Source organism: Corallococcus sp. AB030 (assembly GCF_003668965.1).
GTDB classification, from domain to species: Bacteria; Myxococcota; Myxococcia; order Myxococcales; family Myxococcaceae; genus Corallococcus; species Corallococcus exiguus.
On sequence record NZ_RAWQ01000044.1, the window covers coordinates 1 to 51,433 of the forward strand.

32 protein-coding genes, 2 tRNA genes and 1 pseudogene are annotated in these 51,433 nt (G+C 66.6%); 27 read left to right on the forward strand and 8 right to left on the reverse strand.

Annotated features, from left to right (window positions below; all coding sequences use genetic code 11):
- Positions 1-60: 60 nt before the first annotated feature.
- Together D7Y15_RS13735 and D7Y15_RS13740 are read right to left on the reverse strand one after the other, a co-directional pair.
- Entirely contained in the window at positions 61-1,932 is a 1,872-nt protein-coding gene (locus tag D7Y15_RS13735; protein ID WP_121752860.1) for a hypothetical protein, read from the reverse strand.
- Between the two features lie 450 nt (positions 1,933-2,382).
- Entirely contained in the window at positions 2,383-3,372 is a 990-nt protein-coding gene (locus D7Y15_RS13740) for an alpha/beta fold hydrolase (protein WP_233604941.1), read from the reverse strand.
- Positions 3,373-3,454: 82 nt separating this feature from the next.
- On the opposite strand from D7Y15_RS13740, the gene D7Y15_RS44680 reads away from it, so the two are divergent.
- On the forward strand, positions 3,455-3,598 hold the full coding sequence (locus tag D7Y15_RS44680; RefSeq protein ID WP_158624349.1) for a hypothetical protein: 144 nt from the start codon (positions 3,455-3,457) through the stop codon (positions 3,596-3,598).
- Positions 3,599-3,659: 61 nt separating this feature from the next.
- Here the strand turns inward: D7Y15_RS44680 and D7Y15_RS13745 are convergent, their stop codons facing one another.
- The 4 genes and pseudogenes from D7Y15_RS13745 to D7Y15_RS13760 form a co-directional block, all read right to left on the reverse strand.
- The gene (locus D7Y15_RS13745; protein WP_121752861.1) at positions 3,660-9,557 is read right to left on the reverse strand and encodes a non-ribosomal peptide synthetase; all 5,898 of its coding nucleotides are present in this window, start codon (positions 9,555-9,557) and stop codon (positions 3,660-3,662) included.
- Positions 9,558-9,634: 77 nt separating this feature from the next.
- A pseudogene (locus D7Y15_RS45705) lies at positions 9,635-15,742 on the reverse strand (amino acid adenylation domain-containing protein); the annotation flags it as partial.
- Between the two features lie 195 nt (positions 15,743-15,937).
- Positions 15,938-16,480 (reverse strand): DUF3105 domain-containing protein, encoded by a 543-nt coding sequence (locus D7Y15_RS13755; protein WP_233604942.1) that lies wholly within the window; start codon positions 16,478-16,480, stop codon positions 15,938-15,940.
- Between the two features lie 33 nt (positions 16,481-16,513).
- Positions 16,514-17,563, reverse strand: a complete 1,050-nt coding sequence (locus D7Y15_RS13760; protein ID WP_233596727.1) for a DHH family phosphoesterase — start codon at positions 17,561-17,563, stop codon at positions 16,514-16,516.
- Positions 17,564-17,814: 251 nt separating this feature from the next.
- On the opposite strand from D7Y15_RS13760, the gene D7Y15_RS13765 reads away from it, so the two are divergent.
- The 5 genes from D7Y15_RS13765 to D7Y15_RS13785 all read left to right on the forward strand — a co-directional run bounded on the left by D7Y15_RS13765 (position 17,815) and on the right by D7Y15_RS13785 (position 23,114).
- Positions 17,815-19,674, forward strand: coding sequence for a M2 family metallopeptidase (locus D7Y15_RS13765; protein WP_121752863.1), 1,860 nt, complete (start codon positions 17,815-17,817; stop codon positions 19,672-19,674).
- A 134-nt stretch (positions 19,675-19,808) separates the two neighbouring features.
- The gene (locus D7Y15_RS13770) at positions 19,809-20,015 is read left to right on the forward strand and encodes a cold-shock protein (protein WP_120575411.1); all 207 of its coding nucleotides are present in this window, start codon (positions 19,809-19,811) and stop codon (positions 20,013-20,015) included.
- 76 nt (positions 20,016-20,091) lie between these two features.
- Positions 20,092-22,179, forward strand: coding sequence for a hypothetical protein (locus D7Y15_RS13775; RefSeq protein WP_121752864.1), 2,088 nt, complete (start codon positions 20,092-20,094; stop codon positions 22,177-22,179).
- 42 nt (positions 22,180-22,221) lie between these two features.
- On the forward strand, positions 22,222-22,872 hold the full coding sequence (locus D7Y15_RS13780) for a hypothetical protein (protein ID WP_121752865.1): 651 nt from the start codon (positions 22,222-22,224) through the stop codon (positions 22,870-22,872).
- The gene (locus D7Y15_RS13785) at positions 22,869-23,114 is read left to right on the forward strand and encodes a hypothetical protein (protein ID WP_121752866.1); all 246 of its coding nucleotides are present in this window, start codon (positions 22,869-22,871) and stop codon (positions 23,112-23,114) included. Before D7Y15_RS13780 ends, D7Y15_RS13785 begins: the two co-directional genes overlap by 4 nt.
- 46 nt (positions 23,115-23,160) lie before the next feature.
- Here D7Y15_RS13785 and D7Y15_RS13790 read toward each other — a convergent pair whose 3' ends face one another.
- Positions 23,161-23,904, reverse strand: a complete 744-nt coding sequence (locus tag D7Y15_RS13790) for an FKBP-type peptidyl-prolyl cis-trans isomerase (RefSeq protein WP_120575407.1) — start codon at positions 23,902-23,904, stop codon at positions 23,161-23,163.
- 236 nt (positions 23,905-24,140) lie between these two features.
- On the opposite strand from D7Y15_RS13790, the gene D7Y15_RS13795 reads away from it, so the two are divergent.
- The 21 genes from D7Y15_RS13795 (at position 24,141) to D7Y15_RS13890 (ending at position 49,004) form a co-directional block, all read left to right on the forward strand.
- Positions 24,141-24,473: a PilZ domain-containing protein gene (locus D7Y15_RS13795; RefSeq protein ID WP_120566093.1), complete on the forward strand. Its 333-nt coding sequence runs from the start codon at positions 24,141-24,143 to the stop codon at positions 24,471-24,473.
- Between the two features lie 203 nt (positions 24,474-24,676).
- The gene (locus D7Y15_RS13800) at positions 24,677-25,483 is read left to right on the forward strand and encodes an LPP20 family lipoprotein (protein ID WP_121752867.1); all 807 of its coding nucleotides are present in this window, start codon (positions 24,677-24,679) and stop codon (positions 25,481-25,483) included.
- A 20-nt stretch (positions 25,484-25,503) separates the two neighbouring features.
- A complete protein-coding gene (locus tag D7Y15_RS13805; RefSeq protein ID WP_233604943.1) occupies positions 25,504-25,863 on the forward strand; it encodes a hypothetical protein in 360 nt (119 codons plus the stop codon).
- 210 nt (positions 25,864-26,073) lie between these two features.
- Entirely contained in the window at positions 26,074-27,204 is a 1,131-nt protein-coding gene (locus tag D7Y15_RS13810; RefSeq protein ID WP_233604947.1) for an AI-2E family transporter, read from the forward strand.
- Positions 27,201-27,881 (forward strand): uracil-DNA glycosylase, encoded by a 681-nt coding sequence (locus D7Y15_RS13815; protein ID WP_120575403.1) that lies wholly within the window; start codon positions 27,201-27,203, stop codon positions 27,879-27,881. The genes D7Y15_RS13810 and D7Y15_RS13815 overlap by 4 nt, the downstream gene beginning before the upstream one ends.
- A gap of 83 nt (positions 27,882-27,964) precedes the next feature.
- Positions 27,965-28,036, forward strand: a tRNA-Val gene (locus tag D7Y15_RS13820).
- A gap of 88 nt (positions 28,037-28,124) precedes the next feature.
- Positions 28,125-30,053: a threonine--tRNA ligase gene (gene thrS, locus D7Y15_RS13825; RefSeq protein ID WP_120575402.1), complete on the forward strand. Its 1,929-nt coding sequence runs from the start codon at positions 28,125-28,127 to the stop codon at positions 30,051-30,053.
- A 197-nt stretch (positions 30,054-30,250) separates the two neighbouring features.
- Positions 30,251-30,457 (forward strand): 50S ribosomal protein L35, encoded by a 207-nt coding sequence (gene rpmI / locus D7Y15_RS13830; RefSeq protein WP_120566087.1) that lies wholly within the window; start codon positions 30,251-30,253, stop codon positions 30,455-30,457.
- A 91-nt stretch (positions 30,458-30,548) separates the two neighbouring features.
- Positions 30,549-30,896 carry a 50S ribosomal protein L20 gene (rplT, locus tag D7Y15_RS13835; RefSeq protein WP_014397247.1) on the forward strand — a complete coding sequence of 116 codons (348 nt, stop codon included), beginning with the start codon at positions 30,549-30,551 and terminating at the stop codon, positions 30,894-30,896.
- Between the two features lie 123 nt (positions 30,897-31,019).
- Positions 31,020-32,069, forward strand: a complete 1,050-nt coding sequence (gene pheS, locus D7Y15_RS13840) for a phenylalanine--tRNA ligase subunit alpha (protein WP_121752869.1) — start codon at positions 31,020-31,022, stop codon at positions 32,067-32,069.
- Between the two features lie 30 nt (positions 32,070-32,099).
- Positions 32,100-34,514, forward strand: coding sequence for a phenylalanine--tRNA ligase subunit beta (gene pheT, locus D7Y15_RS13845; protein ID WP_121752870.1), 2,415 nt, complete (start codon positions 32,100-32,102; stop codon positions 34,512-34,514).
- A 94-nt stretch (positions 34,515-34,608) separates the two neighbouring features.
- Complete coding sequence (locus D7Y15_RS13850) at positions 34,609-34,995, forward strand: integration host factor subunit alpha (protein ID WP_014397244.1); 387 nt, start codon at positions 34,609-34,611, stop codon at positions 34,993-34,995.
- 87 nt (positions 34,996-35,082) lie between these two features.
- Positions 35,083-35,159, forward strand: a tRNA-Pro gene (locus D7Y15_RS13855).
- Positions 35,160-35,340: 181 nt separating this feature from the next.
- Positions 35,341-35,916, forward strand: coding sequence for a very short patch repair endonuclease (locus D7Y15_RS13860; protein WP_121752871.1), 576 nt, complete (start codon positions 35,341-35,343; stop codon positions 35,914-35,916).
- A 536-nt stretch (positions 35,917-36,452) separates the two neighbouring features.
- A complete protein-coding gene (locus tag D7Y15_RS13865) occupies positions 36,453-37,940 on the forward strand; it encodes a DNA cytosine methyltransferase (RefSeq protein WP_233604944.1) in 1,488 nt (495 codons plus the stop codon).
- Positions 37,937-39,937, forward strand: a complete 2,001-nt coding sequence (locus D7Y15_RS13870) for an ATP-binding protein (protein ID WP_121752873.1) — start codon at positions 37,937-37,939, stop codon at positions 39,935-39,937. The genes D7Y15_RS13865 and D7Y15_RS13870 overlap by 4 nt, the downstream gene beginning before the upstream one ends.
- Before the next feature lie 16 nt (positions 39,938-39,953).
- Positions 39,954-42,248: a Z1 domain-containing protein gene (locus D7Y15_RS13875; RefSeq protein WP_233604945.1), complete on the forward strand. Its 2,295-nt coding sequence runs from the start codon at positions 39,954-39,956 to the stop codon at positions 42,246-42,248.
- Complete coding sequence (locus D7Y15_RS13880) at positions 42,241-43,194, forward strand: PD-(D/E)XK motif protein (protein WP_121752875.1); 954 nt, start codon at positions 42,241-42,243, stop codon at positions 43,192-43,194. Before D7Y15_RS13875 ends, D7Y15_RS13880 begins: the two co-directional genes overlap by 8 nt.
- Positions 43,195-43,705: 511 nt before the next feature.
- On the forward strand, positions 43,706-45,811 hold the full coding sequence (locus D7Y15_RS13885) for an ATP-binding protein (protein WP_121752876.1): 2,106 nt from the start codon (positions 43,706-43,708) through the stop codon (positions 45,809-45,811).
- 14 nt (positions 45,812-45,825) lie between these two features.
- Positions 45,826-46,956 (forward strand): response regulator, encoded by a 1,131-nt coding sequence (locus tag D7Y15_RS44140; protein WP_148712761.1) that lies wholly within the window; start codon positions 45,826-45,828, stop codon positions 46,954-46,956.
- Positions 46,957-47,702: 746 nt separating this feature from the next.
- Positions 47,703-49,004, forward strand: coding sequence for a serine protease (locus D7Y15_RS13890; RefSeq protein ID WP_121752877.1), 1,302 nt, complete (start codon positions 47,703-47,705; stop codon positions 49,002-49,004).
- 126 nt (positions 49,005-49,130) lie between these two features.
- Here D7Y15_RS13890 and D7Y15_RS13895 read toward each other — a convergent pair whose 3' ends face one another.
- Positions 49,131-51,197 carry a LamG domain-containing protein gene (locus tag D7Y15_RS13895; RefSeq protein WP_233604946.1) on the reverse strand — a complete coding sequence of 689 codons (2,067 nt, stop codon included), beginning with the start codon at positions 51,195-51,197 and terminating at the stop codon, positions 49,131-49,133.
- Positions 51,198-51,433 lie beyond the last annotated feature (236 nt).

A 51,433-nucleotide genomic window follows, 5' to 3' on the forward strand; every position in this document is an offset into this window, starting at 1 on the left:
CTACCCTACGTCGGTCCCGCGAGCGGTTGCACGCGCCCGCGGGACCGGAAACTCGTTGGACTACCAGCTGACGGCGTCGAGGTAGACCGTGCCCTTCCACGTGCCCGTCGTCTGGAACTCCACGCCCAGTTGGTACAGCGGGGTGGTGGAGCCGGAGGGCAGCTTCACGGTGATGGCGTTCCACGCGCCGGCCTTGAGGCTGCCGACGGCAATCCAGTTGCCCGTCCATCGCCAGTTCGCGGAGGCGCCTTCCAGGGTGTACGGCTGGACGCCGGTGATCTTGCTGCCGGTGGGCAGCCACAGCTGGAACGTCACCGTCTTGCCGGACGGCACGGCCGCGTTGGCCACGGCCACGGTGCCCTTGCCGGACGTGCCGTTGAAGGGCACGGCCAGCGAACGGGTGCCCGCGGAGGCCTTGGCGGTGGTGGTGCTCACGGCGGACAGCGCGGCGCCGCTGGCGCTCCAGCCCTGCGCGTTGGACTCGAAGCCGTACTTCGACGGGTCGGCCGGGGTGCCCGCGTCGGAGGTGCCGGTGCCGCCATCCGTGCCGGCATCCGGACGCGTGCCGCCGTCCACGCCGCCGTCGGTGCCGGCATCCGGACGCGTGCCGCCGTCGGGAGTGCCCGCGTCGACCGGCGGGGTGCCGGCGTCCACGGTGCCTCCATCGGTGGATCCGCCGCCGCCCGGGGGCGGAAGCGTGGTGCCGGCCGCGGGCAGGCTCAGTCCGCCCGCGTTGAGGAACGTGCCCGCGCGCTGCTTCAGGTACGGCTGGCCGTCGGTGCCCTGGTCGTTCTGGTAGGAACTCTGGCCGCCCGCGCCCGCGCCGTACATCAGGGCGACGACGCCTACGTTGGCGAACTTGCGCCGGTGCGCGTCACCGCTCGTGCCGAAGAAGTACTCGGTGCGGTTGTCCTTGTAGCCCTGGCGCGCCCCGCCGCTGTTGTTGATGTTGAGGTGGTTGGAGTTGCCCAGCGGGATCTGCCACAGCATCCAGCGCTTGCCGGAGGTCTGATTCCAGAGGCGCAGCCACTCCGCGTAGCGGTTGTACGAGCGCGACGTGAGCGACGCCGCATCGCTCATGTCCCAGGTGTGATCCGCGCCCTGCGTGAGCCGGTAGAAGTCCGCGTCGCGATCCAGCGGATCGCCCACGACCACGTCGTAGGTGGCGCCGGTGACGTTGGTGCCCAGGCCCAGCGGCTTGAGGAAGTTGACGACCTTGTCCACCTCCGGCTGGAGCGGATCCGTGAGCGAGTTGAACGCGATGTCCTTGCCGCTGGCCCACGCGGAGATGTGCAGGCCCAGCACGACGTTGTTCGCGCCCACGGCCTTGCGCAGCTGGAGGAACGCCAGGCTCCACCCGGCGACGGTGTTGGGCAGGCCCGCGAGCTCCGGCATCCCCGAGGAGGCGATGGCCGCGGGGGCGTTGGGGTTGGAGGCCGTCTGGAACTGGAGGAAGCCGACCGCGTCCGGCTCCACGTGGAGGATGACCGGGCTGCCGAAGGCCTTCGCGCGCTGGAGGAGCAGCTTCACGTCCTCGAAGTAGCTGCGCATGGTGGAGGCGTTCTTCAGCTTCGCGAGGGTCTCCTGCTCGCCGCCGCCCGGCTCACCGAAGAGCTGGTAGTAGGTGACGACGGGGACGTAGCCCTGCGCCTTCGACTCGGTGAAGAAGCTGGCCGCCCAGCTGCCGTCGCGGGCGCCGTAGCCCCAGTTGTCCGCCCAGCCCTTGGTGAAGTAGCGGTAGCGCGCGTCCCACGGCACGTTGCTGTCGCGCATCCAGTTCTGGCCGGCCTCCTCGAAGAGGCCCACCATCAAGCGATTCTGGAAGGCCGGGGGCACGGGGCCCTGCACACCCGTGGCGGCCTGGGCGGACAGCGCCCCGAGACACGTCAGCGTCAGCAGCGCCGCGAAAGCGCGTCGAATGGTGTTGGTCATGGAGGCGCTAGTACGCCCAGGCGCCCCCAGTCCTTCCGGTGCCGGCCCGCATCCCCCCTGGACGGCCGCTCACCCTCCACGCCACCGGGCGGGCGCCCTTCGACATCGGACATGGACTCCGGAGGTGGGAGAGTCCCCCCCTGCACGTGCGCCTGCGGCGCTAGCGTGCCCATGTTGGATCACCCGGGCATCTTCCGCGTCGAGGGAATGCAGAAGGCGGAAGGTAACAGCTCGCCGCGCCCCGTCTGGACGGGGCGAGGAGGGGCGAGGCCGGAGCCGGAGGAAGAGAGCCCGTCCTTTGCCGCGACGAGGGAGGAGCCGAAGAAGGAGCGCACACCACGATTGGACTCTCGCCAGGCTGCTACGCAGGACGGAAAGCGCTGGACGTGTTCGCTTGCTCGAAGTGTGGAAACAGGAGATGCGCTCATCCAGCGCGCCTTCGCCGCCCTTTCAAAATGTCTCGAGGAAGGTCTTCATCTCGCGCAGCACCTCGTCATGGTTGGTGAGCCAGACGTAGTGCCGCGCGTGCTCGAGCTTGATGCCCTTCCAGTTCGGCATGCTCATCACGCTCAGCATTTCGGCGTCCCGCTGGAGCGCCCTGGCGCTCAGGGTCCTCAACTTCTCCTGCACGGGACGGTCCATTTGGGAGAAGCCTGGGAGGTCCTCCGCCCGCCCGGACCGAGGCTGATCCACGTAGAGGAAGAGCACGGCCGCCGTCACGGCCGCGAAGTCCACCTGCGAGAAACCCTTCATCACCCGCTCCTCCGCGTGCGGCCACTTTCGGGCGCGCAGGTAGTGCCCGGTCTTCGGATCGAACTCGTTCGCCTCGTCGATCTCGTGCGCGGGGAACGCTCCTCCGACGTCACGCGCGAGCGCGGCGGCGAGCGCGGCGCGTGAGGCCACGTCCTCGGGAGCGGGCTCGCTCGGAGGAGGAATGGGCAGGACCGAAAGGAGCTCCGCCAGCAGGTCACCGTTGGTCCTCACGTCCAGGTAGACCACCTTCTCCACGCGCTCCGGGTGATGGGTTGCCACCCAGGTGAGCTCTGGCCCGGCGGCGGAGTGGCCCACGAATGACGCCTTCGCGATTCCCAGCCCCTCCAGCACCCGGACGACGTCCTCGCCCAGGGTGGCGGTGTCGTAGCCCTGCTCGGGCCAGCTCGACGAGCCAAACCCCCGGCGGGTGACGGCGTAGACGTGATGGGCCGCGGTGAACTCCGGCGCGAAGGTGTCGAACACGTGGCCCGTGTTGCCCAGGCCCGACAGGAAGACGAGCGCGGGTCCCTGGCCTCCGAAGTCGAGCAGCTCGAGCTCGACCCCCTCGGCCACCTTCACCCGCTTCACCTGATGCAACGCGCTGGAGTCGGCAGAAGCCGGGACCGGGACGGACTTCGTCGTCACACAGGCGAACAGCGGCAAGCAGAGGAGGAGGAGTTTTCGCATGGACTGACTCAACTACAGGGAATGCGGAGACCACCAGGGAAGCCCATGGGTAACAGCTCGCCGCGCCCCATCTGGACGGGGCGTGGATGAGCCCCCGCCCGGCTTCGAGGAAGCCGCGGCGGAGCTGGAGAAGACCGTGACGGAAGCGGGGCAGATCCTGGTGGATCTGGGACTCCGGAGCCGCCGTCCTTCGTCGGTTCGTGTGGACGACATCACCACGAGATAGCGGAAGGCTGGGCCGTCATGTGCCCCCCAACGTGGATGGAGGGGCACATCCAGTTTGGCTGCTATGCGACCGAGCTTCGGGGCACGGTGTCCTCGATGCGCCGCAGGCATGCGGTTACGTGCCGCGCCATGGCCTCGACGTTCGGCGGTTCGATCATCGTCTGGTGATTGCCGGGCACGGGCAGCACCTCCAGTCCGTGCCGCACGAGCATCTGCCACGGCTGTTCCGGGTGCAGCGGATGGGGTGGCACGTGGACCTGGGCCTTCAGGTATGTGGCCGCGCCCTCGTACGGCACGGGCGCGTAGCTGAAAAGGGCGCGCATGTGGGCCTTCCACACGTCCAGGAAGATCTCCAGGTCGCGCAGCGAATACGAGTCCGGCACGGTCGCGCCTTCGCGCGCCTGGCGCAGCACCTCCTTCATCTGCTCGTGCGGAGGCATCGCGCGCAGGCGCTGGGCGAGCGTCGGTGTGTCATCTCCGAACATGGCCGCGAGCAGCGCGGCGTCGTCCTCGAACTGCGTCGGCATCTGACCCGGGCCGGGCGTGTCGAGGAAGACGAGCAGCTCCGGAGGAACGCCCAGCTTGAGCATGCGCTGGGCCATCTCATAGACGATGGTGCCGCCCATGGAGAGGCCCACGAGGTAGTAGGGCCCCTGGGGCTGCCACTGGAGCATCAAGTTCAGGTGATGTGACGCGAGCGCCTCGATGCTCGTGAGGGGCGGGCACTCGCCATTCACGCCGGGGGCCTGGAAGCCGTAGACGGTGCGGTCGGGGCCGAGCGCCCGCACGAGGTCCTGGTAGCAGAACACCGTGCCGCCCACCGGATGCATGCACCACAAGGGCGGAAGGTCCGAGCGTCCCTGCTGGAGCTGCACGACGCCTTCCGGGATCGCGGGGCCTGCTTCGGCCACTGGTGCATCCGGCGTGAGCTTCGCCTGGATCCACTGGGCCATCGCCGCGACCGTCGGACTCTGGAAGAGGACCTGGAGCGGGACCTTGAACGGGAAGTGTTCCGACAGCTTGGACACGAGCTGCGCCGCGAGCAGCGAGTGGCCGCCCAGGTCGAAGAAGCTCGCGGTGACGCTGATGACCGTGCGACCCAGGACCTCCGCCCAGATGTCCGCGATCTGTTGTTCCAGCGGCGTACGAGGCATCACGCCGGCCTCCTCCGTGTCCGTGCTGTCGGAAGGACGAGGCAGCGCGCGGCGGTCCACCTTGCCGTTCGCGTTGAGCGGCAGTGCGTCCATCAGCACGAACGCGGAGGGGACCATGTGGCTGGGGAGCGAAGCCTGGACGTGAGAGCGCAGGTCGCTGGCCGTCACCGTGTCGCGGAACGTGACGTAGGCGACCAGCCGCTTGTCACCGGGCGAATCCTCGCGCACGAGCACCAACACTTCGCGCACGGCCGGGTGCTGGCGCAGCACGGCTTCGATTTCCCCGGGCTCGATGCGGAAGCCGCGCACCTTGACCTGGTGGTCGCGGCGTCCCACGAAGTCGAGCGCACCGTCGTGGCGCTGACGGACGAGGTCGCCAGTGCGGTAGAGCCGGGCTCCTGGAGTAGCGGCGAAGGGGTGGGGCACGAAGGCGGTGGCCGTGAGGTCGGGCCGCTCCCAGTAGCCCCAGGCCAGGCCGTCACCGCCGACGAACAACTCACCGACGATGCCCGGTGCCACCGGGTGCAGGTGCGCGTCCAGCACGTAGGCCGTGCTGTTGGAGAGGGGCTTGCCAATGGGCACCGTGCCTGTGACGGACTCCATGACGAGATGCCACGTGCTGAACGTGGTGTTCTCCGTGGGGCCGTAGACGTGCACCAGCCTGCGAGGCCCACCGTGTTCGCGCAGCCGGTTCACGCAAGCCGGGTCCGAGGCCTCGCCGCCGAAGAGGAGGGTGGACAGGCCGTTGAAGGCCGTGGGCTCCATCCGGGCGACGTGGTTGAAGAGGGCCGTGGTGAGGAACAGGGCGGTGATGCGCTCGTCCCGCAGGCCCCGGGCCAGCGTCGCGGGATCGATGATGTCTTCCTTCGAGAACAGGACGAGCGTCGCGCCGTTGAGCAGCGCACCCCACACCTCGAAGGTCGAGGCGTCGAAGGACACCGTCGCGGCCTGGGCCACGCGGTCGCCTGGACCGAAGGGGATGTAGTCCGGATCCATCACCAGCCGCATCACGGCCTGATGCGGAACGCAGACGCCCTTGGGCCGGCCCGTGGAACCGGATGTGTAGATGACGTACGCAGGCTCCAGGGGATGGAAGCGCGTCGCATCGTAGGGCGAGCCGGACTGCGCGGGGGCCTCCAACGCATCGATGCGGATGGGTCCCACGCTGTCTGAAGTGAACCGGATCGAGGATGTCGTGCCCGTGATGATCCGATGCACCTTCGCATCGGAGATCATGAGGGCCAGTCGATCCACCGGGTAGTCCGGATCCAACGGCACGTAGGCGCCACCCGCCTTGAGCACGGCGACGAGCGCCACGATGAGGTCGATGGAGCGCGGCAGGCACACGCCCACGCGGGGCGCATCCGGCCCGATGCCCTGCGCCTTGAGCGTCCACGCGAGCTGATTGGCGCGGGCGTCCAGCTCCGCGTAGGTGAGCGATTGGGCGCCATGCCGCACGGCGATGGCCTCCGGGCGCGTGGCCACCTGGGCTTCGAAGGCCTGCACCAGGGAGCTGTCCCTCGGATAGGGCCGGCTCGTCTCGTTCCATTCCGTGAGGACCTGCTGGCGCTCTGCTTCGGACAGCCAGGGCAGGTCATGGATGGCGGCATCGGGCTGGTGCAGCGCGCCTTCGAGGATGCGACGGAAGTGGTCCGCCATCCGTTCGAGGGCGCGGGGCTCGAACAGCGAGGTCGCGTACTCGAGCGTGCCGCTGATTCCTTCCTGAGTTTCGGTCAGGGCCAGGGTGAGGTCGAACTTGGAGGTCGGGGTCTGGAACTCCAGCGCCTGGACCTGGAGACCCGGAAGCTGGGGCGGTGTCCCGGGCGCGTTCTGCAAGGTGAACATCACCTGCACCAGCGGCCCGTGGCTCAGGGCGCGTTCGACGTGCAGTTCCTCGACGAGCTTTTCAAACGGCAGTTCCTGATGCGCGTACGCGCCCAGCGCCCGGTCCCGCACCTGCCGCAGCACTTCACGGAACGACGCACCGTCGCGCAGGTGGGCCCGCAGCGGCAGCGTGTTGACGAAGAAGCCGATGAGGCCTTCCACCTCCTCGCGGGTGCGGTTGGCGATGGGCGTGCCGACGATGAAGTCCCGCTGCCCGCTGTAGCGCGACAGCAGCAACTGGAAGCCCGCCATCAACGTCATGAACAGCGTGGCTCCTTCCTGGCGGCCCAGGCCCGTCAGTGCGTCGAGCACGGTGCGGGGGAGGGTGAACTCGTGGGTGGAGCCCGCGAACTGCTGCACGGTCGGACGAGGATGGTCGGTGGGCAGCTCCAGGACGTGCGGCGCGTCCGCCAAGTGCTGCTTCCAGAAGTCGAGCTGCCGCTGGAGCACCTCACCCTGGAGCCAATGGCGCTGCCACGCCGCGTAGTCCGCGTACTGCACGGGCAGGGCCGCCAGGTCCGAGGCCCGGCCTGCGTGATGCGCCTGATATCCGGCGGACAGCTCGCGGTAGAGCACGCCCATCGACCAGCCGTCGGACACGATGTGATGCAGGTTGAGCAGCAGCACATGGTGTCCAGCGCCCTCGCGTACCAGGAGGGCGCGGAACAGCGGGCCCTCCGCGAGGTCGAAGGGTGTCTCCGCGTCCTCGCGCAGCAGGGCTTCCGCCTCGGTCCTGGAGGATGCTTCGACCCGGCGAAGGGACACGGGCATCCGGGGGAGTATGCGCTGCACGGGGACTCCTTCCCCCGGGAACACCGTGCGCAGGGATTCGTGCCGGTCCACCAATGCCTGGAGCGCATGCTCCATCGCGTCCACGTTCAGCGTGCCTTCCAGCCGCAGCACCATGGGCATGTTGTACGCGGCCCGGTCCGAGTGGAACTGGTTGAGGAACCAGAGCCGCTCCTGCGCGAACGACAGGGGCGGCGGTCCCTCGCGCTGCCAGGTCCGGAGCGCGGGGCCGGACAGGGACGGGTCCTGCGTGCGGCCTTCCAACGCGCGTGCCATGCCTTCGATGGTCGGGAACTCGAAGAGGGTCCGCACAGGGACAGGAATGCCCAGCGCCTGTGAGGTCCGGGAGACGATCTGCGTGGCCAGCAGCGAATGCCCACCCAGGTCGAAGAAGTTCGCATCGACGGGGACGTGAGCGCGCTGGAGCACCGCGCACCAGATGGCGCTCAACGTCTGTTCCAGGGCAGTCAGGGCCCGTGTGCCTTCCGTTGCCGGCGCCTCGTTGTCTGGCTCTGGCAGCGCACGGCGGTCCACCTTCCCATTGGGCGTCATGGGCAGCGCGTCCAGCAGCACGAACGCGGAGGGGACCATGTGATTGGGAAGCGAAGCCTGGACGTGAGAACGCAGGTCGCTGGCCGTCACCGCGTCGCGGAAGGTGACGTAGGAGACCAATCGCTTGTCACCGGGCGAGTCCTCACGCACGAGCACCAGCGCTTCGCGCACGGCAGGGTGCTGGCGCAGGACGGCTTCGATCTCTCCGGGCTCTATGCGGAAGCCGCGCACCTTGACCTGGTGGTCGCGGCGTCCCACGAAGTCGAAGGCACCGTCGTAGCGCTGACGGACGAGGTCGCCGGTGCGGTAGAGCCGGGCACCCGGCGTGGAGGCGAAGGGGTGGGGGATGAAGGCGGTGGCGGTGAGGTCGGGCCGCTCCCAGTAGCCCCACGCGAGGCCGTCACCGCCGACGAACAGCTCACCGACGATGCCCGGCGCCACCGGATGCAGGTGCGCGTCCAACACGTAGGCCGTGCTGTTGGAGACCGGGCGGCCGATGGGCACCGTCACCGCATCGGGTTCGACGTGTGTCGGAGAGAACCACGTGCTGTACGCGGAGTTCTCCGTGGGGCCGTAGGCGTGAACGATGTGCTCCGGCGCGCTGTCGGAGAGGATGGCGCGGATGCAGGCCGGGTCCGCGGCCTCGCCACCGAAGAGGAGCCACCGAAGGCCCTTCAGCAGCGACGGGTCGGTGCGCGCGACGTGATGGAGCAGCGCCGTGGTCAGGAACAGGACCGTGATGCCTTCTTCGTGGACCCGCCTTGCGAGCACGGTGGGCTCGATGACCTCTTCCTTCGACAGGAGGACCAGCGTCGCGCCGTTGAGCAGTGCGCTCCATAGCTCGAACGTCGAGGCATCGAAGGCGACCGTGGACGTCTGGGCCACGCGATCCTCGGGACGCAGCTGGATGAAGTCCGGATCGAGGACGAGACGGGCGACGCCCCGGTGCGGAATGCATACGCCCTTGGGCCGTCCCGTGGAGCCGGACGTGTAGATGACGTGCGCCAGGTCATCCCCCGTGCAGACATCTGGAGGCGCATGGCGTTCCATCCCCGCTGGGAGCGCATCCAGCCGCAGGACCGTCCACGGCCCTTCGGGGACCTGACCCGCGAGCGCTGATTCGGTGACGACCGCGACGAGCCGCGCATCCGTGGCCATGAAGGCCAGGCGGTCCGCCGGGTAGTCGGGGTCCAGCGGCACGTAGGCCCCCCCCGCCTTGAGGATGGCGACCAGCGACACGACGAGGTCGATGGAGCGCGGCAGGCATACGCCCACACGCGGTGCATCCCGTCCGACGCCTTGTGCCTTGAGCGCCCACGCGATCTGATTGGCGCGAGCGTCCAGCTCCGCGTACGTGAGCGCAGCCGAACCGTGACGCACGGCGATGGCATCCGGGCGCGCGGCCACCTGCGCGTGGAATGCACGCACGAGAGAGGCGTCGCGCGGGTAGGGCCGCGCGGTGTCGTTCCAGGTGACAAGGACCTGCTGCCGCTCGCCTTCGGACAGCCAGGGCAGGGCATGGATCGCCGCATCGGGCTGATGCAGTACCCCTTCGAGCAGGCGGTGGAAGTGCCCGGCCATCCGCTCGATGGTGCGGGGCTCGAACAGCGCGCTCGCGTATTCGAGGACGCCCGAGAGCCGGTCGCCGTCTCCTCCAGCATCAGGCTGAGGTCGAACTTGGACGTCTGAAGCGACAGCTCCAACGCCTGGACCTGGAGGCCCGGGAGCTGGGGCAACGTGCCAGGGGCGTTCTGCAGGGCGAACATCACCTGCACCAGCGGCCCGTGGCTCAAGGAGCGTTCGACGTGCAGTTCCTCGACGAGCTTTTCAAACGGCAGTTCCTGATGCGCGTACGCCCCCAGGGCCCGAGCCCGCACCTGACCCAGCACTTCACGGAACGACGCGCCGTCGCGCAGGTGGGCCCGCAGCGGCAGCGTGTTGACGAAGAAGCCGATGAGGCCTTCCAGCTCCTCCCGCGTGCGGTTGGCGATGGGGGTGCCGACGATGAAGTCCCGCTGTCCGCTGTAGCGCGACAGCAGCACCTGGAAGCCCGCCAGCAGCGTCATGTACAGCGTGGCCCCTTCCTCGCGGGCCAGGGCCTCCAGCGACTGACGAAGAGTGGAGGGCAGCGTGAAACGGAATGAGGCGCCGTCGAAGCGCTGCACCGCGGGGCGCGGACGGTCCACGGACAGCTCCAGGACATGCGGCGCGTCCGCGAGCTGCTGCTTCCAGAAATCGAGCTGCTCCTGGAGCACGTCACCCTGGAGCCACTGGCGCTGCCATGCCGCGTAGTCCGCGTACTGCACGGGCAGCGGTGACCGTCGTGGCGACTGGCCCTGGAGACGCGCGCGGTACTCGTCGGACAGCTCGCGGTAGAGCACGCCCAACGACCAGCCATCGGACACGATGTGATGCAGGTTGAGCACCAGCACCGAGCACGTGCCTTCGAGCTGGAGCAGGAGCACCCGGAACAGAGGTCCCCGCGCGAGGTCGAAGGTCTGGTCCGCCTCCTGCCGCAGACGAGCCTGGACCCGCGAGTCCTCCGGTCCCGGCGCGTCGAGCCGCTGGACCTCCAGCGTCAGGACCGGCACCTCGGCGATGTGTTGCGTGGGGCGGTCGCCTTCCGGGAACGTAGTGCGAAGGGACTCGTGTCTCAGCACGAGCGCTTCCAGGCTGGCGCGCAGCACCTCGACGTCCAATGGGCCGTCCAGGCGCAGGGCCATGGGCATGTTGTAGACGCCGGGCACATCGTGCAGCTGCCCCAGGAACCAGAGCCGCTCCTGCGCGAAGGACAGCGGAAGCGGTTCGGATCCGCGAGGCGCCACGGGGATGCGCGAGTCCTCCCGGTGTCCTTGCGCGAGCAGGCCTTCCACGATCCGGACGAACGCCTCCAGACGCGGGGATTCAAAGAGCGCGCGCACGGAGAGCGGCACGCCCAGCGCCTCCCGCACACGGGACACCACCTGCGTGGCCAGCAGCGAGTGCCCGCCCAGGTCGAAGAAGTGCGAGTTCGCTCCCACTTCGCGCCCGCCCAGCACGGCGGCCCAGATGCTGGCGATCCGTGCTTCGAGCGGGGTCCGGGGCGCGATGAAGCCCTCGGTCGCTGAAGCTCCGGGGACAGGCAGCGCGCGCCGGTCGATCTTCCCGTTGGGCGTGAGGGGCAACGACTCCATCACCACGAACGCACCAGGCACCATGTGGCCCGGGAGCCGTGCCTGGAGGAACTCACGGAGCACCGCGTCCGTGACGTCCGTGGCCGCGACGTAGGCCACGAGCCGGCGGTCGCCCGGCGTGTCCTCGCGCAGCAGCACGAGCACCTCTCGCGCTGCGGGGTGCTGTCGCAGGGCCGCCTCCACTTCGCCCAATTCGATGCGGAAGCCGCGCAGCTTCACCTGGTGGTCGCGGCGGCCCACATACTCCAGGACGCCATCCACCCGCTGACGGACCAGGTCTCCGGTGCGGTAGAGCCGCGCACCGGGCGTGTCACTGAACGGATGGGGGATGAACTTCTCCGCGGTGAGGTCGGACCTCGCCCAGTACCCGAGCGCCAGTCCGTCGCCGCCCACGAACAACTCGCCTACGACACCGGGAGGAACCAGCTGGAGCCGGGCATCGAGCACATACGCAGTGCTGTTGGCGAGCGGCCCACCGATGGGCACGGATTCGACGCCCGTATGCGGCACGCGGTGCCACGTGCTGAAGGACGTGTTCTCCGTGGGGCCGTACCCGTTGAGCAACGCCGTGGGTCCGCCGTGTGAGAGCACCGCGTTGACGCTGGCGACGTCCGCCGCCTCGCCGCCGAATATCATCCAGGACAGGTGGCTGAAGGCGTCGGGTCGCGAGCGGGCTACGTGGTTGAACAACGCCGTGGCCAGCACCATGTGCGTGACGCGTTCCTCCTGGAGCCTGCGCGCCAGGACGTCCGGGTCGATGATCTCGTCTCGGGCAAACAGGACCAGCGTGGCACCGTTGAGCAGCGCGCCCCAGACTTCCAGCGTGGACAGGTCGAACGCGATGGTCGTGGACTGCGCCATCCGGTCGCCGGGCCCCACCCGCACGTAGTCCGGGTTGAGCACCAGCCGCACCACGCCCTGATGCGGGATGCACACGCCCTTGGGTCGGCCCGTGGATCCGGACGTGTAGATGATGTGCGCCAGATCCACCGGCATCACGAACTCGGCCGCCGGTGCTTCCACGGCATCCCACGGCACATCCATGCACACGGGCGTCCACGAACCCGAGGGCAACCCGGACGCCAGCGCCTCGTGCGTGACGATGGCGACGAGCCGCGCATCCGTGGCCATGAAAGCGAGCCGCTCGGAAGGATGCTCCGGATCCAGCGGGACGTAGGCGCCGCCCGCCTTGAGGATGGCCACGAGCGACACGATGAGGTCGAGGGAGCGAGGCAGGCACACGCCCACCTGCGGCGTACGCCGTCCCACCCCGAGTGTCCGCAGCCGCCGGGCCAACTGCTCCGCGCGCGCATCCAGCTCCGCGTACGTGAGCGTCACGGCCCCATGGCTTACGGCGACAGCGTCGGGCCGCCGCGCGACCTGGAGCGCGAAGGCGTCCACGATGGACAGCTCCGAAGGGTAGGGACGCGCCGACGCGTTCCAGTCCTGGAGCGCCCGCCGCTGCTCCAGCTCCGACATGAAGACGGCGTCCCCGGTCCCACGGTCCGGCGCTTCGACGAAGCAACGCAGCACCTGGAGGTAGTGCTCCGTCAGGCGCTCGATGGTGGCCGCATCGAACAGCGCAGTGGCGTACTCGATCGTGCCCACGAGCCCGTCGCCGGATTCCTCCAGGGCAAGGAACAGGTCGAACTTGGACGTGCGCGTGTCCAGCGTCAGCGGGGTGACGGTGACGTCCGGGAATTCGAGCCGCGACGTGGGCGCGTTCTGGAGCGCGAACAGCACCTGGATGAGGGGCGTCCGGCTCGCCTCGCGTTCGACCTGGAGCGCTTCGACCAGCTTCTCGAACGGCAGCTGTTGATGGGCATAGGCACCCAGCGCGCGGTCCCGCACCTGCGCGAGGACCTGGAGGAACGAAGGCTCACCCTCGAAGCGGGCACGGATGGGCAGCGTATTGACGAAGAAGCCGATGAGCCCCTCCAGCTCCTTCCGCGTGCGGTTCGCGATGGGCGTGCCCACCACGAAGTCCCGCTGCCCGCTGTAGCGCGACAGCAGCACCTGGAACCCGGTGAGCAGGGCCATGAACAACGTGGCTCCTTCACGGCGGGCCAGTGCCTCCAGTTCCCGGTGCAGCCGGGCCGGTACCGTGAAGCGATGGATGTCGCCCGCGAACCCCTGCACCGCGGGACGCGGCCGGTCGGTGGGCAGCTCCAGCACATGGGGCACGTCCGCGAGCTGCCGCTCCCAGAAGCCCAGCTCCCGCTGGAGCACATCGCCCTGGAGCCATTGGCGCTGCCACGCCGCGTAGTCGGGATACTGGAGGGACAGGGGCTCCAGGTCCCGAGCGCGGTACGCCGCGGACAGCTCCTGATACAGCACGCCGAAGGACCAGCCGTCGGAGACGATGTGGTGCAGGTTGAGCACCAGCACGTGCCGCCGCTCCGCTTCACGGATGAGCAGCGCCCGGAACAGCGGTCCCCGGGCCAGGTCGAAAGGCCGCTCCGCTTCACGCTGCATGCACGCGAGCGTCTCTTCCTCCGAACCGGTCTGCGCTCGCTCCAACGTTACGGGCAGGTGCGCGGCGACGTGCTGGAGGGCGGCGCCTTCGCCAGGGAAGGTGGTGCGCAGGGCTTCATGCCGGTCCACCACGGCCTGTATCGCCTGCTCCAACGCGGCCGTGTCCAGCGGCCCGTCCAGCCGGAACGCGAACGGCAGCGAATACAGCGCGGAGCCCGGCATCCACTGGTCCAGGAACCACAGCCGCTGCTGCGCGAACGACAGCTGTTCCCGCGCGGCATCCGTGCACGGAGGGATGGGGGGCTCGGCACGGTTGACCGTCGGCGCGGCTTCTTCCAGCGCGGCGGCGAAGTCCCGCAGGATGGGGTTCGCGAACAGCAAACGCAGCGGCACGGGACGCTGGAGCACATCGCACAGCCGGCCGATGGCCTGCGTGGCCAGGAGGGATTGGCCACCCAGTTCGAAGAAGTCCGCCGTGGCGCCGACCGCGTCCATGCGCAGCACGTCCGCCCAGACCCGAGCAACGGTCTGTTCCAGCGCGGTCTCCGGCGCGACGAAGTCCTCCTCGGCTCCAGGGCAGTCGCGCGGATCCGGCAGTGCCTTGCGCTCCACCTTGCCGTTGGTGGTGAGAGGCATCGCGTCCAGGACGACGATGGCCGAAGGCAGCATGTGCGCGGGCAGATGGTCCTTCAGGTGCGCCCGCAGCATCGGCGCCGTCAGGGGCTCAGATGCCGTCACGTACGCCACGAGCCGCCGGTCGCCCGGCACGTCTTCGCGCACCATCACCACGGCCTCCTGCACGGAGGACTGCAGGCGCAGCGCCGCTTCAACCTCACCCGGCTCGATGCGGAAGCCGCGCACCTTGACCTGGTGGTCCACGCGTCCCACGAAGTCCACGGCGCCGTCCTCGAGCCGCCGAGCGAGATCCCCCGAGCGATACATGCGCGCGCCCGGTTCGGTGCTGAAGGGATCCGGCAGGAACCGTTCGGCGGTGAGCTCCGGACGCTCCCAATAGCCCCACGCGACGCCGCTGCCTCCCGTGTACAGCTCACCCACGGAGCCCGTGGGCAGCTCACGGCCCTCCGGGTCCAGCACGTACATCCGCGTGCCGGAGATGGCATGGCCAATGGGCGCGGGCTCAGAGCCGAGCGGCGCGCACAGGAGCTGGCAGCTCGTGAACGTCGTGTTCTCCGTGGGGCCGTAGCAGTTGAAGATGCGCGTGCGCGGCAGTGCCTCCAGCGCCCGGCGCGCATGGGGCAGCGACATCACCTCACCCCCCGTGTAGAGCTGACGCAGTGTCTCCGTGCCCGGCAGGCCCCGGTCCACCAGCGTGTTGAACAGGCCGGTGGTGAGGAACGCCGTCGTCACGCTCTCTTCGCGCAGGAAGTCTCCCAGCTCGTCCAGCGCGGAGGCTCCACGCGAGAACACCGCCACACGGCCGCCGTTGAGCAGCGGACCCCAGAGCTCGAACGTGGACGCGTCGAAGGCCACCGGTGCCAGTTGCAACAGCACTTCATCCGCGCCCAGGTGGACGTAGTCCGCATCCAGCACCAGCCGCAGCACGCCCCGGTGGGGCACGCACACGCCCTTGGGACGGCCCGTGGATCCGGACGTGAAGACGACATAGGCCAGGTCGTCCTCCACGACGTCGCGCGCGACGGGCCCGTCGCTGAAGCCCGCCAACGCATCCGCGTCCGTGTCCAGCCGGAGCGTGTGCCAGTCCCCCGACGGCAGGTGCGACTCCAGCCCGGAATGCGTGACGATGATCCGCACGCGCGAGTCCGTGGCCATGAAGGCCAGCCGCTCCGAGGGGTACTCCGGATCCAGTGGGACGTACGCTCCGCCGGCCTTGAGGATGCCGACCAGCGTGACGATGAGGTCCACTGAGCGCGGCAGGCATACGCCCACCTGTGGCCGTTCGCGGCCCACGCCCCGTGCCTTCAACCATCCCGCGAGCCGGTTTGCTCGCGCATCCAGCTCCGCGTACGTGAGCTGCTGTCCGTCACAGCGGACGGCGATGGCCTGGGGACGGAGCACGGCCTGGGCCTCGAAGGCCCCAGCGATGTTCCGTGGAGCCAGACCCCGTGGGGAGACGGGGGCGTCGACGGTGTCGGTCATGTCGACGCGCCACCCCCGACAAAGGGGGTGGTGAACTCAGGACCGCCCGGGGGAACGCAGGCGGGTCAAACAGGGGCGGCGCGTGTCTCGGATTAAGAGACCCTGAGGCAGTGCACGCAAAAAATTGGCGACACGTGACACCCTGACGCGGTGCTCTCACTCGTGTCTGCCATTTATTCCGTGATCACTGTCATTTCACGGAGGGCAGACCAGTCCGGGTTCATTGGCGTCCACGTCCTGGAGCGCCAGTAGACACATGAGAGCGTCTGGATCCACGGAGTCCATCAGGTACGTGCGGCGCCACAGCAGCGCGGCGAAGCGCTTGGGCAGTTGTGAGTCCGGAGCGACGAGCGCGCGGCGCACGCCGTTGCTGCCCACCGCGGCCTGTGCCTGCGCGGCCTCCAGCTTCGCGACCTCGTCGGGGCAGCCTTCCGGGCAGTTGTAGAGGAACACCGCGTGGCCGTGCTCCAGGTTGTGGATCCACGAACAGCGCGGCTGCTCCGTGTCGAAGCTGCGGCACGACAGCCACGTGGGGCAGTGCAGGCCGGAGTTGGGCGGGTTCTCACCGTTGCCACACGCGGTGCTGCTGCACGAACTCACGTGACTGGCCGACGACGTGTCCGACAGCGGGAACGAATACTGCTCGCAGGCTTCGCCACCGGGGTTGGGTGGATCATCGTTCGTTGAACCGCAGGCGAGGCACAGCGAGAAGAGGAGGGCGGAGAGGGCGCGAGGCATTCACGCCGTCATATCGCAACGGCCCTGAGCGCCTCACCCCGGCGCCACGCCACGCCGCTCCACGTCCCGGTCGCTCAGCCCCCGGAAGCCCAATGCATCCATCAGGCGCAGGAAGTCCGCGGGTGGCATGCTGCCGCCCGTGGCCCGCGAATGGCCGTGCGCGAACGAGCTTCCCATCGGCGGAAGGTCCAGGTCCCGCAGCAGCGCGAGCAGGTCCACCGGCGCGCGGCTTCGCAGCACGAAGTTCACGCGGCCGGGCAGGTAGCCCGTGTTGGCGGCGACGACGATGTGGTCCGGCAACAGATGTACCCAGCGCATGGCCACCAGCGGGTGCACCTGCGCCTCGGAGCTGAACAACAGGAGCGCCAGGTTGCCCGCGAAGCGCGGCGGCGTCTTCGCGCACCGGGCAACCTCGCGTTGCACCTCCAGGCGACAGTCGCGCAGCGCGTCCACGCCGGGCACGCGTCCCTCCGCGATGTCCGTCGCGTTGCCCGCGCGCAAGAGCACCTGCATCGCCAGTGGCGCCGCGAGCCGGCTGGAACGACGGGCAGCGTTGAGCAGCGCCACCGCCTCTGTGATGGACGAACGCTTCGCCCGCCGCAGCGCGTCCTTGAGGAACGGCATCGGCGCGTCCACGCCCAGGTCCGCCACTGTCCCCAGCACCGCCAGCCACTCCAGCGGGCCGGGCACGACGAACGACGACGTGAGCACGTACGTGAGCAGGCTCGTGTTCGCCACGGGCGCATGGCCGTAGGCGGTGAGCACCTTCGCGCCGGGTGGGAATGCCTCCGACGCGTGATGATCCACCACCAGCGTGGGCACCCCGGGCAAGAGCGGCTCCGCGCGGCTGCCCATGTCCAGCACCACCAGCGCCTCCGTGGAGGAGGCTCCCAGTCGCTCCAGGAAGCCCGGGTGGTGGACGTCCTCTCCCTTGCCCGGCAGGCGCGCTGTCGGCCGGGCCCCCAGGGACTGAAGCGCGCGGAGCATCAGCACTCCGGAGGTGAGCCCGTCCACGTCCGTGTGTGGAACGACGAGCACATGCTTGTCCCGGCACGCTTCCAGGAACTCGCGCGCCTGGTCCATCGCAGCCTCTGGCGCCGGCCAGTGCGCGTCCTTTGTGTGTCCCAGAAGCATGAATCAAAGCTGTCACTGCCTGTAGCGGCACGGCAGGGCGCGCCCGTCGTGGCTGGTTGCCCTCCGGACGGCCCCCCCGGGTCCAGTCATGCGGCGCGTACGTGATGACCGGGCGCGGCATCCACCCGCGATGTCAGCGCTCGCGGACGGCCTGACTTCGCGGGTGCGAGGGCAGGGCACTTCCCATAGTGTCCGCGCCCATGACCCGCACTCCCCAGTCCTTGATGCGCGCGGCCCTGGCCGCCCTGTCGCTCGCGGCGCCCGCCGCCAGCGCGCAGACGACGCCCGCTCCGGTCGCGAAGGCCACGCCCGCTCCGGCCGCGAAGGCCACGCCCGCGGAGGCGAAGCAGTTCGCCGAGAAGCTCAACGCGGACCTGAAGCAGCTCTGGACCCGGCAGGCCACCGCCGAGTGGATCAAGAGCACGTACATCACCGACGACACGGAGCGGAACGCCGCCTCCGTCAACGAAGAGGTGATGGCCTACGTCAACAACGCCATCAAGGACTCACGCCGCTTCGACGGGCTGAAGCTGGACGCGGACACCGCGCGCATGCTGCACCTGCTGCGCGTGTCCCAGACGCTGCCCGCCCCGGCCAACGCCACGCAGCGCTCGGAGCTGGCCTCCACCGCCGCGAAGCTGGAGGGCCTCTACGGCAAGGGCAAGTATTGCGGCAAGGACGGCAAGGGGAAGTGCCGTGACCTGGAGGAGCTGTCCGACGTCATGGCGGAGAGCCGCAACGCGGACGCGCTGCTGGACGCGTGGACCGGCTGGCACGCCATCAGCCGCCCCATGCGCCCGCTCTACACGCAGCTGGTGAACCTCTCCAACGCGGGCGCGAAGGACATCGGGTTCAACGACCTGGGCACGCTGTGGCGGTCGTCCTACGACATGACCCCGGCGGAGTTCGAGAAGGAGGCGCAGCGGCTCTGGGGCCAGGTCAAGCCCATGTACGACGAGCTGCACTGCTACGTGCGCGGCCGGCTCGCGAAGCAGTACGGCGAGGCCGCGGTGCCCGCCGGCAAGCCCATCCCCGCGCACCTGCTGGGCAACATGTGGGCGCAGGAGTGGAACAACATCTACCCGCTGGTGGAGCCGTTCCCCGGTCAGGCCAGCCTGGACGTGGACAGCGCCCTGGTGAAGCAGGGCTACGACGCGGAGAAGATGGTCAAGCTGGGTGAGAAGTTCTTCACCTCGCTGGGCCTCAAGCCGCTGCCGCAGACCTTCTGGGAGCGCTCGCAGTTCACCAAGCCGAAGGACCGCGACGTCGTCTGCCACGCGTCCGCCTGGGACGTGACGTACGACAACGACCTGCGCATCAAGATGTGCATCAAGCCCACCGAGGAGGACCTGGTCACCATCCACCACGAGCTGGGCCACGACTACTACTACACGTACTACTACAAGCTCCCCGTCCTCTTTCAGGCCGGCGCCAACGACGGCTTCCACGAGGCCATTGGCGACGCGCTCACGCTCTCCATCACCCCGGCCTACCTCCAGCAGGCGGGCCTGCTCAACGCGGTGGAGAAGAACGACAAGAACGTCATCAACCTCCAGCTGAAGGACGCGCTGGAGAAGGTGGCCTTCCTGCCCTTCGGCCTGCTGGTGGATCAGTGGCGCTGGGACGTGTTCAGCGGGAAGGTGAAGCCGGCGGACTACAACAAGAGCTGGTGGGCGATGCGCACGAAGTACCAGGGCATCGCCGCGCCGGTGGCCCGCACGGAGCAGGACTTCGACGCCGGCGCCAAGTACCACGTGCCCGCCAACGTGCCGTACACGCGCTACTTCCTCGCGCGGATCCTCCAGTTCCAGTTCCACAAGGCGCTGTGTGAGGCCGCCGGCATCACGGGCCCCCTCAACGAGTGCTCCATCTACGGCAACAAGGCCGCGGGCGCGCGCCTGCAGGCCATGCTGGAGCTGGGCGCGAGCAAGCCGTGGCCGGATGCGTTGTCCGCCATGACGGGCACCCGCCAGATGGATGCCACGCCGATGCTGGAGTACTTCGCCCCGCTGCGTCGTTGGCTCCAGGAGCAGAACAAGGGCCAGAAGTGCGGGTGGTGACGTTTACCTGGTGATGTTTCCAGGGAGTGGACTTCGCCTGGGACGGGCGCTTAGGCTAGCGCCCGTCTTGTAGGGTCGAACTCTGTAGGACCGGACGGCGACTCTTCCTGTCCGCGATGAAAGAAGAACAGCAAATGGCGACTGGTACCGTGAAGTGGTTCAACGACGCGAAGGGCTTCGGCTTCATCACGCAGGACGGCGGGGGCGAGGACGTGTTCTGCCACCACACCGCCATCAACATGGACGGCTTCCGCACCCTGGCCGAGGGCCAGAAGGTGGAGTTCGAAGTCACCAAGGGCCCCAAGGGCCTGCAGGCGCAGAACGTCCGCGCCGCCGCCTGAGCCTGACCGTTTCCTGATTCACCCAAGAAGGTCCGACTCTCACCGGGTCGGGCCTTCTGTATTTTCCGGAGCCCGCATGTCCGCCTCCACGTTCCGCCTGCGCATCCTCCCCCTCGTCGCCGCCCTCGGGTGCGCCACGTCCTCCACCTCCACGGCCCCCGCGCCGCCGGCCACCACCACCGCGTCGGCGCCCGTGTCGAGGGCGTCGCTGGCCGCGCTCAAGCAGGAGCTGGTCAAGCAGCACGGCGAGGCGCAGCGCGCCCGCATCGAGCGGGGCGTGGATCAGGTGGCCGCGCTGTGGCGCCCGGAGGACGGGGACCTGGCGGCCTTCGCGCGCGAGCAGTTCCTGCCCACGGGCCCCCAGTTGGACGCGACGTTCACGCGCTTCGAAGGGTTGTTCGAACAGTTCGACGGCCACATGAACGAGCTGGGCCGCGAGCTCCAGTGGTTCACGGACCTGGACCTGGGGCCGCTGTTGCCGGTGGAGCCGCTGCTCGCGGCGTATGACCCTTCCTCCAACGTCACGTCGGACCTGTTCCAGGCGAAGCCGGGCTTCGTCGCGCTGCTCAACTTCCCGCTCACCACGCTGACCGAGCGCGTGAAGGAGGGCCCGTCGTGGACGCGGCGCCAGTGGGCGGAGGCGAAGCTCGCGTCGCGCTTCAACCGGCGCGTGCCCGCGGCGGTGGAGCAGAAGGTGTCGCAGGCCATCGCGGACGCGAACCTCTACATCGCCGAGTACAACGTCTGGATGCACCACCTGGTGGACGCGAAGGGCCAGCGCCTCTTCCCCCAGGGGCTTCGTCTCATCAGCCACTGGAACCTGCGCGACGAGCTGAAGGCGGACTACACGGATCCGCAGGGCCTGGCGAAGCAGCGGATGATCGTCCAGGTGATGGAGCGCATCGTCACGCAGACCATCCCCGCCGCCGTCATCGACAACCCGCGCGTGGACTGGGACCCGTTCACCAACAAGGTCTCGGCGGCTCCGCCGGAGTCGGTGGAGGAGAACGCGCCCCAGCGCGCCGTGAAGGCGGACGCCGCGCCGGAACCGGACGTGCGCTACGCGCGACTGCTCGCCACGTTCAATGCATCTCGGAAGGTGGATCCGTACTCGCCGGTGGCGCCCACGCGCATCGCTCGCGCCTTTGAACTGGACCGGGGCCTGCCGGAGGAGCGCGTGCGCGCGCTGCTCACCCAGCTGCTGGAGTCACCGCTGGTGCCGCGCGTGGCGAAGCTGATTGAGACGCGCCTGGGCCGCCCGCTGGAGCCGCAGGACCTGTGGTACCCGGGCTTCCGTCCGGGCTCGAAGGTGCCGGAGGCGCAGCTGGACGCGCTGACGCGCAAGCGCTACCCCACGGCGGACGCCTTCGCGCGGGACATCCCGCGCATCCTCCAGGGCCTGGGCTTCACGCGGGAGAAGGCGGACGTGCTCGCGTCATACATCCGCGTGGACGCGTCCCGAGGCGCGGGCCATGCCCAGCAGGCGCTGCGCCGAGGCGACTTCCCCCGACTGCGCACGCGCGTGGAGAAGGGGGGCATGGACTACAAGGGCTACAACATCGCGGTGCACGAGCTGGGGCACAACGTGGAGCAGGTCTTCAGCCTGTACCAGGTGGACCACACGCTCCTGTCCGGCGTCCCCAACAACGCCTTCACGGAGGCGCTGGCCTTCGTCTTCCAGGCGCGTGACCTGGAGCTGCTGGGCCTGGGCCAGCCGGACGCGGCCAGCGAGCGCGAGCGGGTGCTCAACGACTTCTGGCAGGCGTGGGAGATCGCCGGCGTGGCGCTGGTGGACATGGCCACGTGGCACTGGATGTACGAACACCCGGACGCCACGCCCGCGCAGCTGCGCGACGCGGTGGCCGGCCTGTCGCGCGACGTGTGGGACCGCTACTACGCGCCCGTGCTGGGACGGAAGGACAGCCCGGTGCTGGGCATCTACAGCCACATGATCAGCTACCCGCTGTACCTGCCGGACTACCCGCTCGGGCACCTCATCGCGTTCCAGATTGAAGAGCACCTGAAGCAGCACGGCCCGCTGGGCGCGGAGTTCGAGCGCATGGCCACCTTAGGCTCCGTCACCCCGGACGAATGGATGCGCCACGCCACCGGCGCCCCCGTCAGCGCGGACGCTTTGTTGCGCGCCACTGAAGCCGCACTGTGATAGTTCGGCCATTCCCCATTTATCTCTTCTGGAGGATTGACCTTGAATTTCATCTCTCGTGCGCTGGTGCTGGGCTCCCTGTCGGCGATGGTGGGCTGTGTAACGACGAAGGGCGGCACGAAGACGCCGGACACGAACGAGCCGACCCCCGCGACCGCGTCGCTGGTGGACTTCTGTGACGACGCGCAGAAGGCCATCTCGAAGGAGGCGGACACGCTGGCCAGCCCCTACGGGATTGATCAGCACCTGGACAAGAACTTCCCGGACCGCAAGGTGTCGTGGCTGATGACCGACAGCGCGTACCAGAAGTTCGTGGTGCAGACGGGCGCGAAGAACTTCGGCCGCTGCAACGACGTGGGCTGCTACCTGTTCGCGGCGCCGTCGGCGTCCATCCACGGCGCGGTGGAGAAGGCGAAGACGGCGGACGGCAAGCATGACCCGGCGGTGCTGGGCCAGGCGCTGGGCCTGCCGGCGAAGAACTTCGAAGGCCCCCTGCGGATGATGACGCTGGACCTGGGCGCGCAGAAGGTCTGCACGCGCCTGCCGGTGGACGCGGATCCGGGCGTGTGGAAGTGCCAGACGCCGGAGGACACCGACTGCTTCAAGTTCGGCGGCTACACGTCCGGCGGCGCGCCGGAGGTGATGGTCATCAACGCGCCGGTGGCCGACACGCAGGTGGCGGAGATTCCGTGAGCGACGAGGAGGTGCTCCTCCAGAGCCCCCTCCTGTACCGCGTGCTGCGCGGGCGGGAAGGGGCGCTGTCCATCGAGGTCGTGGTGGGCGGCATCATGCAGTTCGAGGTGCGCGTGCACCTGAACGCGGAGGAGACGGAGTCCTTCCAGCGGGAGGGACGCGCCTTCGCGGACCGCCTGGCCCAGGCCATCATGGCCAACCCGCCCTTCGGCGGCCGGTCCGTGAAAGTGCCCACGCAGTGACGCCTTCGCGGGGACCCGCCGCGTGCGGGTCCCCGTCGCAAGGCCACTACGGCGTGGCGGCGGTGTTGCCGGGGATTTCAATCAGCTCGACCTCGAAGGTGAGCACGGCGTTGGGCGGGATGCGCGAGCCCGTGGGCGGGCGCTCTCCGTACGCGGTGCTCCCGGGGCAGGTGAGCTTCGCCTTGCCGCCGACCTTCATCTTCTGCACGCCCTGGGTCCAGCAGGGGATGACGCCGTTGAGCGGGAACTCCACCGGCAGGCCGCGCTTGAAGGAGCTGTCGAACTCGGAGCCGTCCACCAGCGTGCCCTGGTAGTGCACCTTCACGGTGTCGGTGGCGCGGGGCGACTTGCCGGTGCCGGCCTTGAGCTCGCGGTAGATGACGCCGGAGGGCAGCCGGGTGGCGCCGGGCTCCTTGGACGCGCGATCCAACGTGGCGACGTTGACCTGGGCCATGCGCGCCTTGGCGAGCGTCTGGAGCTTCGGCGCGTACTCCTTCGGATCCACCGCGGGCGGAGTGCCGGCGACCGCGTCCTGGATGCCGCGCTGGAGCAGCTCCAGCTCCTCGGGGGTGAGGGCGAGCGCCGTCACGCTCTGGCCCAGCGAGAGGCCGAGCGAATAGATGGTCTTCTGATCATCCGTCTTGAGCTCCAGGGGCGCCTGGGCAGGGGCGGCCTTCGCGGCGGCCTCGGGCGCGGCGGCCGGCTTGGAGCTCTTCGTCGGGGCCTGGGCCAGGGCGAGGCCCGGAGCACCGAGCATCAGGACCAGGGCTGCCTTCCACTGCATGCGCATGCTTCCGCCTTTCACGAGAATGGGGGCGACTATAGGGCCGCGGATGCGCCGCGGGGCATCCGTGCGCACAGGCCAACGCGAAGAATCCAGCGAGCGGAAAACCACGGTGCACGCAGGCCTGCCTGGCGCCCGGGAAGGCCGCCGTTTTCTTGCGCGCATGACGTCTGACCGTACTGTGCCTTCAGGTCGCTGCACCCCCGCAGCAGCCTGTTGCACCAGCTGGAGGTCATGAGCCAATGAGCGAGAAGCGGAAGGCCAATCGGGCGCCCCTGGACATCTACCTCAACAAGTACATGGGCGGCGTGCCGTACATGACCCGGGCCGCGGACATCAGCCAGGAAGGCGTCAGCCTCTCGCGCCTCATCGAGCCCCAGCACGACGCGCGCCGCGTGGGCCTCCAGTTCCAGCTCCCCGGCTCCGAGGAGATCATCTACGCCGAGGGTGAAGTCGTACGCGAATGGAAGGAACTGGGCCGCAAGGAGCAGTCCGGCGTGCGCTTCACGCTGCTCACCGAGCGGCACCGCAAGATGATCGACGCCTACGTCGACCGTCACACCGAAGGCAACTGACACAAGGCGTTACCCTCCGCGTGCGTCACCGCGATTGCGCGGTGCCACCGGCGGTTCGCGGTACCCCGCGTCAGGTTCATCAGGCGGATCCGACTGTCTCCGGGTCGCCTTGACTTCGCGCGAAGCGCCCCCCTTGAATGACCGGAGAGGTTCCCTGTGCGCTCGCCGACTTTTCGCGGCGGCGACAGCGGGAGGAGTGCTCCGTGAGGCGTTCGCTGTGGGGATTGTTGCTGGTCGTGCCGCTGACGGCGCTGGGCCAGGGCAAGGACGCGAAGGTCGCCACGCCCGCCGCTGAGCCCGCGCGCGGCGTGGGCACTCCGGGCATCAACTGGGAGGGCCAGGTCCTGCGCGCCACGGGCGCCGGAGCCCCGGACCTCAAGGCCGCCAACCCGGGGCAGGCGCGCCTGGGGGCCGAGCGCGCCGCGAAGCAGGACGCGTTCCGCAACCTGCTGGAGCAGGCCCGGAGCATCCAGGTGAGCGCGGGCCGCACCGTGGGCGACGAGCTGGCGCGCGACGAAGTGAAGGGCCGCGTCGAGGGTGCCATCCGCGGCTACAAGGTCGTGGCCACGCGCTACTTCTCCGACAGTGGCGTGGAGATGGACGTGGAGGTGCCGCTCGCGGTGCTCAGCGCGGCGCTGACGCCCGCGCGGGATCCGGCCATCGTGCTCAACGCCGACGGCGCGGCGAAGTACACGGGGCTCGTGGTGGACGCGCGAGGGCTGGGCGCGAAGCCGGTGCTCGCGCCCCGGTTGGTGGACGCGACGGGCAAGGCGCTCTACGGCGCGACGGTGCTCACGGAAGAGGCGCGCGGCACGGCGGGTGTCGCGGCCTGGTTCAACAACCTGGACGCGGCCCGGAAGGCCTCGCGCGTGGGCGACAAGCCCCTGGTGGTGAAGGCCGCGCAGCTCCAGGGCTCTGATCTGGTCCTGAGCGCCGAAGGCATCCGCGCGCTCACCGATGCGAACACCCACTTCCTGGCCGAGGGCCGGGTCGTCATCGTCACGCAGTGATGTCCGTGAACTCCTTCCGGATGACGGCCGTGATCGCGATGCTGATGGGCGGCTGCGCGGCGAAGCAGGAGCAGCCCGCGACGGTGGCCCGCGCGGAGCAGTTGATGGCGTCCAACGCCGCCAAGCGCGGAGACCTGGTGCTCCGGTGCGAGCCCTCGGACGCGCAGGTCCTGATGGACGGCGTGGAGCAGGGGACGTGCAGCGACTTCGCCGGGGTGTCCCGGAGCCTGCGGTTGGGGGACTCGGGCTTCCACCAGGTGGACGTGAAGAAGCGCGGGTTCTATCCCTACACGACCTACTACCAGCCCAGTGGGGCGCGGGTGACGTTGAAGGTGAAGCTCCGGCCCCTGGCGCCCGAAAGCGGCGGCGTTTCGCCCTGAGGAGGCCGTGCCAGGGCCGGCGCCCTGCACCGCGAGGTGGCAGGCGACGCCCCGGGTGCGCTCAAGGACCGCAATCAAGGGCCCAAGACGCCGTAGGATGGGCGGGGACAGGAGGCGGTCATCGGACGTCGCAAGAGAGGCAGTGAGCGCGCGGTGAAGGGGGCCCCCCAGCCCATCGCGACCCCGGAGGTGTCCCCGGTGCTGCATGTCGTGCACCCGGAGCCCGTGCCCCCGCCCGGCGACCCCTCGGCGCTGGATGAGGCGGAGGCCCGCCGGGTCGACTTCATCTGGTCCGGCGTGATGGTGGGCTCGCTGGCGCTGGTGTTCGCGCTCCTGTCCGTGTTCGGCGGGGTGGCGGTGCCGGTGCTGCTGGCGCTGACGGGCGCGTACGCGTTCAACCCGCTGGTGACGCTCCTGGAGAAGCGCGGCGTGGACCGCACCTGGGGCACGTCCATCCTCTTCTTCGCGGGCACGCTCCTGATGGTGGGCGCGGGCCTGTACCTGGTGCCGGTGTTCCGCGACGAGGCGGCGAAGCTGCCCGGCTTCTTCCAGCGCGCCAGCACCCAGGTGGTGCCTCAGGTGGAGTCGCTCCTGGGCGTGTCGCTGCCGGACCTGGTGAGCCAGCGCACCGCGGAGCTGGGGGAGAAGGCCTCCGAGCTGCTCCAGAGCGCGGGCCCCACGGCGGCGCGGCTGGTGGCGAGCTTCGCCGGCAACACCGCGCGCTTCGCGGCCACGCTGCTGGGCCTGTCGGTGGTGCCGGTGCTGGCGTTCTTCTTCCTCCAGGATTACCCGCGCCTCATGGGTCGCATCCAGGACCTGTTGCCGCGCCGCTCCGTGGCGCTGGCGACCCAGCGCTTCCGCGAGGTGGACGAGGTGCTGTCCGCCTTCGTGCAGGGCCAGCTCACCGTGGGCGCCATCCTGTCGGTGCTCTACGCGGTGGGGCTGTCCGTGGCGCGCATCGACCTGGCCATCGCCATTGGCCTCATCGCCGGCTTCGGCAACATGGTGCCCTACCTGGGCACGGGCATCGGCGTGGTGCTGGCCGTGCTGGGCGTCCTCCTGTCGTGGCAGGGGCCGTGGCAGCTGGCGGTGGTGGCGGCGACCTTCATCATCGGACAGCTGGCCGAGGGCTTCGTCATCACCCCGCGCGTGGTGGGGGAGAAGGTGGGCCTGGCCCCCGTGGCCGTCATCATCGCCGTGCTCGCGTTCGGTGAGCTGTTCGGCTTCGTGGGCATCCTCCTGGCCGTCCCGGCGAGCGCCATCCTCAAGGTCGTCCTGAGCGTCGTCCTCCAGCGCTACCGCCGCACGCAGCTCTACAAGGGGAGCGTGCAGGCGCCGTGACGAAGCTGGAGAAGCTGCACCAGGAGATCATCGCGTGCCGGGCCTGCCCCCGGCTGGTGGAGTGGCGCGAGGAGGTGGCCCGGGTGAAGCGGCGCGCCTACCGCGACTGGGACTACTGGGGGAAGCCCGTCCCCGGCTTCGGCGATCCGAAGGCCCGGCTGATCATCGTGGGTCTGGCGCCCGCCGCGCACGGCGCCAACCGCACGGGGCGGATGTTCACCGGGGACCGCTCCGGCGACTTCCTCTACGCGGGCCTGCAGCGCGCCGGCTTCGCGAACCAGGGCCACAGCGAGCACCGGGACGACGGCCTGAAGCTGACAGACGCCTTCATCGTCGCCGCCGGCCGGTGCGCGCCGCCGGACAACAAGCCGCTGCCGGAGGAGCTGGCCCGCTGCGCGCCGTTCCTGGACCGGGAGATGGCGCTGTTGCCTGGACGGGTGCTGCTCGCCCTGGGGGCCATCGGGTGGAACGCCGCCCTGGCGTCGGCCGCTCGCACGGGCAGTCCGCTCCCCACGCCCCGTCCCGCCTTCGGCCACGGCGCCGAGTACCGGCTGCCGGACGGCCGGTGGCTCGTGGGCAGCTACCACGTCAGCCAGCAGAACACGCAGACGGGGAGGCTCACCCCCGCCATGTTCGACGCGGTGATGAAACGCGTCCGCGCGTTGTTGGAGACGTGAACGCGGGGAAGATCAGGGCCCGCGCTCATGTTCCTTGACAGGTGTGGGAGCCCGCTGTTATTCCCCGCGCCCATCCGCACGACGGGTCGTTAGCTCAGCGGTAGAGCACTACCTTGACACGGTAGGGGTCAGTGGTTCGATCCCACTACGACCCATCATCAGTAAGAGTTCCATCTCGCGGGCGGCAGGCTTTCTCAAAAGCCTGCCGCCTTCGGTTTTTTCCAGCGCAGAGGTTTATCCGCCATGTCCGAATCCATCACGGTGACGCTCCCCGACGGCAGCCAGAAGCAGACCGCCCGGGGCACGACCATCGCGGACTTCGTGAAGGGCAGCATCGGCGTGGGGCTCGCGAAGGCGGCCCTGTTCGCCCGGGTCAACGGTCAGGACATGGACCTGGCCCGGACGCTCGACGAGGACGCGAAGCTGCAGATCTTCACGTCCAAGAGCCCGGAAGGCCTGGACCTCATCCGTCACGACGCCGCGCACGTGGTGGCCAGCGCCGTGCAGAAGCTGTTCCCCGGCACGCAGGTGACCATCGGTCCGTCGACGGAGGAGGGCTTCTACTACGACTTCTTCCGCGAGAAGCCCTTCACGCCGGAGGAGCTGGAGAAGATTGAAGCGGCCGCCAACGCGGAGCTCAAGCAGGACGCGCCCTTCGTCCGCACCGAGATCTCCATGGAGGACGCCATCAAGCTCTTCGAGGAGAAGGGCGAGAAGTTCAAGGTGGAGATCGTCAAGGACATCGCCGCCAAGGGCGCCAAGACGCTCACGCTCTACACCCACGGCGACTGGGTGGACTTCTGCCTGGGGCCCCACGCGCCCAGCACGGGGAAGATCGGCGTCATCAAGATCCTCTCCTCCAGCGGCGCGTACTGGCGCGGCGACCACCGCAACCCCATGCTCCAGCGCGTGTACGGCACCGCCTTCTTCGACAAGAAGGCGCTGGAGGCCTACGTCACGCGCATCGAAGAGGCGCGCAAGCGCGACCACCGCAAGCTGGGCAAGGAGCTGGATCTCTTCCACTTCCACCCGTACTCGCCGGGCGCGGCCTTCTGGACGCCCAAGGGCACCGCGCTCTACCAGACGCTGTCGGACTGGATGCGCTCGCTCACGGCCGGTGACGGCTACTTGGAGATCAAGACGCCCCTGATGTTCAACAAGGGCCTCTGGGAGACGAGCGGCCACTGGGGCAAGTACAAGGAGAACATGTTCCTGGTGCTCGACAGCGAGTCCGGCGAGCACGACTTCTCCCTCAAGCCGATGAACTGCCCGTCGCACCACCTGTTCTACGGCTTCAAGAAGCACAGCTACCGCGACCTGCCCCTGCGCCTGCACACCCAGGACGTGCTCCACCGCAACGAGGCCGCGGGCTCCCTGGGCGGCCTCACCCGCGTGCGCCAGTTCGCGCAGGACGACGCGCACATCTACTGCATGGAGAGCCAGATCACCGACGAGGTGCGGCGCTTCGTGAAGCTGTTGGACCGCGTCTACAAGGCGGTGGGTCTCACCTACGCGGTGAAGCTGTCCACGCGCCCCGAGCAGCGCCTGGGTGACGAATCCCTTTGGGATCGCGCGGAAGGCGGCCTCAAGGCGGCGCTGGAGTCGCTGGGCCTGGAGTACGAGCTGGCCCCCGGTGACGGCGCCTTCTACGGCCCGAAGATCGACTTCGCCGTGTCCGACAGCATTGGCCGCAAGTGGCAGCTGGGCACCATGCAGCTGGACTACCTGGCCCCGGAGCGCTTCGACCTCACCTACGTGGGCGAGGACAACGCCCCGCACCGCCCGGTGGTCCTCCACCGCGCCATCTTCGGCTCCTTCGAGCGCTTCACCGCCATCCTCATCGAGCACTTCGCCGGCGCCTTCCCGGCGTGGCTGGCCCCGGTGCAGGCCATCCTCGTCACCGTGGCGGACCGTCAGATGGACTACGCCCGCAAGGTGCGCGACGACCTGCGCGCCAAGGGCTTCCGCGTGGAGCTGGACGAGCGCGGCATCACGCTCAACGCGAAGATCCGCGAAGCCCAGCTGCAGAAGATCCCCTTCACCCTGGTGGTGGGCGACAACGAGGTGGAGGCCGGCGCCGTGGCCCCCCGTCGCTACGGCGGCGAGGACCTGAAGACGATGAAGTACGCCGACTTCGAGGCGCTCCTCGTCAAGGAAGCCACGCTGCCCTGAACGGCAGTGTAGGGGACTTGACTCCCCGTCCGGGGTGGTGGCAGGGGTTTCTGCGTTGGCTGTAGGAAACGCTACCCCCATCGCATCAAAAGAGTGATAGAGGCTTTCGCCCAAAGCGTCCGGGAACCGTGTGTCCCGGACCGCCGTCAGTCACGAAGATTGCCGGCCGACAGGAAGCAGAAGGAAGGTTTGGGATCATGCCCAAGTTGAAGACCCGCAGCGCCGCGAAGAAGCGCTTCCACGTGAAGAAGAGCGGCCAGGTGAAGTTCGGCAAGGCGTTCAGCAAGCACCTGTTCACCTTCTCCAAGACGGCCAAGCAGAAGCGCGGCAACCGTGGCACGGGCCACCTGCGCGACATGGACGCCAAGAAGGTCATCAAGGAGCTGTTCCCCTACGGCGCCTGAGTCGTCCTCGGGTTTGAACCAACCGTGAGTCCTGGCGGAGCGGCGTGAAGCCAGCGCCCCGGGGCTCCCTTCCAGAAGTCAGGAGTGTGTCATGCGCGTCAAAAAGGGTTTCAAGGCTCGTCGTCGTCGTAATCGCATTCTCAAGCTTGCGAAGGGCTTCCGCGGCCGTCGCAAGAACTGCTACCGCCGTGCGAACCAGGCCGTCGAGCGCGCCCTGGACTACGCCACCCGCGACCGCGCGGTGCGCAAGCGCAACTTCCGCTCCCTGTGGATCGTCCGCATCAACGCGGCCGCTCGCACCGTGGGCCTGTCCTACTCGAAGCTGATCGCCGGCCTGGCGAAGGCGAAGATCTCCCTGGACCGCAAGGTCCTGTCGGATCTGGCCATCGCGGACCCCGCGGGCTTTGCCGCCATCGCCAACATCGCGAAGGCAGCCTGAGACACGGCCGGCGGTGACGCCGGCTTCCGAAGCTGAAACGGGCTGCCTCCACCAGGGGGCGGCCCTTTTTTTTGCCCGGCGCCAGAGGCGACCGGGGCGTGAATGGAAGGCGGGAAGAGGACCATGCGAGACCGGTTGCAGGCGTTGGCGGACGCGGCGCGCCAGGAGATCTCCGGTGTGTCGGAGCCCTCGCAGGTGGAGGCGTTGCGCATCCGCTACCTGGGCAAGAAGGGCGAGCTGTCCGCCGTGCTGGGCGGCATGGGCAAGCTGCCCCCCGACGAGCGGCGCGCGTTGGGAGAAATCGCCAACACCGTCAAGGCGGAGTTGGAGCAGCTGCTGGCGGACGCCACGAAGCGCGCGGAGGACGCCGCGCTGGAGGCTCAGCTGAAGGGCCCCAAGCTGGACGTGACGCTGCCCGGGCGCGCGGTGCTGCCCGGTGGACGGCACCCGGTGTCGCGCACGATGGAGGACATCGTCCGGACGTTCGCGCGGCTCGGGTTCGAGGTGGCCGTGGGCCCGGAGATCGAACTCGACTACTTCAACTTCGAGGCGCTGAACCTGCCCAAGGATCACCCCGCGCGGGACATGCAGGACACGTTCTACGTGGACGAGCCCAGCCTGGGCCACGCGAAGAAGGCGGACAGCCCGTCGCTGCTGCGCACGCACACTTCGCCGGTGCAGGTGCGGCACATGCTGTCGCGCAAGCCGCCCATCCGCGCGGTGATGCCGGGCCGGGTGTACCGGCGGGATTCGGACATCACGCACACGCCCATGTTCCACCAGGTGGAAGGCCTGCTCGTGGACAAGGACGTGAGCTTCGCGGAGCTGAAGGGCACGCTGGACGCGTTCGTGAAGGCGTTCTTCGGCTCGGAGACGCGCACGCGCTTCCGCCCGTCGTTCTTCCCCTTCACGGAGCCCTCCGCGGAGGTGGACGTCACCTGTGCTTCGTGCGGCGGCAAGGGCTGCCGCGTGTGCAAGCAGACCGGCTGGCTGGAGGTGCTGGGCAGCGGCATGGTGCACCCGAACGTCTTCACCGCCGCGGGCTACGACCCGAAGGAGGTGACGGGCTACGCGTTCGGCATGGGCGTGGAGCGACTGGCCATGCTGCGCTACGGCATCGACGACCTGCGGATGATGTTCGAGAACGACGCGCGCTTCCTCGCGCAGTTCTGATTCCGGCCCACCAGGAAAGAGGACAACCCTGTGAAGATTTCAGTGAAGTGGCTGGGTGATTACGTCGCGCTGCCGCCGTCCGTGGACGAGCTGGCGCGCAAGCTGACCGCGGCGGGCCTGGAGATCGAGGGCGTGGAGCGCCCCGGCGAGGGCCTGCGCGGCGTGGTGGTGGCGCAGATCCGCGAGTCGGTGCAGCACCCCAACGCGGACAAGCTGTCCGTCACGCAGGTGGACATCGGCGGCTCCGCGCTGTTCCAGGTGGTGTGCGGCGCGAAGAACTTCAAGGTCGGCGACAAGGTGCCGCTGGCCACGGTGGGCGCGAAGCTGCCCAACGGCATGGAGATCAAGCAGGCCGCGCTCCGGGGTGTGGACAGCTTCGGCATGCTCTGCTCCTCGAAGGAGCTGGGCATCACGGAGGACTCGTCCGGCCTGCTCATCCTCCCCGCGGACACGAAGCTGGGCCTCCCCATCGCGGAGGCCCTGGGGCTGGATGACTCCGTGCTGGAGGTGAACGTCACCCCGAACCGGCCGGACGCGCTCAGCCACCTGGGCATCGCGCGCGAGGTGGGCGTGGTGACGGGCGCGCAGCTGAAGTTGCCGCAGCCGAAGCCCGCCGAGTCCGGCAAGCCCGTGGCGGAGCTGGTGAAGGTGCGCATCGACGCGAAGGAGCGCTGCTCGCGTTACGCGGCGCGGGTGGTGGAGAACGTCACCATCCAGCCGTCGCCGCAGTGGATGCAGGACCGGCTGAAGGCGTGCGGCGTGCGCGCCATCAACAACGTGGTGGACGTCACCAACTTCGTGCTCCTGGAGTACGGCCAGCCGCTGCACGCGTTCGACCTGGAGAAGGTGGCGGGCCAGGAGATCATCGTCCGCACCGCGAAGCCGGGCGAGAAGCTGCGCACGCTGGATGACAAGGAGCGCACGCTGGACGCGGACGACCTGGTCATCGCGGACCGCGACCGGGCGCAGGCGCTGGCGGGCGTGATGGGCGGCGGCGACAGCGAGGTGACTCAGGGCACGAAGCGCATCGTCATCGAGTCCGCGCACTTCCACGGCTCCGGCGTGCGCCGGTCCGCGAAGCGCTACGCGCTGCACACGGAGGCGTCGCACCGCTTCGAGCGCGGGGCGGACCTGGACGCGGTGCTGCCGGCGTTGGACCGGGCCGCGCAGCTCATCGCGGAGCTGTCGGGTGGCACGGTGGTGCCGGGGAGGGTGGACGTGCAGCCCGAGCCCCTGGCGCCGCGCCGGGCGACGCTGCGCTACGCGCGGGTGGAGAAGGTGCTGGGCGTGGCGGTGCCGGAGGCGGAGGTCCGGCGCATCCTGACGGCGCTGGGCTTCAAGTCCGTGGAGGAGTCGCAGGGGCAGACGACGTACGAAGTGCCCCGGGCGCGCGTGGACGTGGATCGCGAGGAGGACCTGATGGAGGAGGTCGCCCGTGTGTACGGCTACGACAACATCCCTGCGCGGCTGCCGCGAGGGCTGGAGACGCTGGCGCCGGAGCCGCTGTCCATGGAGGCCGAGCGTCGGCTGCGCCACGCGCTGGGCGGCGTGGGGCTGTCCGAGGTGGTGAACTACTCGTTCGTGGCGCCGAAGTCGCTGGAGGTGCTGGGTGGGAAGGAAGCGCCTATCGCGCTGATGAACCCGCTGAGCGTCGAGCAGTCGGTGATGCGCACGAGCCTGCTGCCGGGCCTGCTGGAGAACCTGTCACGCAGCGTGCGCCACCAGGTGGAGTCGGTGGGCCTCTACGAGACGGGCCGGGCGTACTTCCGGGACGCGCAGGGAGGGCAGGGCATGCGCCCGGCGGCTCGCGAGGTGCCGCGCGTGGCGGGCCTGGTGTGGGGCCTGCGCGGTGGTGGCCGGAGCTGGACGGCGAAGGACTCGCGCGTGGACTTCTACGACGCGAAGGGGGCGGTGGAGGCGCTGCTGCACGCGCTGCACGTGGAGGGCGCGGCCTTCACTCCTGCGGAGGCGCCTGCGTACCACCCGCGGAGCTGCGCGCAGGTGTCGTTGAGCGACGGGACGGTGCTGGGCCTGGTGGGCGAGGTGCACCCGCGCGTGACGAAGGGGCTGGGGCTGCCGGAGGGCGTGTTCGTGTTCGAGCTGGACACGGATCCGCTGTACGCGGCGGCGCGGCTGGTGCCGCAGGCGGCGGCGTTGCCGAAGTACCCGGCGGTGCTGCGCGACCTGGCGGTGGTGGTGCCGCTGGAGCTGCGCAACGAGGAGGTGCGCCGGGTGATCCTGGAGGTGGGGGCGCCGCTGGTGGAGGACGCGCTCGTGTTCGACGTCTACACGGGCAAGCCCATCCCCGAGGGGAAGAAGAACCTGGCGTACGCCTTGAGGTACCGCTCGCCCGAGCGGACGCTGACCGACGCGGAGGTCACGGCGGCCCACCAGCGCATCATTACGGAGGTGAACCAGCGGCTGGGGGCGGCGCTGCGCGCCTGAATTCCTGAATGAAGTCAGGACGTTGACACGGTTCGGGGAAGGCTGACACCATGCCCCGCGTTCACCGGCCAATCACGGGTGCCAGAGGACTCGCATGACGAAAGCGGACATCATCGAGGGGGTCTACGAGAAGGTCGGCTTCTCCAAGAAGGAGTCGGCGGAGATCGTCGAGCTCGTCTTCGACACCGTGAAGGAGACGTTGGAGCGCGGGGACAAGATCAAGATCTCCGGGTTCGGAAACTTCCAGGTGCGCCAGAAGAAGGCGCGCGTGGGGCGCAACCCGCAGACGGGCAAGGAGATCGAGATCAGCGCCCGCCGGGTGCTGACCTTCCGGCCGAGCCAGGTGTTGAAGAGTGCCCTGAACGGCGAGGCACCCCCGGAGAACCACGCGGAGATCGACGCGCAGGAAGAGGCGGCGGCGGACGCGGCGGAGGCCCGGGGTGAGGACTTCGACGAGGGAATGGAAGAGGGCGACGAGTAGGTTTTTTTCACCGGCGCCCCTCACCTCCTGCTTGACCTGAAACGAGGGCAGGGGCATAAGGGCGCACCGTTTCACGACGGCCGTTTTCGGGGCGTAGCGCAGCCTGGTAGCGCACTTGCTTGGGGTGCAAGTGGTCGCAGGTTCAAATCCTGTCGCCCCGACCAAATAGAGGCCCTGGAGTCCCCGGTGCAAGCCGGTGACTCCAGGGCCTTTGTTTTTTCCGCATCCTTGATTGCTGGGGTGACCGTTCACGAGCTCCTCAAGAGCCGGCAGCTTGGTCGACCTCTCATCCGGAACGGGTGATGCTTCGGGGTTGTCTTCCCGTGGTGCGCGAGGAGGGGCCGGATGGGGCTCTCGAGATCAGAGCAGATGGCCCGCATCCGGGGCACGAACACGTCGCCCGAACTCACGCTGCGACGCGCCCTTTGGGCTCGTGGCTTGAGGTACCGGCTCCACGAACGAACCCCCGCAGGCAGGCCCGATGTGGTGTTCTCCGCCAGTCGCGTCGCGGTGTTCATCGACGGCTGCTTCTGGCATGGGTGCCCGCTTCATTACGCCCGCCCCCGCTCCCGCGAGGAGTTCTGGTCGGCCAAGCTCGTGGAGAACGTTGAACGCGACGCCCGTCAGGCGGTGCTGCTGGAAGCAGCGGGCTGGCAGGTGGTGCGGCTCTGGGAGCACGAGATCATCACGGAGCTGGAGAGCGCTGTTGAGCGCGTCGAACGTGCTGTGCGAGGTGGCGGGAGCCCGTGGGCAGCCCAGCTCCGGGTTCGGCAAGTCACCGAAGTTGGCAGCGGCCTGGAGCGCCGAGAGATCGTCGTGCTGAGTGCCCCTTCCGATGTGATCGAGGTGACCGAAGGGCCTCGGGTAACGGCCAAGGCCCGTGCGGTCAAGAAGGTGACGGTGCCCGGAAACCGGCAATGATCCGAGGGAGGTCTGCGGAGTTTGCTGGTTGACGGCCATCTTGAAGGCCGTTACCGCTGGATACTCGCCGACCGCTTTGTGCCGATGGATGATCAGGTCGGAAGCACCGCCGAGCTGCTTGCGGAACGCTCCTTGGCTGGCGGCGACGGACCACGGGTCGAAACACATGCGGAACTGGCGTACTCGATGGGATGCTCGGTGTTCTCAGTATTGAAGTGGGAAATGACGGTGCTCGCCTCCAGGGGCCGATTGGCGGCGCAACTGGCACCCGGACTGGATGATCCTTCCAGCGATTTACCCGAGGCTTCCGGCCCGGGGAGTCGCTCTGCCCGTAGAGCTTCTTGATGCCTCGGCAACAGGCGAAACACGACTCGTTGGCACCGGACCTCTTTCCCGGCTCCGGTTGGGCACTCAGGCACCCCAGGGGCTTGCCTGTTACAGGATCGTCGCCCGGTGCTCCTCGCGCCACCGACAGGGTGAGTGAGCTGATTCAGCAAAAGCTCCTCCGTATGCAGAGCGGAGGGGCGCTCCGGTACATGGACATGTTCGCGGGATGCGGCGGAATCTCCCTCGGGTTCCTGACTGCCGGCTTCACGCCTGTCGCATCCATCGAAAATGATCCCTGGGCGGCGAAGTCGCATGGAGCGAACTTCGCCCGGTGGTCCCTGAACGGCGACCACCCTGATCACCACATTCCGCGAGATGCCACGACAGAGGATGCGGATAGCGTCTTTGTCGACCTCGGGATTTCGGGACCTCCAGACGATCAAATCGACGTATTGGTTGGCGGTCCTCCATGCCAAGCCTTCGCTCGAGTCGGACGGGCGAAACTTCGGGAACAGGCGCATCGACGCCAGGAGGCGACTGCTGACCAAGCGTTCCTGGTTGATGGCCGGGTGAGCCTCTGGCAGCGCTACGTGCACTTCATCCGCGCCACGAAGCCTGTAGCGCTCCTGATGGAGAATGTGCCCGACATCCTGAACCACGGCGGCAGCAATGTCGCCGAACTGGTCTCCAAGAGTCTTGCCGAGGAAGGCTACGTCGTCGCCTACACCCTTCTGAACGCTGCTTGGTATGGTGTGCCACAAACCCGTGAGCGCATGATCCTCATCGGGTTCCACCGCGCGACGGGCATCACACCTCGGTTTCCGTCTCCGACACACCACGTGGTGCTTCCTTCCGGATACACGAGCGCGAAGAACACGGCTCGACGAGTGATCCAGGAAGAAGGTTCGGAATACCATCGGTGGATCGCGGATCCGAAGCTCGACGCAAGCCCTGCTACAACGGCTTCAAAGGCTCTGGCGGATCTTCCGCCGCTTCACGCGCTTGATCTCTTTCAGTCCGGGCAACTGCGGAGGGGCGCCAAGGACCCGTCTGAGCCGGTGGCCTACACGTCAAGCAAGCCAACCACGCAGTACTCCAGGTTGATGCGGGAGTGGCTGGGCTTCAAGACGCAGATGACAACTGGTCACGTCTTCCGCTACCTCCCTCGGGACTACAAGATATTCGCGGAGATCAAACCAGGCTGGGAATACCCCGAGGTCCATGCGTATGTGGAGCGCAAGATTGCCTCGTGGCTGGCGGATCGGAAGCGCCGTGGTCTGAGCACCGATGTCCGTAATCCTGACGTCCGGGCCTACGTCTCCTCGTGGCGTATCCCCTACAGCCCGACGAAGTTTCCGAACAAGTGGTGGAAGCTGGATGCGGAAAAGCCCGTGCGGACCTTGATGGCTCACCTGGGCAAGGACTCGTACTCGCATATCCACTACGACAACGAACAGGCGCGCACAATCACCGTTCGCGAGGCGGCCCGTCTTCAGTCGTTCCCCGACGGTTTCGTATTCAAGGGGTCAATGAATCCAGCTTTCCGGCAAATCGGGAACGCTGTGCCACCCCTGTTTGCCTATGCCATTGCAATGGGAATGCGTGAAAGCCTCGACGCTCCCCCGGTTGATGACATGCGGATCAAGCTGCTGGGACTGCCGGCGTCTCATATCACCACGACTGAGGGCTCACGATGAAGTTCACGATCCTGAGGCTGCTTACCCACTCGGAACTTGGCATGTTCCACGAATACCGCCGGAGCAAGCGGGAGGGGTCGAAGCAGCGTGCCATCAACTTCGATGCAGACGTCGTGGGCCGCGTGTTCCCTGGGGCGAAGAAATCAGACCGCATCGCCATCACCTGTCGTTGCCTTGAGGATGCAAAGACGGTGGCAGTGAAGGAACAATGGATCAAGAGGCAGGACAAGAACTGGCGCCTGGAAGGGCACTGCCCCACAAGCCCGTACTACGCCTTCGTCGAGCCCGGCGTTCTGTTTGCGATGGTTGTGGATTCGTCAAGCAGTCCGGCATCAGCCTCGTGGATCGTCATCCCGATGAACCATCCGGCCAGAGCCGCCATCATCAACCACGGTGAGAGTGCAAGGCTTGGTAAGTCCGCCATGATCGCGCTGCACGGTGAAGAGGGCGACGTCTGCCGGAAGGTTCTAGCAGAACATTATCCTCAACTATTCGCGAAGGTGGGGACCGTGCGGAGCAATACGAACCGCAGGACAGGGCTGGAACCCGATCCGTTGGGCCTTTTCAAGATTTTGGCGCGTGCCGGTCACAGCCTTCCTAGCGCGGTCGCCGATCTCGTGGACAACAGCCTGTCGAAAGGTGCGTCCGAGATCGACATCACATTCCCCAATCCGAACCAGGGTGGGCGGTGGATGTGCATCCGCGATAACGGAATCGGCATGACGCCCAAGGGCTTGCGCGAGGCGATGAGAATCGGGCACCAGCGGGATTACGACGCAGCTGACCTGGGGAAGTTCGGCTATGGCCTGAAAGGCGCTGCTTGGTCCCAGGCTGACCGATTGACAGTCGTCTCCAAAGCAGCGAACAGCCGTGAGAGCTTGATGACCTGGGACAAGGATCATCTGGAGCGCACTGGCCGTTGGGATCCCCTCGAAGACCCTGTGGAGCAGAAATACAAAGAGGTCGTCCGGCTTGGCTCCTCGGGAACTGCTGTACTTCTCACCCAGATGCGGCCTCCGATTGATGCTCCCAAGGTCAGGGGCGTGGAGCCCTATGCTCAGGAGGTTGCATCCGTCCGCGATCATCTGGAGTTGGTATTTCACAAGTTCCTGGAAGGCAGTGTTCGCGGCCGGCAGCGCGTCGCCATGCGGTTGAACGGTACAGAGCTGAGGCCGAACAACCCGATGGGGCATCGGCTGACCAAGGCGTTCGACCCTCGCAGTATAGAGCTTCCCATGCACCAAGCCCCCTCGAAGGGGCCGATCATCACCGTACGCGCGTACGTGATGCCGAACGAGACCGAATTCACCGAGTACTACAAGGACCAACCGCCCGAGGTGAGTCGAGAGCAGCGCGACCGGATGACGCTGAACGGGCGGTGGAACGACTCCCAGGGCTTCTATTTCTACCGCCTAGATCGACTCATCAAGTGGGGTGGGTGGGAGGACTTGTTCGCAAAAGATGAGCACACCAAGCTGCTCCGGGTAGCGGTGGACTTCGACCGGCAGGCTGACGATCAGCTCCAGGTAGACATCAGCAAGCAACTCATCCGACTTCCGGTGGCGCTGACCGACAACCTCAAGGACATCCTGAAGGCTCCGCGGACCGAGGCGCGAGCTCGCTACGACAAGAAGGTGAGTGCTGGCGGGGGCGAAAATGGAGCGAAGCAAGGCGGAACGGGAGCGAGAACGGGAACCGAACAGGGGGAGGGCGCCACCAAGACAAAGGGCGCAGCGGGATCCGGCCATGCGTTGACTCCATCGGCCCAATCTTCCAAGAAGGAGCGTTCTCCTTTGCGGCTCGTTGAGGGCACTTCAAGTTCGTGGGAGTGCAAAAAAGGCTTCGCAGGTGATCAGGTGGAGATCTCCCAGCGGACTCCAGAATTGGTCATGCTTGCGCAAGCCATTGACGGAAACAATGAGGCAAAGAAGGCGCTGGCGGAGTTCCTTCGCGTGCTGGAGCGGGCGGGCGTCGTACGGGTCCTCGATGGAAAGTGAAGCTCGAAATCCCTTCATGCTGAAGCCCAAGGCCAGGCTTTGGACCGATGGGACGACTTGGACGAACTGGTCGCGGCATGAGGCGTATCTGCGCTCCCAGTCGAAGTGGATGCGCCATCAGGTCGACTCGGTCGCTGAGGAGTCGCTTCGAATACTCGCGAGAACCACCCCAATAGGGCGGCCTGAGTTCCAGTGCCGCGGGCTGGTGGTCGGATACGTCCAGTCGGGCAAGACGGCCAACTTCACAGCGGTGGCTGCCCGGGCGGCGGATGTCGGCTATCGCTTGATCATCATCCTGTCGGGCATCCATGATTCGCTGAGGAACCAGACGCAGCGTCGGCTTGAGCGGGAGCTCGTCGACGTCGGCGTGAACTGGATCCCCCTCACTGAGCCCGAAGATGACTTTCAGGAGCCGCCGGTGGCGAACGGTTTCGACGCCACCGGCACCGTCCTTGTCGTTGCAAAGAAAATTGTCCCCATCTTGGAACGCCTCAACTGCTGGCTCGGCAAGCTTGAAGGGCGGCTTGCAGACGTGCCCTTGCTTCTCATCGATGATGAGGCGGATCAGGCGTCAATCAACACCAAGGGCAATCGCCGCGATCCAAGCGTGGACGAAGATGAGCCAGCCAGCGATGAAAGTCCTTCCCGCACGAACGAGCTGATTCGGGACCTGCTGCAGAAATGCCCCCGGGCGACGTATATCGCATACACTGCGACTCCGTTCGCAAACATCCTTATTGATCCTGGGGCCTTCGACGACCATGTGGGTGAGGACCTCTTCCCGAAAGACTTCGTAATTCAGCTCCCCCGGCCTGATGGCTATACCGGTACGGAGGAGCTGTTCGGGGTGACAGCCCAACACCGGAACGTACTCCGGGTGGTTGATGAAAGCGACGTGAGAGGCCTCAAGCCCAGGCGCCGCAAGAAAGGCGAGCCGCTGGTTGCCCACGGCCCACTGGATCTGCCGCAGTCGCTCTGCGACGCCGTACTTACGTTCGCGCTGGCAGGGGCCATCCGCCTTCTGCGCGGTCATCAGGGTGAGTCCCACACGATGCTCGTGCATGTCTCCCAAGTCCAGAAGGACCAGATGCGCATCGGCGCAGCAATCGAGGAGCAGATACGGGCTTGGTTCAACCTCAACCGATCGGCTCCCGGATCAATCCGCGGGATGATGCGGTCGTCTCTGACTGACTTCGGACAAGTATCGTTGCCTTCCGATGTCGATGTCATCCTCGATGAGGCCGAGCGGAACCTCGCGCGGCTTCAAGTGGTCGTGCTCAACAGCAAGACCGGTGAGGAGTTGGAGTATGAGCAGCGTCCCGGGCGCCAGTTGATCGCGGTCGGAGGTAATCGCCTTTCTCGTGGCTTGACGCTGGAAGGACTCACCATCGCCTACTTCCTGCGAACGACAACAATGGCGGACACGCTCCTTCAAATGGCGCGCTGGTACGGATTCCGAAGCGGATACGACGACCTGATCCGCATCTGGACCACTGATGGGATCGCTGAGTGGTTCGTGGAGCTGGCCCTCGTCGAGGAGGCCCTGCGGGACTCCATCACTGTTCTCAACAAAGCGGGGCGGCGTCCTGACGAGATGGCGATTCGGATGCGTGCGCACTCCAAGCTCTTGCTGACGAGCAAGGCCAAGAGTCGAATGTCGGAGGTGGAGCTGGAAGCACGCTCATGGTCGGCTGAGAACCCACAGACAATCCTGTTCCCATTGCGCAATGCTGCGCTGTTGGAGCGGAATCTCGACTTGGCGTCGGAACTGCTCCACGCACATCCTCCGACGCATGTCGCCCATGGCGGAGCGATTGGCCACGATGTGCCCGCACATGACATTGCCGACTTCCTCCGACGATTTGCAGGCCACCCGAACAGCGTGGCTTTCCAGGGGGCAGAGATCGCGGACTGGATCACGGAGCGGTCCGCCGTGGGAGAGCTGGCGAGTTGGGCCATATTCGTGGCGAACCCTCAGCGAGAGCGGCAGGTCCTTCTTGGAGGACGACCCTATGGGCTGGTCCACCGCACATTGACCGGGAACGAGGCGATCGGAATCCTGACGGATCCGCGCCATGAGGGCGTGGATCTTCATGGCGGCCCGGAACGCTATCGGGCAGGAACGGCGTTCAACGCCCGTGCGATGCGGCAGGATCGACCGTCAGCGCGTGGTCTGCTGCTCCTGTATCCCCTCGATCCTGAGCCGTTGCAGGCGCCATCGCGGGCGGTGCTGGGTGTGGCCTTGTCCTTGCCTCTCACGAGTGACGACAGCCGCTCGTTCATGGTGAACCGCGGACTCATGCATGGCTGACGTGACAGCCATACGGTGGGAGTCGCTTCGTCAGCGGCGCTCTCCGCATGAATTCATCCTGGAGCCGGTCGAAGAGGACTTCACCGACTGCCAGCTGGGCATCGACGCCGCCGGAAAGCTGCACTTTTTGGTGGCAGTGGCCACGGACACATCAACCATTCCTCCCGATCTCCAGAGTATCGAGGTGCGGCTCGTCGACTATGGAGGTACGTGCCTCGATGTCTCCGCTCGCAGCCACCACGAGGACCTCTTCACGATGCTCGTGAACAAGATCCTCTACGCCATCCGCATCGAGCGGCGCGATCCCGCTACGTCGGTGGAGGCGACGATAGATGAACTGCGCGCAGCGCTCCGGCCCGTGGCCCAGGACCTCGGCGTCGGGGAGCAGATAGGCTTGTTCGGAGAGTTGTGGGTCCTGTCGAACGTCTTGTTCCCCTCGCTCGGTACGCGCGCGTGCCACCTCTGGAGTGGTCCGCTGGGCGAACGGCACGATTTCGCAGGCGACGCGGTACACATCGAGGTGAAGACCACCACCAAGGCCGACGAGCGACATGAGATCTCCCGATTGGATCAATTGCGTGCGCCTGCTGGCAAGCGGCTCCTGCTCGCGAGCGTCTTGCTTGAAAGGTCCATAGCGGGTGTCGCCACGATCGCAACGCTGGCTGATGAAATCATCATGAAGCTTGGGGTGGATGGACGCGCGATCGACGTCTTCGAGACCAAGCTCAAGAGCCTCGGTTGGCACGATGACCTCCGCCAGTCAGGCTCGCTCTTGCGCTTCAACCTCCGCGATGCCCACGTCTTCGTCGTGGAGGGAGGCTTTCCCCGACTGCCCGACGATTACATGCCTCCACGGAGCGTGATGGGCATCAGGTACACCATTGATGTTGCTGCCCGATCCTCGCTAAGTGCAACCGAGGTGGAGGCGATCCTTCAGGCCATGTGACGCAGTGCGTCTAGAGGTATCGCACCGTATGGGGCTCTAATACGGGCAAACGCTGCTGAATGCCACTAGACACAAAATGCCCTCCTTCTGCCGACTTGGTAAGCAGGATGCTGGCGGTCTTGAGAATGCGCAGCTTCCTGAGCACCAGCTTGACCGGTTACTCAAGGCTCCGTCCACCGCATGCCCCTCCGCGTCAAGGGCAAACTAACTTCGCTCGAGGCTTGGCGGCGCCGCTACGATTCGAGGAGCACTCAGAGACAGGGCGCCACCGGTTAGGTCTCGGAGAGTGGCTTGCCTCCATGCTTCCGGCCATACTTCCCCTCATGCATATCGAGCGCTGGGCTAGGTCATGTAAGAAACGCTGGTTCCTGCACCTGGGACTGCCGTCCCCAACGCTCACCGTTACGAGTTGTTTGCTAGTGGGTAGCAAATACGTGCGTACTCTCTATTGCAGAGCCCCGCAGAGCCGGGCCCCCAATGAGAGTTCCATTCATAATGCAAATCAAAAATTATGACAAAGCCAACGCCCCCTGCTCCGGTATCCGGCCATGCCAAGATGCGTCCAAGGGCTCGAATCATCTCTCTCCTTGGGGACGAACTCGTCAGCGATGAGCGAGTCGCGATTGTTGAACTGGTAAAAAACTCCTATGACGCCGACGCCACACGCGTCGAAGTTAAGTTCGAGGGTCCCAACCCCATCAAGCCAGACACGCTCACCATCTCCGATGACGGGACGGGGATGACGCTATCAACAATCCTCAATGGCTGGTTTGAGCCAGGAACAGTTGCTAAAAAGAAGAGCCTTAGATCTCCTGGAGGCCGTGCGTTCCAGGGGGCAAAGGGCGTTGGACGCTTTGCCGCTGCGCGCTTGGCTCAGACGCTTCACATGGAGACACGCGCAGCTGGTGAGGCCGAAGGTGTCGTCGTAAAGCTGGATTGGGGTGCCTTCGACGACAATAATTATCTCGATGAAGTCGAGATAAGCTATGAAACGCGCCCGCTTCCCCACCTGAAGCACGGGACAACGATAAGGCTGACAGGCCTGCGGGGAAAGAAGGATTGGAGCGAATATGATTTCCAGAGATTGCACGAGCGTCTGTCGAGGCTTATCTCGCCGTTTGATGAAATCAAGGACTTCCAAATTGTCCTGACCATCCCTGCTCACCCTGAACTCACGGGCGTCGTTGCGCCCCACGAGCTTACTCAACACCCCAAATATAGGCTCGCGGGGAAGCTGGATGATAATGGTCGATTTTCAGGAAAAATATATGCCGAGGAGGAGGAGATAAAATCCTTCAGGACGCATCACCTCGGAAAGAAGAATGAAGTAGTTAGTTGTGGAGGCTTTGAGGTTGAGATTCGAGCTTGGGATCGAGATCGCAAGAGCCTTGCTCCATATATGCTTGAATTCAACATGGGTCTTCGCGAGTTCCGATCTGTTCTGGATATGTACAGCGGTGTAAGCCTCTACCGGGATGGCTTCCGTGTACACCCCTACGGAGAACCAGGCAACGACTGGTTGCAGTTAGACAACCGTAGCCGCCAAGCGCCGACCACGCGACTCGCCAATAATCAAATTATTTCCGCCATCCGCATCTCCCGAGACAGAAACAAGGACATCATAGATCGAACAACGAGAGAGGGGTTGGTTCACAATCAGGCATACGAGACGCTGATAGACTGGACAACCAGAATTCTGGCTCTTCTGGAGGAGGAACGTTATCGATTGCGTCCCCGTGAAGAAGTACAGCCAGAAGAGACTCGAACTCTCTTCGAGGTGTTTGATTTAACACCAGTAGTCAAGGAAGCCGATCGTCAACTGGGTGCACAGCACCCCATCTCGCAACTGGTTCGTAAGTCCGACTCTGAGATCAGGGAAGGAGTGAGGCGTGTCCAAGAACACTACTCGCGACTACTCATGACGGCAGGAATTGGACAAATTGTCGATCTGGTTATTCACGAAATCGGAGCACCAGTTGGCCGTGTGAACCGCGAGGTCGCATATCTTGAACGGCAAGTGGAGACGATGCTTGATGGGGAGGAGTTGACTGCGGTCAAAAAATCTCTTTCCGACATCAAGGGGTGGCTTGAGCATATTGTTGCTTTGCGCAATCGCCTAGATCCCAAGGCGGCAGGCAAGCGAGGGCGAGCAACTTCGTTTGATATATTCGATGAGGTCGAAGGAAACATTACGCTGTTTGAGACTCTCATTAGCAAGCAAGGGATTAAGATCGCAGTGTACAAGCCTGGGGAGCCAGTTGTCGTGCATATGGTCAGATCTGCCTTTGGTCAAATCATTGCAAATTTGATCGACAACAGTATCTACTGGTTAATGCGACATCATGGTGATGGCGGTGGTGGCCAGATTAATATTCATCTTTATGCTATTGAGGGCGGGTTTCGTGTGCGGTTTTGTGATGATGGGCCAGGCATTGACGAGGCGGATCGAGAGCGCGTCTTTGATCCCTATTATTCCACCAAGCCCAATGGGATGGGTTTGGGGCTGTATGTTGCGCGTCAGGTGATTGAGCGATACGGGAAGTTGCTGTATTTGGAGAATTGCACGCTTCCGGGGGCGTGTTTTGATATGTTTTTCGAGAGGAATGTAGGCTTGTGATTTAGGGGTGTGTTATGGAAATTCAGGTTCTGTTGGTTGAAGATAGTCCGGATGATATGAGGCAGTTGAAGCGCGATCTGCCTGCTGTGTTTCATAGGCATGAGTTGGAAGTTGCTTTTCATGCTGCGGCCTCGTTTGAAGAGGCTGCGCACATGCTTTCTGATAAGAGTAGGCGATATGACTTGATTCTTTCTGATACCTATAGGGGGGAACAGAGCAGAGGGGATGCGGCAGTGTTGGATATGGTGAATGACTTTCGCGGCAATCGGTTTTGCCCTCTCGTCGTTTTCAGTGCGAGCGCTAGGCCAGCGGAGCTTCAGCCGAGTGCTTTTGTGATTTGGGCGGAAAAGGCGGAAGATCGAGGTATTGAAAAAGCAATTGAGCAGATGCTTGCAACGGGAATCCCCCAGGCGGCTCGACATCTTCACGACGAACTTGACCGACTTGCGGGAAGCTACTTGTGGGAGTTCCTAGAGGAGAACTGGGAGCAGCTCAAGGCAGGCGGGCACATTCGATCAGAGATGATGGGCCGCCTTGTCCGGCGCCGCGCCGCGCTTCAGCTTGCTGAGCTCGTTGCGACCGAAGCAGGAGTGCAACAGGTTTCAGAGGTGCATGGTCTTGAGTTTTACATATATCCTCCTCTTAATTTGACTCAATACAGTCTTGGTGAGATTGTTCGGAGTAGAAAGAATAAAAATGATGTTCGTGTGATCTTGACTCCGCATTGCTATCTGGCTTTGCATCCCGGCCAGCCCGTCCCGCGCGCAGAGTTCATTCAGACAGTCAAGGCAGTGCCGGTAAAGAGCGTGCTCGGAGAGGAGAAGATAGGCAATGCAAAGGCCGCCCTCTCGCAGCAGCGAGATAAGAAACTGAAGAGCTGGGTTACGCCTCCGAGTGGTCAAGACGTCGGAAAGCCTGAAGGTAGATACTGGTACCTGCCTTCTTTTCTCGATATTCCCCACATGTATTGCGACTTCATGCAGACGGAGAGCCTCCCTTATAAATTGGCCCGAGAGGAGTTCGATTCCGTCTGTGTGCTCTCGCCTCCATATGCGGAGTCCCTTCAGGCGTGCTATGGAGCATTCTATGGGGCTGTCGGAATTCCCAATGTGAGGCCAGCCAGCATTGTGGGATTTTTGGACTGAGGCATTGCGGCTCGATCTCGTGTGGGGTAGCCGTCCGGCCAACGACGTGCCGTGAGGGATTGCCGAGTTAGCGGCGTGCGGCGGACGCTTCCATGCATGGCGAAGCAGGTGGAGAAGCCGGAGTGGAAGCGGATTGCAGAAGCGTTCGGGGCCAGCGGGCAGACGCAGCGGGAGTTTGCGTCAGCGCGAGGCGTGCGGCTGAGTACGTTGTAGAACACCAATCTCAAGCTCTTGAATGCAGTCTTGTTGCGCCGGGCCTCGGATTTGATCGTGAGCAATGATTGCTCGCGGCCGGGTGGTGCCAATGCGCCTTTGGGAGGGTGCTTTGGTGGATGCATACCTGCTCAACGCTTTCGACGCTGATGTTCGTCGCGGACCGCGCAAGGCTCTCATGTCCAATGAGCAGGGGGCTCGACTGTAGTTGCAGCTGGTGCATGCTTGAAATCATGGTCATGACAGTTGAGCCCTGTGCAAAGTATTGTCACAACGCCGTCACGGATGCGGGATGCCAGCTCCCTCGTTCCGCTGAAGCGGCTGGGAGCTCAAGATCGCAGTGCGCTGTTCTCCGGAGCGGGAACGAAGTTCATCCCCGCAGGAATTATTCACTCTCCCTCCTGCTGGGACTTCCGGGACCCCAGTGATTCCTCGTTAGGGACGCGTTGCGGAGAGTGCGTGTTTGGCGCGAGCATGCGGTCCGCTGCTCGCCCCCAGGCGGGCGGTCCTCACCCTCAAGGAGTGTTCAGCACATGCGAATCCCCCGGACTTCCGGCCGTAGGACGCTGCTTGGAACGCTGCTGTGTACCCTCTCCCTCGTGGCCTGTGGTCCGGCCCCCGAGGCCGAGCCCACCGACAGCGCTCCCGTGGGCACGGAGAAGCAGCCCGTCGTCTACGGGACCGACAACCGCACGGACGTGTACGCGCACGCGAACGCCACGCTGCGCGCCCGCGCTCAGCAGTCCACCGTCGCGCTGATGAACCCTTCGGACTTCAACGCGACCAACCCCAACAACGTCACCTTCAACGGGTCCACGCTGCGCTCCGCGTACAACCTCTGCACCTCCGAGCGCTTCCTGGACGACCTGACCCCGGCCTTCTGCTCCGGCACGCTCATCGACGATGACCTGGTGCTCACGGCGGGCCACTGCATCACCAGCGCGTCGGCCTGTAGCAGCACGCGCTTCGTCTTCAACTTCTACCGCACCGCCGCCGGCGCCATGCAGACGGTGACGACCGCGGACATCTTCTCCTGTCAGGCGATTGTCGCGCGCCAGCAGGCCACGGTGGGCGGTCGCAACCTGGACTTCGCCATCGTCCGGCTGGACCGGTCGGCCACCCCGCGCTTCACGCCCGCCCCCATTCGCGCGGGCAACGCCGCGCTGCCCGTGGGCACCAACGTGACGGTCATCGGCTCGGGCAGCGGCATCCCCTTCAAGATCGACTCGGGCGGCTCGGTGCGTGACGCGCGCGCGGGCACGCTGGACTACTTCGTGGGCACCACGGACACGTTCGGCGGCAACTCGGGCTCGGGCGTGTACGAGAACAACGGCTACACGGTGGCCGGCATCCTGGTGCGCGGCGAGACCGACTACAAGGCCAACGGGAGCTGCAGCGTCGTCAACACCTGCACGGAGACGGGCTGCCGCGGCGAGGACATCACCTACGTCCGGCCGGCCATCGACGAGTACTGCGGCGTGGCGACCAGCACGCGCCTGTGCGCGGGCTACCCGCCGCCCCCGACGCCGGTGACGTTCACCTTCACCGCCACCAACACCAACAGCGCCAACCAGAACACCGTCAACCACAACGTCACCCTGGCCGCCGGGCAGACCCTCAAGTTCGGCACCTGCACGGTGCCGGGCGCCACCGGCACGGGTGACACGTACCTGCGCCTGTACAACGGAACCTCCCTGGTGGTCTCGAACGACGACGCCTGCGGCACGCTGTCCTACGCCAGCTTCAAGGCCACGACGGCGGGCACCTACCAGATCCGCGCCGGCTGCTACTCCAGCGGGAGCTGCAGCGGCACGGTGGCGTACACCGTCCAGTAGTCCCTGAAGGACCGAAGCGGGCGGTGGCGTCCGTCACCGCCCGCACCGGGCTCCTTCACTCCGGCAGCACGAGGGCGATCCTCGCCCCGCCAGCCATCCTGGCGGGGGCCGGAGCGTGACGAGCGCTCAGCAGCAGTTGGATGGCTTCTGGGCGATGACGGCGATCAGCACGGCGATGTTGAGCACGAGCTGCGCCAGCACGACGGCCAGGTACGCGCCACCGGTCGTGAACAGGCCGACGACCATCAGGATGAGCGACGCGCAGTTGAGGGCGATGGTGAACCAGCTGCCCGTCAGCGCCGCCCCGAAGATCTTGCCGAGGGTCCCTCCGAGGTAGAGCGCCTTGATGATCCGGATGACGGTGGAGCCATCGATGGCGCCCTGCTGCGCCGCGGCCCCCAGCGTCCGGAGCAGCGAAGTGCTCTCCGTGATGAGCGGCCTGGCGGCCTTGACCACCTGTGTCGCCGAGTAGCCCAGCCCTACCACCGCCAGCAGCAGGCACACGCAGGTCGAGGCCACGGAGATGACCCAGCCGATGCACTCGGTGTCGACCGTCAGCTCCATCCGGTCGCACTCCACCGGGCCCTGGGCGGTGTGGTGATAGAAGACGTAGTGCTTGCCCTCGACCTTCCCGGCGATGGTGCCCACCGGCAAGCCCCCGGGCCCGTTGCCGCGTGACAACCCCAGGTGGAGGTTGTTGCGGAAGAGTGAGCGCAGCCGGTCCTTCATCGCGCCCGGCACGGAGGCCAGCACCTGCTCGTAGGAGGCGATGAGGGCGTCCACCTGCGCACCCGAGAGCGGGCTCTGCGCGGGGAGGGCCACCTCCTCCGTGGCCCACCGGACGGAGGGCTGGAGGCCCGCGGAGGGGCGAGGCACCGCCACCAGCGTGGTCGTGGACGGCGCCCCGGGCGGCGGCGTGGAGTCGGAGGGCGGCGTGGCGACGAGCGAGGGCGTCGCCGTGTTGAGCAACGACGGCGGATTGCCGGTCACCTGGTTGGCCAGGCCGAGCGCGTTCCAGGCGTAGTACGCCACGCAGCCGTCCGCGTCGGAGGGGTCGCTCGACATGTAGTGCTGGAGTTCGTTCTGGGGGAGTTCGCGCGACCACAGGCCCACCGCCTGCAGGTGCCCCTGGAAGTCGTGGACCGCCCCACCCGCGACACTGGCATCGGGGTCCGCGCCGAACACCCAGACAGGGCTGGCCACCGAAGGCAGCGTGGTGCCGATGGCCGAAATGGAGTTGCCATCCAGGAAGAGCCGCACCGTGGCGCTCCCGTCGTAGGTCATCGCCAGGTGGTGCCACCCACCCGCGGGCAGCGCCGCTCCCTGCTCCCAGCTCGCACCGCTCGAGCCCGACAGGGACTTGAGGCAGACGTCGAACACGCCATTGTCCCACCGCAGGCCCAGGGCGATGCCATCCCGGGTGTCGCGGTCCCGGCACGCGAACAGCGTACGGTCGCTCAGCTGGAAGTCGGAGGGGGCATCCGCGTTGAACCACGCCTGCACGCTGAAGGGCCCGCCGTTGGCCACCACGGTGAGGTTGTCTCGCGGTGAAGGCTGGACCGCCGCGTTGACGACCCGGAGGGCGGGGGCGAGCATCGTCACGTGCGCGCCGCCCTGGAAGATCGCGGCCGGGCGGTTGTGTCCGGAGACGTCCCCGGTGGACCCGTCGCTGAAGCTGTAGCAGGCGGTGAGTGACGGGCCCGGCGGCGGCACGTCCCACACCGGCTGGCACTCCTCGCCGGTGAACGCGGTGGACCAGAACGCGACGTTGCAGAACTGCGCGTCGGTGGTGCCCCCCAGGGTGAAGACGCTTTCGGTGATGATGACTCCCGTGGCACTCCCCTCGATGACGGGCGTGCCGTTCGCGTAGAGCGTGTAGTTGCCGGCGCCAGTGCCGGTCCACTGCCAGACGTACAGGATGTACTGCCACTGCTCCGGCAGCAGTTCGACCTCCGCGCACCGCGGCGCATTGAGGCCCGGCATGTCGAGCGTCAGCTGCATGCCGTGAAGCCCGATGGACCAGTCCGCCCCCATCGACAGCAGCAATCCGTCGTAGGCAGGGGTCCGAGGACGAACCCAGAAACCGATGGAGTAGGACGAGGTGCCAGAGTTGTTGATGGGGGTGGACGTGCCCAGTTGGATGCGCTGGCCGTAGCGAACGTCGGCGGCACCGTACTGATACATGGGTCTCATGATGGGGGGCTCCAGGGGTGGGGAAGGACCGCCGCCGCGAAGAGCAAGGAGCGCGCCAGCGCGCGGCGCCTGACCTCTCCTCTGGGGGGCGCGGTGCGATCCCGCCGCCGTAACCGTCCGGCCAACGATGTGCCGTGAGGGATTGCCGGGGGAGCGGTTCGCGGCGGACGCTTCCGGGCATGGCGAAGCAGGTGGAGAAGCCGGAGTGGGCGCGCATCGCGGAAGCCTTCGAGGCC

Bases quoted from the DNA above. Each gene is read 5' to 3' on its own strand.
- D7Y15_RS13735 (WP_121752860.1), bottom strand. From the start codon at position 1,932: ATGACCAACACCATTCGACGCGCTTTCGCGGCGCTGCTGACGCTGACG.
- D7Y15_RS13740 (WP_233604941.1), bottom strand. From the start codon at position 3,372: ATGCGAAAACTCCTCCTCCTCTGCTTGCCGCTGTTCGCCTGTGTGACG.
- D7Y15_RS13745 (WP_121752861.1), bottom strand. From the start codon at position 9,557: ATGGCCGGGCACTTCCACCGCCTGCTCGAAGGGGTACTGCATCAGCCC.
- D7Y15_RS13755 (WP_233604942.1), bottom strand. From the start codon at position 16,480: ATGCCTCGCGCCCTCTCCGCCCTCCTCTTCTCGCTGTGCCTCGCCTGC.
- D7Y15_RS13760 (WP_233596727.1), bottom strand. From the start codon at position 17,563: ATGGACCAGGCGCGCGAGTTCCTGGAAGCGTGCCGGGACAAGCATGTG.
- D7Y15_RS13765 (WP_121752863.1), top strand. From the start codon at position 17,815: ATGACCCGCACTCCCCAGTCCTTGATGCGCGCGGCCCTGGCCGCCCTG.
- D7Y15_RS13770 (WP_120575411.1), top strand. From the start codon at position 19,809: ATGGCGACTGGTACCGTGAAGTGGTTCAACGACGCGAAGGGCTTCGGC.
- D7Y15_RS13775 (WP_121752864.1), top strand. From the start codon at position 20,092: ATGTCCGCCTCCACGTTCCGCCTGCGCATCCTCCCCCTCGTCGCCGCC.
- D7Y15_RS13790 (WP_120575407.1), bottom strand. From the start codon at position 23,904: ATGCGCATGCAGTGGAAGGCAGCCCTGGTCCTGATGCTCGGTGCTCCG.
- D7Y15_RS13795 (WP_120566093.1), top strand. From the start codon at position 24,141: ATGAGCGAGAAGCGGAAGGCCAATCGGGCGCCCCTGGACATCTACCTC.
- D7Y15_RS13805 (WP_233604943.1), top strand. From the start codon at position 25,504: ATGACGGCCGTGATCGCGATGCTGATGGGCGGCTGCGCGGCGAAGCAG.
- thrS (WP_120575402.1), top strand. From the start codon at position 28,125: ATGTCCGAATCCATCACGGTGACGCTCCCCGACGGCAGCCAGAAGCAG.
- rpmI (WP_120566087.1), top strand. From the start codon at position 30,251: ATGCCCAAGTTGAAGACCCGCAGCGCCGCGAAGAAGCGCTTCCACGTG.
- rplT (WP_014397247.1), top strand. From the start codon at position 30,549: ATGCGCGTCAAAAAGGGTTTCAAGGCTCGTCGTCGTCGTAATCGCATT.
- pheS (WP_121752869.1), top strand. From the start codon at position 31,020: ATGCGAGACCGGTTGCAGGCGTTGGCGGACGCGGCGCGCCAGGAGATC.
- D7Y15_RS13850 (WP_014397244.1), top strand. From the start codon at position 34,609: ATGACGAAAGCGGACATCATCGAGGGGGTCTACGAGAAGGTCGGCTTC.
- D7Y15_RS13860 (WP_121752871.1), top strand. From the start codon at position 35,341: ATGGGGCTCTCGAGATCAGAGCAGATGGCCCGCATCCGGGGCACGAAC.
- D7Y15_RS13865 (WP_233604944.1), top strand. From the start codon at position 36,453: ATGGACATGTTCGCGGGATGCGGCGGAATCTCCCTCGGGTTCCTGACT.
- D7Y15_RS13870 (WP_121752873.1), top strand. From the start codon at position 37,937: ATGAAGTTCACGATCCTGAGGCTGCTTACCCACTCGGAACTTGGCATG.
- D7Y15_RS13875 (WP_233604945.1), top strand. From the start codon at position 39,954: ATGCTGAAGCCCAAGGCCAGGCTTTGGACCGATGGGACGACTTGGACG.
- D7Y15_RS13880 (WP_121752875.1), top strand. From the start codon at position 42,241: ATGGCTGACGTGACAGCCATACGGTGGGAGTCGCTTCGTCAGCGGCGC.
- D7Y15_RS13885 (WP_121752876.1), top strand. From the start codon at position 43,706: ATGACAAAGCCAACGCCCCCTGCTCCGGTATCCGGCCATGCCAAGATG.
- D7Y15_RS44140 (WP_148712761.1), top strand. From the start codon at position 45,826: ATGGAAATTCAGGTTCTGTTGGTTGAAGATAGTCCGGATGATATGAGG.
- D7Y15_RS13890 (WP_121752877.1), top strand. From the start codon at position 47,703: ATGCGAATCCCCCGGACTTCCGGCCGTAGGACGCTGCTTGGAACGCTG.
- D7Y15_RS13895 (WP_233604946.1), bottom strand. From the start codon at position 51,197: ATGAGACCCATGTATCAGTACGGTGCCGCCGACGTTCGCTACGGCCAG.